This window comes from Sphingobacterium sp. UT-1RO-CII-1 (assembly GCF_026711005.1).
GTDB lineage: Bacteria > Bacteroidota > Bacteroidia > Sphingobacteriales > Sphingobacteriaceae > Sphingobacterium.
Genome location: NZ_JAPPVJ010000009.1, coordinates 1 through 57,671 on the forward strand (window position 1 = coordinate 1; position 57,671 = coordinate 57,671).

The following is a 57,671-nucleotide window of genomic DNA, read 5'->3' on the forward strand; positions in this document are numbered from 1 at the left end:
CTAGGTGCGGTACGCCCTATTATTCATTTGGTTGATGCCAGTCCTGTCCTACTAGGTCCAATGAGTAAAGTAGCTCAAAAAAAAGCTGTTCGTGCGGTATTGGAAAAACTAACGAAAAAAGATAAAAAATCTAAAAAGAAGTAGAATTATAGTTTATACTATATACTAGTTTTAGTAAAAATAAAAAGGCTGATATATAGAGCAGCCTTTTTATTTTAACGTTTTAGCGGAGTCTCTGTACGGACAGCATTATTGTCACTCTTACGTTCGCTGCGTATGATAAGTCGTAAACCCGAATTGGCGGAGTAAAATGACCAAACCCAGTTGCCTAAGAGTTTCCATTTGTTACGGAAACTAACGATAGGAATAAGGTGAATTACTAACCAAGTAATCCAAGCAAATAAACCTTTGTATGAACGTGTAGGGCTTAAATCTGCTACCGCTTTGTAGCGCGCTATAACGGCCATACTTCCTTTATCCCAATAGCGGAAAGGCTTCATTGCTTGTCCACGGTCTTTATTTGGGATGTTTTTTGAAAGCAATTGTCCCTGTTGTATGGCTACCTGAGCGAGTTGTGGGTGACCGTTTGGAAATTTAGGGTCAGTATCTTGGTAACAGATATCGCCAATAGCGAAAATATTATCGTAACCTTGAACAGCGTTAAATTCGTCAACTAAAACACGGCGTCCACGACCAAATTTTTCTGTAGGAATTCCGGGCAACTCACGGGCTATAACGCCAGAAGTCCATATTAATGTTTTTGTTTTAATTTTGGTGTCATCACTTAAAACAACAACATCATCTGTATAATCTTTAACAGCAACATTTAAGGTTACTTTTACATCGAGTTTTTCCAGTACATCTTTAGCTTCTTTTTGAGCTACTTTACTCATTGGACCTAGTAGGACAGGACTGGCATCAACCAAATGAATAATAGGGCGTACCGCACCTAGCTCTGGGTATTCTCTTTTGACAACACGATCGCTAAGTTCGGCAAGCATGCCCGAAACTTCAACACCTGAAGGGCCACCGCCTGCAACGACAATGTTTAAAAATGATTCCTGATCAGGATGTCCTTTGTGTTGTATATACTCTTCAAGGCTTAATAATATCTTATTGCGTATAGCTAGAGCATCCGTTATATTTTTCATTGGAAAAGCATTTTGCTTGACATTTTCCATTCCGAAATAATTGGTTTCGGTGCCCAGACCTAAAACAAGATAATCGTATGAAACGAAACCTGTATCAGTCTCAATGCGATTTGCTTCACTATCAATTCTTAGAAGCTTGCCTAAGTGAAAGGAAAAATTTGTGTTTTTTTTGAACATCTTCCTAAATGGCCTGCTAATATTGGAGTTCTCAATAAAAGCAGTAGCTACTTGATAAATAAGCGGAGGGAAAAAGTTGTAGTTGTTGATGTCAACTAGAGTAACATGATACTGAGGGTTGTTGCCCAAGGATTTGATGAAGTTGACTCCCGCGAAACCTCCACCGACAACAACGATCTGTTTTTTATTGTCTGCCATAAAAAAGCTATTCATTATATAACATTATTTAGTAGCTTGTTAGATTGATAAGAACTTTGATCTACTAAATAAATAAGTTGCAAAGATATTAAAAAAAGGGCTACATACTATGTTAGAGCCCTTTTTCTTTTGTTATTTTCGGATTGTCATGGCATGCTTGTGCGCATGTAATCCTTCTAGCTCGGCAAGTAGCTCTACGGTAGACCCGATCTGAGCAATACCTTCTTCGGTAATATGCTGAAATGTTATTTTTTTTACAAATGAATCGACAGAAACACCCGAATAGGAGCGGGCATAACCCGAGGTCGGTAAGGTGTGGTTTGTGCCTGATGCATAGTCGCCTGCACTTTCCGGCGTTAAATGACCTAAGAATACCGAACCCGCTTGTTGCACAAGTGGTATTAAGTCGTTCCAAGAGTCCGTTTCTAAGATTAAGTGTTCTGGCGCGTATTGATTGGAGAATAGCATAGCTTCTTTTAAATCTTTTGCGAGAACTGCATAGGAGTTTTCAATTGCTTTTGTGGCAATAGCAGCACGGGGAAGATCTTTTAATTGCTTTTCAAGTTCTTTATTAACAAGATTTATTAAATCTTTTGAAGTACTGACTAAAATTGCCTGGCTATCGGTGCCATGTTCAGCTTGTGCTAAAAGATCAGCAGCTATATAGGCGGGGTTTGCAGTATGATCAGCAATGACGAGAACCTCAGAAGGGCCGGCGGGCATATCAATGCTAACATTGCTGATGCTTTGCACCATACTTTTTGCCTTTGTTACGTACTGGTTTCCTGGTCCGAAAATTTTATCAACCTTGGGTATGGATTCTGTACCAAAGGCCATTGCAGCAACAGCTTGAGCTCCCCCAACCAAGTAGATACGATCGATTTTAAGTAGATGTAAACAATAGGCTACATAACCATTTATTTTACCGTTTTGTTGTGGTGGAGAGCATACAATGATTTCTTTACAGCCCGCAATACGAGCCGGCACACCTAGCATTAAAAGTGTACTTGGAAGTACAGCTGTTCCGCCTGGAATGTATAAGCCTACTTTTTCTATTGGGCGTGGCTCACGCCAGCATTTTACACCGGGCATCGTTTCTAGACGCCTTTCGCGACGCTGTTGTATGCTGTGAAATTTATGAATATTTTGAAAGGCTATTTCAAGTGCTCGCTGTTGATCACGACCAATGGTCATTGCTAACTCTAGAATTTCATCGGCATCTAGATAAAGTTTATTTAAGGTTACTTTGTCAAATTGCAAAGCAAGATCTTTTAAAGCTTGATCACCACGGGTTTTAACATCCGTTAATAATTCTTGCACAGTAGCCTGTATGGTATGGCTATCATCGGTATTGCGAGCAATGATCTTATCGATATCCGAAGCGGAAAGTTCGCTATAGATGTATTGTTTTAACATTTACAGTATTATTTTTTCTATCGGCATAACGACAATTCCTTGTGCTCCTGCCGCTTTTAACTTATTGATTTTGTCCCAAAAATCATCTTCTGTGATGACTGTATGAACAGCAACCCAGCCTTCATCGGCCAATGGAACGACAGTAGGGCTTTTTACACCATGTAAAAGCTCGGTAATTTGAGGGAGGTTTGTGCGTTCTACGTTTAGAACAACGTATTTCGTTTCTTTTGCTAAGAGAACAGATTGCAGACGTTGCATCAATTCGCATAAAATAGGATTTTCCGTAAGGCCATCACGACCTATAAGGATAGCCTCAGAACTGCGTACGTCAGCAAATGGTTTTAATCCGTTGTTTTTTAGTGTAGTACCGGTGGAAACAATGTCGCAGATAGCATCACTAAGTCCTAAACCTGGAGCAATTTCTACAGAACCGGATATTTCTTGGATTGAAGCATTGATTTTGTATTCGTCTAAAAACTCTTGCAGAATAACCGGATAGGAGGTGGCAATTGACTTACCCTCAAGGTCTTTAAGTTCGGTTATTTCTGAGCTAGTTGGAACTGCTAGCTTCAACATGCATCGGCCGAAACCTAAGCGCTGCAGATAGCTTACTTTTGCACGACTTTCGTCAATGACATTTTCACCAACAATACCTAAATCTGCAATGCCTTGTGCAACATAGCCAGGAATATCATCGTCACGAAGAAAAAGTATTTCTAGGTTGAAGTTGTTTACTTTGGTGATTAAAGAGCTTTTATAGTTTTCAAAACTAAGACCGCAATTTTTTAATAACTGAACGGATTTTTCGTTTAATCTACCCGATTTTTGGATAGCTATTTTAAGATTTTTCAAAATATCGTTTTTTTGTGTGCTGTATATTAATAAAACTGGAAATAACTCGGGGGTTGTCTTGCTTCACGTAGAAACACATTACATTACATATCGCCATAATGGCGATGATGTGTATGTGCATGATGTGTGAACAAGTAAGTCATTGTTTATTAATAATTCAACAAAATTAACGTATTGCTCGATATTTTGCAAATAATATGGGGTTAAATTTGTGGTTATTTTATGGTCTGTTGTAAGAAGTAGGGCTAATGGCTTTGAAAGAAGCTGTTAGAAGGAGGAAGTTGACCGTCTTTTTTAGAGATAACGTATTCCAACTGTATAGTTGTGGGGTCGGCAGGAGCAGGGTAACTGTTTGTTTTTGTGGCTCCTAGCTTGACTAGCGCCGCCTGCGAGCGAAAATTACCTTGGCGGACATGAAATATAACCTGATCAGCAAAGGTAAAAGCATAGTCCAGCATGAGGTTCTTGAGGATACTATTGAATCCGGTGCCCCAGTATTTTGTAGCAATGAATGTGTAGCCTATGGCTACTTTTTTGTTGCTTTTATCATACTGATAGTAAGAAGTAGCACCAACGATTTTATTTGTCTTTTTGTCTATGACAAGATAAGGTTGATCAGTTTCCAATAGCTTATGAAAATAGGTGCTAAACCCTGCTGGAAGGTAGCGGTCGCTGTCGGGGTGTTGGGCCCAAATGTTTTTATCTGAAGCTACTTGATATAGACGTTCATAATCATCCATGGATAGACCTTGGAGGGAAATTGTTTCGTTTTCAAGTAGCTTCGGAATCATCATTTTATGATACGTTTAATTTTATTTGATTTTTTAATGAGCTTATGTAGACTTGGATAATCTTCTGACTCCAGGGTGTCATGTAGTTTTTGCAGTTGGTTGATATGTTCTTCTAAAACTTCAAGGACATTGGTCCGATTTTGTCGAAAAATTGGCGTCCACATATCAGGTGAGGATTTTGCTAAACGTACTGTGGATTGGAAGCCAGAGCCAGCAAGTTCAAAAATACGGCCCTGTGACTTTTCTTTTTCCAATACAGTAAGGGCAAGGGCAAAAGATGTTAAATGCGAAATGTGGGATACATAGGCAGTGTGCATGTCGTGTTCGTCGGCATTCATAAATGAAGTCTGCATTTCGAGTTGCTCTGTAATAGAGTCTGCTATTTCAAAAGCATCTTCATCGGATTTAAAAGCTTCAACATACACCATCATTTTGTCCTTAAATAGACCCGATATCGCAGCTTCTGGACCAGAATATTCGGTTCCGGCCATGGGGTGGGCAGCAACATAGCGGCCTCTTTTAGGATGATCATTGATGAGGGATAAGATATTACTTTTGGTTGAGCCCATATCGATAACAACCTGATCGGTGACCTGATCTAAAATCTGTGGAAGCATGTTGATAATGGCATCAACTGGTACAGTTAGAATGATTATCTTGCTGTTTTTTATAGCATCTTCTAAAGATTGTATTTCATCAACCAAGCCTAGCTGTAAAGCTTTCTTTTGGTTGCTTTCACTTTTTTCAACGCCTATTATTTTGTCGGAAAAATTGATTTCTTTGAGTCGGATACCTATAGATCCGCCAATTAAACCTGTTCCGACTATCGCTATATTCATTTTGAATAATTATTTTAAGCTTGTTATACTTTTAGTTTTTTACCTACTATATATTATGCTTGAGACAACCGCTGTAAGGTTTCTTTTAATACAGCTGGATTGGCACATAAGCTTATGCGTATATATGCATTGCCAGCTGAACCAAAAATACCTCCGGGCGTAATAAATACATGTTTATTGTATAATACATCGTCGCACAGGGCGTAGCCATCTGAATAGTTGTTTGGTATGCGTGCCCATACAAAAAGACCGACCTGCGCCTTATCGTATGTACAGCCAAGCTGGTCCATGATTGCGAATACAAGCTCACGGCGTTGTGCATATTCTGTGTTTAGTTGGGTATACCAAGAGCTGTCAAGACTCAAGGCTTTGGCTGCGGCAAGCTGTAACGGTAAAAACATGCCTGAATCCATGTTGCTTTTAAAGCGGAGGATTTCATTGATACGGTTTGCATCAGCGGCAAGCATCCCAATGCGCCATCCGGCCATATTGGATGATTTACTGAGAGAATTTAGCTCAATGGCAACCTCTTTTGCTCCGTCGACTGCAAGTATACTTTGTGGCTTATCGTTAAGAATAAAGCTGTAGGGGTTGTCATGGCAGATAAGAATATTATGTTTTTTACCGAAAGAAATGATCCGTTCGAACAAGTCATGTGTAGCTAATGATCCTGTTGGCATATGTGGGTAATTGATCCACATCATTTTAACAGCGGTTAGATCAAGCTTTTCTAAAGACTCTAAATCAGGAAGCCAGTTGTTGGCTGCCTGTAATTCGTAAGGAAGAATAGTGGCTCCCGTGATACGGACGGCACTGCTATAGGCAGGGTATCCCGGGTTGGGAATCAATACCTGGTCTCCCTCCTGCAAGTAAGTCATACAAATATGCACGATACCTTCTTTGGAACCTATTAAGGGCATGATTTCGGTGTTGGGATCTAGCTCTACCTGATAATAGCGTTGATACCAATCGGCCATGGCTTGACGTAGCTCTAGAGCACCTTTGTAGTTTTGATAACCGTGGGTGTTGTTTTTTGAAGCTTCGTCTGTTAATACCTGAATAACATCGGGGTGCGGAGGTAAATCAGGGCTTCCTATGCCCAGATTAATTATAGCAGCCCCCTGCTTACGCATTTCGTCTATTTCTCGTAATTTTTTCGAAAAATAGTACTCTTCCGTATGTTCTAGCCTTTGGGCAACCTTAATATTCATTTTTTTTTGATATTGAAAAACATGGGCAAAATTACAGTATTATACGTAATAAAACGTCTTTATAATTGAAAAAATATCAAATCACAGTAACAATGCGGCAATAGTATGGAGAATTGAAATGCTTGACTTATTTATTTTACTTACTTTTGTGATCTTATAAGTATATATGAAGACATATTTTAGACTGTTGTCATTTGCTAAACCAATCAGCAAGTTTGCAATACCCTATGTTTTTTGTACAATAATCACGGTTGTATTTGGGACTTTAAACTTGGCTTTGTTGATGCCGCTTTTATCCGTGTTGTTTAAAAGCGGTAAGGAGGTCGTAGAAACAGCAGTGCCTTTATTGCAAAGACCAGAGCACTTTTACGAAATAAAAGATTGGTTCAGTTATCTGTCCAATACATTGTATGTAGAGCTGGGACCTTATGAGGCACTTAAATATATTTGTATTGTTATCGTGATTTCTGTGTTTATCTCTAATCTTTTTCGCTATTTATGTCAACGGATTATGGAGAACTTTAGGATACATACGTTGTTGAAGTTACGTAAAGCAGTGTTTGATAGTGTAATGGAACTTCATTTAGGTTTTTTTTCAAACCAGCGGAAAGGGGATGTTATTTCTAAAATTGCTTCAGATGTACAAACTGTTCAGTATTCGGTGACAGGGACACTGCAGGTAGTGTTTAAGGAACCGCTTCAGTTAATCGCTTATTTAGTTGCTTTATTTTTACTGTCTCCGCAATTGACATTGTTTTCAATGGCAGTTATTCCGGTTTCTGCTTTTTTGATAGCGCGTATTGTGAAAGGCTTAAAGAAAGAAGCACGCGCAGGACAAGAGTCTTTTGCTAATATGATTACATATCTGGATGAAGCGTTGTCAGGTATAAAAATTATTAAATCTTTTAATGCAACAAGATTTGTTAAAGATCGTTTTCACAACGAGAATGAGGAATTTGCTTCCATCATGCGTAAAATGGCTGCAAGACAACAAATGAGTTCGCCTGTTTCAGAGTTGTTGGGGGTTATTATGGTGGCCATTATATTATTGTATGGCGGAAGTTTGGTGTTGTCAGGGGAAGGAAGTTTATCAGCTGAAGCATTCATTACCTATATCGGTATTTTTTCGCAGGTAATGCGTCCGGCTAAAGCATTAACAGATTCATTTAGTGGTATTCATAATGGTCTTGCAGCGGGAGAACGTGTGTTGGAACTCATTGATGAAAAATGTCTGGTTGAGGATAAGGAAAATGCAATTGCTGTAAATTCATTTGAAAATGCTATTCAATTTAAAAATGTTGATTTTAGTTACGGTGAGCGTACTGTTCTTAAGAAACTTAATCTTTCGATAGAAAAAGGACAAACCGTAGCATTAGTAGGACCTTCGGGAGGAGGGAAATCAACATTGATTGACTTGATACCCCGTTTTATGGATGTTAAATCAGGCGCTATTTATTTTGATGCTACAGATGTAAGAGATATAAAACAAGATTCTTTGCGAAATTTAATTGGCATGGTAAATCAAGAGTCTATATTATTTAATGATAGTATTTTTAACAATATAGCTTTTGCGCGTCCGGATTCTACACAGGAAGAGGTAGAAAATGCGGCGAGAATTGCAAATGCACATGAGTTTATCGTACATACAGAATTTGGCTATCAAACAAATATAGGAGATCGGGGTGCAAAGTTGTCAGGAGGGCAGAGGCAGCGTATTTGTATAGCAAGAGCTGTATTGCGCAATCCACCTATTATGTTGTTGGATGAAGCTACATCTGCTTTGGACACCGAGTCTGAAAAATTGGTGCAGGAGTCTTTGTATAAGTTGATGGAAAACAGAACGACAGTCGTTATAGCTCATCGTTTGAGTACTATACAAAATGCAGATAAAATTGTGGTTATAGATGGAGGACGTATTGTGGAGGAAGGTACACACCAAGAGTTGGTTAATAAAGAAGGGCTGTATAAAAGGTTGATAGATATGCAGCAGTTTGTTGATTAGTAGAATAGAAAGGCGATTGAAAAATCGCTTTTTTCTTTGCTATTTGGTACATTTGTTTAGATAGGAAAAAGAAATGAACGCAACGCAAAAGCTTGAATTTTTAATAAGAGATAAGAATTTAGACGCCGACTTAAAATATATTGCAGAAAAGGTTATCGATGAAAATCGTATTACTTTTGATGAAGGAGTTATATTGTATGAACGAGGTGAGTTGGGCTACCTAGGTGTTTTAGCCAATTATATACGGGAAAAAAGACATGGAGATTACACCTATTTCAATAGAAATTTTCATATAGAACCTACTAACGTATGTGTCTATGATTGTAAGTTCTGCGCCTATTCGAGGTTGATAAAAGAGCGTGACCAGGGATGGGAGATGGATGTGGATGGCATGATGGAAGTGGTGCGTAAATATGACGGAGAACCCGTGACAGAGGTGCATATAACAGGTGGAGTTGTGCCGAAGCAAAACCTAGACTTTTATGCCGACTTTTTTAAGAGATGTAAAGCACATAGACCAGATTTGCATATTAAAGGTTTAACTCCAGTAGAATATTATTATATATTTAAAAAAGCAAAGCTTAGCCATTATGAAGGGTTGAAGTATTTGCAGGAATGCGGACTGGACTCAATGCCAGGAGGTGGAGCTGAGATTTTTGATCCGGAAATACGTGAAAAAATAGCTGGAGATAAATGTACAGCGGAGCAATGGCTGGATATTCACGAACAAGCCCATTCTTTAGGAATGCGGACCAATGCTACTATGCTTTATGGCCACATAGAAGAGTTTAGGCATCGGGTAGACCATATGGATCGATTAAGACAGTTGCAGGATAAAACAGGAGGATTTCAGACATTTATACCGTTGAAGTTTAGAAATCAAGGTCATCAGATGTCGCATGTACCCGAAGTTTCTGTGATTGAAGATTTGAGAAACTATGCCGTAGCGCGTATTTATATGGATAATTTTGACCATATCAAAGCTTATTGGGCTATGATATCTCGGGATACAGCTCAGCTTTCTTTAGCTTTTGGGGTAGATGATATTGATGGCACATTGGATGATACGACTAAAATATATTCGATGGCAGGCGCAGAGGAGCAAAATCCTGGAATGAGTACACAAGAGGTGGTAGAGCTGATTAGAAATGTGGGAAGACACCCTATTGAAAGGGATACATTGTATGAAGTTGTAACTGATTACAGGAATGTAGTGTTTGAAGGTGCTGTAAAGCCAAAATATTATTCTTTACCTGTGGTAGAACAAAAATAGAGTAGTGAAGAAAACTTTTTATTTTATAAGACACGGACAGACTGACTTAAATAAAAAAGGTATAGTGCAAGGAAGGGGCATTGACTCGCCATTAAATGAGCAGGGAGAAATGCAATCTAAAGCTTTTTTTGAAGCGTATAAAGAAATACCTTTTGATAAAATTTATACCTCGACTTTATTAAGAACAAGGCAAACAATTGCTTCATTTGTAGAACTGGGGATTCCAAGCGAGGAACTATCTGGCTTAGATGAGATAAGCTGGGGAACCTATGAGGGAAAAGTGCAGGATGAATCGATTATGAAAGGTTTTGAAGAGCTGATTTTAGCGTGGAAAAACAATGACTTGGATAAAGCCGTAGAGCAAGGTGAATCGCCTAATGAGTTGGTTGCACGACAAAAAAAAGCAATAGAATATATGTTGGCTCAACCCGATGAGCAGACGGTGCTGGTATGTATGCATGGGCGTGCACTAAGGGTGATGCTTTGTCATTTGTCGGGTGTTCCTGTTCATAAAATGTATGAGTTTTTACATACAAATACAGCTTTGTATATTCTTGAATTTGAAAACGATCTGTTTTCAATAGTTGATCATTATAATATTAAACATTTGGAGCTTCTATTAGATGAGTAAAATTTCTATATCTGCAGTTTCTTATACCAATACACTTCCTTTTTTACAAGGTATACGGAATGCAGAAATTATGGGTGATATTGATTTGCATTTAGATTACCCAAGCGAATGTGCGCGCAAGGTTTTAACAGGTGAAGTGGATATGGGAGTAATACCTGTGGCTGCTTTGGCGGAGATGGACAACTTTTTTATAATCGGTGATTTTTGTATCGGGAGTGATGGAGCAGTTGATTCGGTATTTGTTTTTTCTCAAAAACCGATTGAGGAGGTTGAAACATTATCTCTGGATGAACAGTCTAGGACATCAAACGGCTTAGCCCGAATATTGCTGAAACATTATTGGAAAAAAGAGGTGAAAATTGTCGGTGCTGAAGAAAATGCGGATGCCTATGTTTTGATAGGTGACCGTACATTTGGAAAAAAGGAGAATGTACCTTATGCGTATGATCTTGGTCATTATTGGAAGGAGTTGACAGGCTTACCTTTTGCATATGCAGTTTGGGTAGCGAATAAAGCTTTGCCAGAAGAATTTGTAGTGAAATTTAATAAAGCACTTGCCGAAGGAGTGACGCAAACGGAAGAAGTGTTGATTGGACTTCCGCAATATCCGAATTTTAACTTAAAGAAGTATTTGACGGAAAATTTAAGTTATGACCTGGATGAGGGTAAAAAGAAAGCGATTCAACAGTATTTAAATTATTTTCGATCATTGTAGGTAGATAAAATAGTGTTGAATTGTTATATATAGTCAGAGCTCGTTTTAATACAACGAGCTCTGACTATTATAGGAGCGATTTATGGCATTTAACCATTTATAAAACTGACCAATAGTGATATCCAGCCTATAATAAGTATTAATCCACCTAAGGGGGTGATAGGGCCCAAAAAACGTAATCTGATTTTCCAAAAGTCGCCAAAAGATAATAAGTAGATACTGGTGGAAAATAAAAATGTACCTATGCTGATGCCATAATAACTTAAACGCATACTGTACATAGAAAAATCTCCTACATAACCAATAATAAGTAAAGAAAGGGCAGCATACATTTGATAGCGTACACCTACCTCAAAGGATTGTAGTTTTTCTTCTGATATTAACTTTTTGAAAGCATGTGCGCCAAAAGCTCCTAATAAAATCGCCGTAATGCCGAATAAGGCTGCTGTAATTAAGACGGTTTGATTCATGATTATTTATAGGATTTTAGAATGTCTAAAAGAGCTTGTTCTTCGATTAATGCGGAATGTTGCCAGACTAACTCTCCTTTTTTATAAAGTTCAAGACGCGGTAGAGCCTTTATTTGTAGTTCTTTTAATAAAGAAGCATTTTGATCTGCATCAATAAAAACGACCTCTACACCATAACTTTTGTTTTCGTTAATTTTCTCGAGGTAAGGTTTCATTTTTCGGCAAGGAGCACACCATTTTGCGGTATAGTCGATAAGTACTAAATGGTTGTTTGATTTTAATTTGTCAAATTCATTGCGGCTGATACCTTTAGTGTTATCAGTGTCATCGAGGTTGCTATTTGCACGCATTTTAAGCATGCCTCCGTCTAGTTCATAAACTTTATACCCTTGGTCTGTTAATAACTTTGCCGCGCTTTCACTACGGCCTCCGCTAAAACAAAAGAGATAAATAGGTTGCTTTTTATCAAGCTTGGAAATTTCGGATTTAAATACCTCAGGCTGGTTCCAGTCTATATTTTTAGCGTGAAGAATTGTCCCGTTTTTAAATTCTTCCGCTGTGCGGACATCGAGTAGGGTAATATTGTTGTTATCAACTTTGTTTAAGAAGTCATCTGCTGATAATTTTGTTTGCGCTGTAATAGTGGATACGCAGAATAGGCTTATAAAAAAAATAATATATCGCATCTTAGTTTGTTTTGATAAACAAAGGTAAGAATAACGCATCACTTTAATAAAGTGATGCGCTTTATTTGCTTATATTAGTTTTTTACAACCTCTACGTTTACTATAATGTCAACATTGGCAGCAACAGCGGGTATTCCGCTAGGAAGTATGTCGTTATAGCTAACATTGTAATCTAATCTATTAATAGTAGTTTTAGCAGTGAAACCGGCGCGTGTCATGCCCCAAGGGTCAGTTATGATTCCATTATTTTGAGTAACTTCGAAACTAACTTGTTTTGTGATATCACGTATAGTTAAGTCACCTATTAAAGTAAACTGTCCATTAGTTCCTTTCTTTAATACGCCATTTTTGAATGTAAGTTTAGGGAATTTTTCTACATTGAAGAAATCATCACTTTTTAAGTGTGTATCTCGTGCTTCAACACGTGTGTTTATGCTGTTGGCGTCTATGCTAAAATTAACTTTGGCGCCCTCAAAGTTGTCAGCAGTTTTTGCATCTACGGATCCTTCAAGGCTAGTGAATTCGCCATCAATCATAGCGAGGCCTAAATGTTTAACGGCGAAACGTGCATTTGTGTGCGCAGGATCAACGGACCAACCAACTTGTGCAAAGGCTGTATGAAACAAAATGCCAACAGCAACGAATAGTTTTAAAATAGTTTTCATATGTATATAAATTATTCTGAGAGCCCGTGAGCTCAATTTGTTTTTTAATAACTATATGAAATACTCATCTGTCTTTGTGTTTCTTGATGTTTGTATGTTTATCTGTATCAATGAAACTCGTTCGACTCGGTTTTTAAAACATGAGAATTTCATACCTGTACTATTTATTTAAAACAAAGTTAGCAGACCAAAAAGTGAAAAGCATTGATCTATGATAAGAACAGTAAAATGATAGATAATGTTTGATTTAGAGTAGAATAACTGAAAATAGTTTCACCAATGTCATTTTATCTATTACAGACTATGAAACGAATTGGACTAAAAGTAGTATTTTAGAGTAATCAATTAGGTTCGCAGTTTTAGTCAAGAGTTTTATTGTATATGGTTAGGTGTTTTGTCTTTTTTGTAGTTTTTACTATTAGTAACTATTTGTTTGCACAGCAAACGGCTGTGAAAAATAAGACCGCTTATAATTTTCTGGTAGATGAGGAAAAGTATGATGAAGCAATTAAAAGTCCTTTGTTAATTTTTTTACATGGACGAAGTCTTTCAGGTACGGATCTGAATAGAGTAAAAAGATATGGCGTTCTTTATGCTAAAAGTAGAGGGCTGGAAATACCTTCTTCACTAATTGTAGCTCCGCAAACGAATAATGGTTGGGACCCTGATAAAGTAAAAGAAGTGTTGGATTATATGATGAAACATTATAATGTAGACGAAAATCGCGTTTATGTATGTGGAATGAGTATGGGAGGTTATGGCACTATGGATTTTGTTGGGAAGTATCCTGAATCGATAGCGGCAGCGGTGGCGATATGTGGAGGAGGAACACTTAAATATGCGGAAAATTTAGCCAAAGTACCTGTCTGGCTGCAACATGGTAGTGCAGATAGGGCGGTGCCAAGTTCGGAATCGAAGAAGATCTATAAAGCTATAAAAACTGCAAATCCTGATGCCGATGCAACACTAACTATAATCTCAGGAGGAACACATGGTAGTGTTGAGCGTTTATTTCATAGAGATGAAATTTATGAGTGGATGTTTAAATATACGAAGGAAACGAGTTTGTGATAAAGTGAGGATATTTTGCTAATGTGGATTTCAAAAAAGTTGTTTAATAGCGGAAATAAAAAAGCCTTTACTTCAAAACCTAAATTAGGAAGGGTAGTAAAGGCTTTTATAGATAAAGAGTTTGTTTAGCTTTGTAAAGGAGCAGGAGCTTCTTCGTCAAATAGCGGTAACTCTTTAATAATATTGTACCATGTAATTATCTTTTTGATATCAGAAGAATAGACACGAGACTCGTCGTGACCAGGGGCTACTTCACGGAAAAAATCACGCAAGGTGTCGCCACTTGATTTTGCATCAGGTGTATCTACTCCTTTTTCTTTAATCGTTTCGAAAATATCTATTAAACGGATTTCATCATCATTTCCGTAAATAGTGATATCTTCTAGGGTGGCCATTTTCGTCGTTGAAAGGTTTGCCGTAGATTTTATTTTCTTTTCATCTAATGTTTCTAAGATAAATCCAGCTTTATTCTGACCTATTAATTTGAAAAGTCCAGGTTTTCCTGTTACTGATACCAGTGCTCTTAAATTCATAATTGTATATACTGTTGTTTTAATCTTCGATAACTTCAATTCCTAAAATGCGATCACCCTGTGCAATGCTATCAACTAAATCAACATTTTCTACTACTTTTCCAAAGCATGTGTGGTTTCTGTCAAGGTGTGCTGTGTTGTTGCGGCTATGGCATACGAAAAACTGGGATCCGCCTGTATTACGTCCAGCATGTGCCATTGAAAGAACACCACGGTCGTGATATTGGTTTTCGCCGGTTAGTTCACAATCTATTTTATAGCCTGGCCCACCTGTTCCTGGCATGCCTGTAGCGCCTTCACGTGTATTAGGGCATCCCCCTTGAATAACGAAGTCAGGAATTACACGATGAAAGGTTAAACCATCGTAATAACCTGATTTTGCTAGTTTAATAAAATTAGCCACAGTATTTGGAGCATCCTCTGTATAAAACTGTACAGTCATGTCACCTTTTTCCGTCTTGATTATTGCTTTACTCATAGTTTTAATAATTTAACTTATGGAGATGCAAAGATAGAGTTTCTAGCTGAAAAAGACCATTTTGTTTTTAAGTGTAAGCATTAATCTTCTTTTAGTCAGGTGTTTGGTTTTTAAATCAGTAAGAAATAGTTATATTTAATGACCATTTGTAAGCCAAAAAGCGATGATTAAAAGTAAAATTAATAATTGGGCAGAGGAAGATCGGCCGAGAGAGAAGTTATTGAGATTAGGAAGACGAGCATTGAGTAATGCAGAATTGTTGGCAATTCTTATTCGATCGGGAACACAAGGAGAAAGCGCTGTTGATCTCGCTCGACGGATATTACTTGATGTTGGTAATGACCTTAACAATTTATCCAAGCTCGATGAGCTAGAACTATCAAAATATAATGGAATCGGTGAAGCTAAGGCTTTAAGTATTATAGCAGCATTGGAGCTGGGAAGGAGAAGAAAGGAGATGCCACAACAGACGAGACCTGTCTTACGTACCAGTCGAGATGTTTTTAACCATTTTAGAGAGCAATTGCAGGATATACCTCACGAAGAGTTTTGGGTGATTTACTTAAATAGAGGTTCGTTTATTTTAGATACGCAAATGATAGGGAAGGGAGGCTTGGACTTTACGCCAGTAGATATTAAGGCGATATTAAGGTGTGCATTGATGGTGAAAGCTGTTTCAATTATTTTAATTCATAATCACCCTTCAGGGGCATTGTGGGCCAGTGAATCTGATAAACTAGTTACAGATAAAATAGTAAGAGCTGCAGAAACTTTGGATTTACATGTAGCAGATCATGTCATTTTTACTGAAGATAGTTATTTTAGCTTTAGAGACAGAGGTTTATTAGGCTAAGAAAAATATTGCTATCGGTTGTTTTAGAGAGTGGCGCATAAAAGGCTGTGTGATTAACACAGCCTTTTATTTATAGTTTTTTAAAATTATTTGATTGATTTAGTCAACTCTTCCAGGATAAGCTTCCAAAGCTTTTTCTAAGCAGATGAGCGCTTTTTGAAGCTCACTACCCTTGAGTACATAGGCTATTCGAACTTCGTTCATGCCTGAGCCAGCTGTGCTATAAAAGCCGGTCGCAGGAGCCATCATTACAGTTTCATCGTTATATGAAAATTCTTCTAGTATCCATTGACAGAACTTGTCAGCATTGTCGATAGGGAGCTTAGCCACGACGTAAAAGGCACCGCCTGGATTTGGACAGAATACGCCCGGGATTGTATTTAAACCCTTTACTAAAATATCACGTCTAGCAGTATATTCTTTAGAAACAGCTTCAAAATAGCTGTCCGGCGTGTCAATAGCTGCCTCTCCCGCAATTTGGCCTTCTAAAGATGGGCTTAGTCGAGCTTGTGCAAACTTTAAAGCAGTTTGATAAAGCTCTTTGTTTTTTGTAATCAAGCAACCAATACGTGCTCCACAAGCTGAGTAACGCTTCGAAACGGTGTCTAAGATAACCACGTTCTCTTCGAGTCCTGGAATATGCATAGGCGATATAAATTCGCGTCCGTCATAGCAAAACTCTCTGTATGCTTCGTCGGAAAACAAGAAAAGGTCATGTTTTAGACAAAGCTCTTTAAGTGCTTCTAACTCTTCACGTGAATATAAGTAGCCTGTAGGATTATTGGGGTTACAAATTGCAATTGCTTTTGTTTTGTCTGTAATTAGTTTTTCAAACTCACTTATTGCAGGAAGTGCAAAGCCATTTCCTATATAGGACATGATGGGTTTCACTACAACATCTGCCGAGCAGGCAAACCCATTATAGTTAGCGTAAAAAGGTTCAGGAATAATAATCTCTTCACCAGGATTTAAGCAAGCTTGCATAGCTATTGTTATCGCCTCAGAGCCTCCATTAGTAACCAATATGTCAGTGGGTGTTATACCATAGTTTAATTTATTGTAATAGTCGGCAAGCTTTGCGCGGTATGAGGCAGTGCCTTCTGAAGCTGTATATGCCCATATTTTAAAATCTATGTTTTTTAGGGCATTTAGCATCACTTCCGGAGTGTCTATATCCGGCTGTCCAATATTTAAGTGATAGATTTTTTTTCCTTCTTTTTTGGCTTGATCGGCAAAAGGAGTTAGCTTCCGTATAGGGGAAGCTGGCATGTTAAGGCCTTTTTGTGATATTTTGGGCATTTCTATATTGGTGTTAACTTTATTATTTATGCAAAATAATAAAAAGAATTTATTCTAAAGATGACGATTGTCATTACTGCATAAAAAAAGCCATCTGAAGATGGCTTTGTAAGATTCATTAAATTTAAAATATTATTCTACAGTTCCTTTAACCGTTAATGTTTTTACGGGTGTTTTGGTATTTGATTTTACTGTGAATTGCTTCGTAAAAGGACCTTTTGTAGCTGCATTGTACGTAACAGAAATAGTTCCGCTTTCTTCCGGTTTAATAGGAGTTTTGGTAAACTCTGCAACTGAACAGCCACATGATGGCCTTACTTCAGATAATATGATTGGAGCAGTTCCAGTATTTGTAAACTTGAAGTCATATGATGCCGGTTTATTATAGGGAATTGTCCCAAAGTCATGTGTTTCTTTTTCGAACTTTAGTTCACCTATGGAAAGTGCCATAGAGGTAAAGCCAATAATAGCTACGAAGACTGTTAATATTCCTATTACTTTTTTCATTGTTTTGTGTTTAGATAATGTTTCAAACAAAAGATAGACCAAAATTATGAAATAAGAAGGTCTTTTTATTGTTTTAACATAATTATTACAATAGTACGCTTAGATAATACCTTCTTTTAATAGGTCTTGTATGTGTATAATTCCTGTGTATTTTCCCTGGTCAGTGACGAGTAACTGCGTGATGTTGTTTTGTCGCATAGTGTGTAGGGCGTCAGCAGCAAGGGCCTTACGATCTATTGTTTTGGGCTGTTTGGACATAATATTAGCAGCAGTAATTTGGCTTAAATCATCGTGTTGTTCGAGCATGCGACGAATATCACCATCTGTAATAATACCCATGATGTTGTCCTGCTCGATAACGGCGGTTGCTCCTAAGCGAAATTTTGTAATGTTAATTATCGTGTTTCTAACGCTTGTGGCAGGTGATACCTCAGGTCTACCGTTATTGTCAGACAAATCACTTACCTTGAGATATAGCTGCTTCCCAAGCGCTCCACCGGGATGATATTTAGCAAAGTCTTGGTCTGAAAATTGTCTGCAGGTTTGTAGGCAAACAGCCAGAGCATCGCCCATTGCTAATTGAGCAGTTGTACTGGTGGTAGGCGCTAGGTTGTTGGGGCATGCTTCGCGCTCAACGGTTGTGTCAAGTATATAATTCGCTTGCTTCGCTAAAAAAGAATCAATATTACCTACCAGAGCCACTAAGGTGTTGTTACTTTGTTTAAGAAAAGGGATTAAGACCTTTATTTCTGGTGTATTTCCACTTTTTGAAATAGCAATAATGAGATCATTATCTTGGATAATACCTAAATCGCCGTGAATAGCATCAGCGGCATGCATAAAAATGGAAGGTGTACCTGTTGAATTAAAGGTGGCCACTATTTTTTGTGCAATGATAGCACTCTTGCCAATACCGGTCACGATTACTCTTCCAGAAAGCTTTAGTATTTGATTTACAACGCTTACAAAGTCATCATTTATATGATGGGTAAGGTTTTTAATAGCAGTAGCTTCAAGGTTCAATGTAGCGATTGCTGTGTTTTTTATGTCGATGTTGTGTATCACAGAAAAAATGTCTATTTTTATTTTAAATAAATTACAAAAGTAAGGTATTTAAAATTCAAAAATGTCATACGTACATTTTAATTTTTTGTGTTTAAGTCGATGGAAATAGAAAAGTCATTATTTGACAATCTGCAGGAGTTTTTTGGTTTTGATACGTTTAAAGGTGATCAGGAAGCTATTATAACAACAGTGCTAGATAAGAAAGATGCATTTGTTATAATGCCAACAGGAGGAGGGAAATCCATCTGTTATCAGTTGCCTGCTTTAATGAGTCAAGGTACAGCAATCGTGATATCACCACTAATAGCTTTGATGAAAAATCAAGTGGATCAATTGCGTGCTTTTGGAGGAAATGATAGCATTGCACATTTTTTAAACTCATCCTTAAATAAAGGCGAGATAACGCGTGTAAAACAGGATGTTGTTGATGGAAAAACGAAGCTTTTGTATGTAGCGCCCGAGTCTTTAACTAAGGAAGAAAATGCGCAGTTTCTTAAATCAATAAATGTGTCTTTTGTAGCTATTGATGAAGCGCACTGTATTTCAGAATGGGGGCATGATTTTAGACCTGAATATAGAAGAATACGCCAGGTAATTAATAACATAGGTGACCGTATTCCAATTATTGCTTTAACAGCGACGGCAACACCAAAAGTACAATCAGATATTCGGAAGAACCTGCAAATGAATGACGCTGTTTTGTTTAAGTCTTCATTTAACCGCCCGAATTTATACTATGAGGTTCGCCCTAAAAAAGAGGTTGTGAAAGAAATGGTTCGCTTTATAAAGGCTCATAGTGGGAAGACTGGAATTGTATATTGTTTAAGTCGTAAAAAGGTAGAAGAGATTGCTGAAGTGCTTAATATTAATGGTATCAAGGCATTACCTTATCACGCAGGCTTGGATGGGAAAACAAGAGCCGAAACACAAGATAAGTTTTTAATGGAAGATGTAGAAGTGATTGTAGCAACAATTGCTTTTGGGATGGGGATAGATAAACCGGATGTACGTTATGTTATTCATCACGATATTCCAAAATCTATGGAAGGTTATTATCAAGAAACCGGTCGAGCAGGTAGAGATGGAGGAGAAGGTCATTGTCTTTCTTTTTACTCAGAGAAAGATGTCGAAAAGTTAAGTAAGTTTATGAAAGATAAACCTGTTTCTGAACGAGAAATAGGTACCCAGATATTAAAAGAGGTTATTGATTATTCTGAATCATCTGTTTGTAGACGCAAGCAAATACTACATTATTTTGGAGAACAGTTTGACGAGACCGGTTGCAATAATATGTGTGATAATTGTAGAACGCAGAAGAGCTACTTTGAAGCCGAGGAGTCTTTAATAGAAGTACTTGGTTTTATAGATAAAGAAGGAGATAAGTTCGACGATCATCATATTATTAATGTGTTACTGGGACAGAATAATCAACCAGTTTCCGCATACAAGCATGATCAGCACCCGCTTTTTGGTAAGGGTAAAGAGAAAGGTCATAACTATTGGAACTCTTTAATTCGACAGGCAGAGCTGAATGGCTTTATAAAAAAGGATATCGATCAATATGGCTTGTTATTGTTAACAGAAAGTGGGAAGAAATATTTGTCAAATCCGTATGCTATTAAATTTATTTTGAATAGACCAATGGGAACGAGTGATGATACAGGAGGAGAGGAGACTGTGCAGGGAGCAGGAGTCTTGGACTCAGTTCTTTTAAGTATGTTAAAAGAGCTGCGAAAAAAACTTTCTAAACAAAAGTCATTGCCACCGTTTGTTATTTTCCAAGATCCCTCGTTGGAGGAGATGTGTACACATTACCCGATTAGTTTGGATGAATTAAAACAGATACAGGGTGTAGGTGCGGGCAAAGCAAATAAATTTGGATTACCTTTCGTCAATCTGATTAAACAATATGTTGAGGATAATGATATTGATCGAGCTCAAGATTTGGTGGTGAAAGGGACAGCAAATAGGTCGGCACTTAAAGTATCTATAATACAAAACATTGACCGTAAGATAGGCCTGGAAGATATAGCTTCCTCTAAAGGCATCAGCTACGAGAATTTATTGAAAGAGGTGGAGTCCATAGTGAATTCCGGAACAAAACTAAATATCTCTTACTTTGTGGATGAAATGATAGATAGTGACAGGCAGGATGAAGTTTATGATTACTTTAGTACTGCTGAAGTAGACTCTATTGAAGAAGCTCTGAAAGAACTTGGTGAAGAGGACTATACATACGAAGATATTCAGTTGATGCGTATTAAGTTTATTTCTGAATTGGGTAATTAAATGTATGTCTTGCAAAAATTATAGTTCGCTGTTTTTATCTCTATTAAAAAAGTTTAAACTCAAGTGAGCTTGTGACATTTGTTTATCTTTGTATTTAATTTTTAATTTACATCATGATTCAAAAATATTTACCCGGGATAAAGCACGCCGATTCAGATCAGTTTTTTCTTATGGCAGGACCATGTGCTATTGAGGGAGAAGATATGGCACTGCGTATTGCTGAACGTATTATAAAAATAACAGATAAGCTTAATATTCCTTATATTTTTAAGGGATCTTACAGAAAGGCAAATAGATCTAGGGTTGATTCATTTACGGGTATCGGTGATGAAAAAGCTTTAAAGGTACTTGAAAAAGTGGGGCAGGCTTTCGGAGTTCCGACGGTAACCGATATTCACGAAAGTCATGAAGCTGAAATAGCTGCTGCCTATGTTGATGTTTTACAAATACCAGCTTTTTTATGCAGACAGACAGAATTATTATTGGCTGCTGCTCAAACTGGTAAAGTTGTCAATATCAAGAAAGGTCAATTTTTATCAGCAGGCTCTATGCAGTTTGCAGTGGATAAAGTGAAAGAAGCAGGAAATGAAAAAGTATTTTTGACAGACCGTGGAAATACTTTTGGATATCAAGACTTAGTTGTTGACTTTAGAGGTATACCAGAAATGCGTGGATTTGATGTCCCTACAATTATGGATTGTACACACTCACTACAGCAGCCTAATCAAAACACTGGTGTTACTGGCGGACGTCCAGAGCTTATAGAAACTATCGCAAAAGCTGCCATCGCAGTGGGAGCTGATGGCTTGTTTATAGAAACACATCCAGACCCTGCCAATGCAAAATCAGATGGGGCCAATATGTTACACTTGGATCATCTTGAAGGCTTGTTAACGAAGCTGGTTAGACTGAGACAAGCAGTAATATAATGTATATAAAAAAGCCATCTTAATAATAGATGGCTTTTTTATAATTAAGCGTAAATACCTTCTTTTTTGAATTTCTTAACCAAAAGAGCGTAGACTATAGCTCTGTATTTTGATTTGTTAGATCGGCCTACCTGCTCTATAACTTCATCAATAGCTTTATCTAACTCAGGACTGTCTTTTAATCCAAGTTTCTTTATTAGAAAGTTGTCTTTAAGTCTTTGAATCTCGGCCTTGTCAGTAGCTGCAATTGTTTCAGCATCTGCTTTATAGATTGATGGACCTAGACCTTTTGTAACCTTAGTTAAAAGCTGGTCGTCAATATTTAATTTTAATTTTTTCGCTTCAGCAATGTATGCTGCTGTTTTTTCTTCTAATTTACTCATTACCTTTAATTTATAAATGTTTTGTATATTATAAAGTTAACGATTAGTTTTATGAAAAGAGGAAATATTACTGCGATTATTTATACAAAGTAGTCGTTTTTTTTCTAAAATGTAGAAGAATGTCTATCAAAGTCCATAAATTCAAGCATAATAATCATTTGATTAGGCCGGCACGTTTTAGTAAAGCATCTACAGAGGGGTTTCGCCCTCGAAAGTTTAGGTACAGCTTAGAAGGATGAATAGTTCCTCCTTTTGAAAGAATCTCTCGTTGTAGCTTTTGTGCTGTTTCCTTGTCGAATATCCCTTTCTCTTTAAAAAGCTGAAATGCATCCGCATCTAAAACTTCAGACCATTTGTAACTATAGTAGCCAGAAGAATACCCGCCATTAAATATATGGGAGAATGCGGTGCTCATTGCATTATCCTTTATGTCAGGGAACAATGTGGTCGAAGCAAAACAAGAGTTTTCGAATTCTTTAATGTTGGTAATCGATGTGGGATCTTGCGCGTGCCACCCCATATCTAGAAGTCCAAAGCTTAATTGACGTAAGGTAGACATTCCTTCCATAAAGGATGCAGACTCTCTTATCTTATTAATGTACTCCATAGGAATAGTTACTTGCGTTTCGTAATGTTTTGCAAATAATGTTAATGCTTGTTCTTCGTAGCACCAGTTTTCCATTAGTTGGCTTGGTAGTTCGACGAAGTCCCAATAGACAGAGGTGCCAGAGAGGACAGGGTATGTGCTTTCTGCTAAGATGCCATGTAGGGCATGTCCGAACTCGTGAAATAGAGTTTTTACTTCGCTAAATGTCAGTAAAGAAGGTTTGCTGTTTGTTGGGCGAGTAAAATTGCATACTATGGATACATGAGGGCGCTCTTCTACACCATTATTTATATATTGTGGTTTAAAAGAAGTCATCCATGCACCATTTCTTTTACCCTTACGAGGGAAAAAGTCTGCATAGAATACAGCAATAAGTTTTTTGTTTTGATCTCTTACTTCGTAAGTCTGAACTTCTTCATGGTATTTGTCAATATTATACACTTCTGTGAAGTGGATGTCGAATAGTTTTTCTGCTATAGTAAAAGCGCCTTGTAGTACATTCTGTAATTCAAAGTAAGGTTTTAAAATCTCATCATTTAAATTAAATTTTTCCTTTTTAAGCTTTTCACTATAATAGGCACTATCCCATTTTTCTAGGGTTGAAATACCATCAATTGTATAGGCAAAATCCCTTAATTCTTTGAATTCTTGTTCTGCGGCAGGTTTGGCTTTGATAAGTAGATCGTTTAAAAAGGATTTTACCTTATCAGGGGTCTCTGCCATACGTTGTTCTAAAACAAAGTTTGCATGCGTATTGTAGCCTAGTAATAATGCACGCTGATGGCGGAGATTAGCAATTTTTAATAAAATCTCTTCATTATTATACTTGTTGTTCTGAAAACCCTTCTTTCCAGCAGCTACGGTGAGCTCTTTCCTTAATTCTCTATTATCTGAGTAGGTGATGAAAGGAATATAGCTTGGATAGTCAAGCGTGAATATCCAACCTTTTTTACCATGTGTTTCGGCCAGTTCTTTTGCTGCTTCAATAGCCCCTTGTGGTAAACCTGATAAATCAGCTTCATTTGTGATGAGTAATTGATAGGCATTTGTTTCGGCAAGTATATTCTCGCCAAATTTCAATTTTAAAGTAGAAAGCTCACTGTCTATTTCTCGTAATTTATCTTTTTCTATATCATTGAGTAAAGCTCCATTTCTTGTGAAATTACGGTAAGATTTTTCTAAAAGGGTCTGTTGCTCGTTTGATAGAGAAAGTAAATCTTTACTATTATACACTTCTTTGACTCGTTGAAAAAGTGCGAAATTTAAGGTGATATCATTTTGTAAAGCAGATAGTTTAGGAGCAATTTCCTGGGCTATTTTGTCCAGATCGTCATTCGTCTCTGCGCTATGCAAGTTGAAAAATATATTGGATATACGGTCAAGGTGAAGGTCAGCAAATGCTAGTGCCTCAATAGTGTTTTCAAAAGTTGCTGCCTTTGTGTTATTTGCAATGGATTCTATTTTATTCTTTGTCTCTTGAATTGTCTTTTCAAATGCAGGAACGTAATCTGCAGTATTTATTTGGGAGAACGGTGCAGTATCATGCACAGTTTGAAACGGTTTGTTTAAAATACTCATGAAGTAAAATTACGAGAATTAGAGTGAATTGAGGTACAGAAAAGTTGAATTATATTGTAAAGCCATGTTTTTGAATTATCTTCTATTTTTAGAGCAGTAGTTGTGTTTTTTTTATTAATGAAATTTTGCTTAATGTTTTGCTTATATTAATTAGCACTGAATATTTTTTGTTAAATTATTGGAATGCAGCTATATTTGTCTGACTTTTAAAAATAAAAGATTAGATGAGTTTAAGCAGTTATGTAATTCAGGATCGTGAGAAAATTGATCTCAATGATATTCGATTAAGTGCACAGAATAGAGAGCAACTGGACCAACTTTTAAAAGAGAATCTGTATACAGAAAAGCTTCAAAAGTATAATCTTCCTGTTAATAATAAATTGATGCTTCACGGACCTTCAGGTTGTGGAAAAACATCGACAGCTAAGGCGATTGCTCAAAAGCTGGGTAAAAATTTATATATATTAGATTTAAGTACCATTGTTTCTTCTAGAATAGGAGAAACTGCAATTAATCTTAAAAGTGTTTTTCAAAAGGTAGCACGAGAGCGAGCAGTTCTTTTTATAGATGAATTTGACCATATAGGCAAGGCTAGGGGAGGTGATGAAAGAGAGGTGGGAGAAATGCGACGTATGGTAAATACGTTGATTCAATTAATTGATTATTTTCCTGAAAATAGCCTTCTTATAGCTGCTACAAATCATTTGGATATAGTAGATCAAGCTTTAGTGAGAAGATTTCAGATCGTACTGACTTATGAACAGCCTAGTAAAGCTGAGTTGGATAGTTTTTATGAAGAGCTTCTACTACAATTTCCTGAACAATTTAGAACCATAGATCGTGTGTATGATATTTCTTATGCAGAGACAAAAGATCATGTTTTTACAGCTGTTAAAAGAAGTATAATTGCAGATATTGAGTTACAGGGCATGTAATATAATGAAAGAAAATAAATCTAAAGCTGTACCAGCTGCATTATTGTCTATGCTGTGTGTACAATCTGGTGCATCTATAGCAAAACAACTGTTTCCTATTATAGGAGCTGCTGGTACAAGCATGATGCGTATTGGGCTGTCTGCTATTCTATTGACCATTATTAATAAACCCAAAGTTTCTGCGTTAACTTTAAAACAGTGGAAGTACAGTTTGTTTTATGGTTTGGGAATTGGAGGGATGAATCTTATATTTTACTTTGCTATACAGCGTATTCCTTTAGGTTTAGCTGTCACAGTAGAATTTGTAGGACCATTGTTATTAGCGTTGTCGTTGTCTAGAAAAGTATTAGATGTGGTATGGGCTCTATTTGCTTGTGCTGGAATAATGATGATTGTACCTTGGGATACAAATAGTGTAGATCCTATTGGTTTGTTATTGGCATTTATGGCAGGGGTGTTTTGGGCAGCTTATATTGTAATGGGCAGTAGAATATCTAAGGTAATGGATAGTAAAACAGCTGTTACTACCGGAATGTGGGTAGCTACTCTAGTCATTCTTCCTTTTGGTATTGTAGGAGGGCAGTTGGGGGCTATGGATTGGATAATTTTTGTTAAAGCACTTCTTGTGGCTGTATTGTCAAGTGCTTTACCTTATACTTTAGATATGGTGGCCCTGAAGCAGCTGCCGGCCAAGACATTTAGTGTGCTAACCAGTTTACATCCGGCCTTTGCAGCTTTATCAGGACTTATTTTTTTACAAGAACATTTAAGTTTAATACAATGGGCCTCGATCAGTTGTGTTATAATTGCTAGTCTTGGAAGTACTATCTTTGGTCAAAAATCGTAGGGTTTCCATTTTATTATTACTACATAAAAAAAAGGTTACATAAATTTCTTTAAAAGGTTTATGATTTTGTGTTTTTTGTAATAGGGAGGATATACTACGTTGGCTGGTTGTAGTTTCGACTGATACACAATTGCACGTTCGTGCGAGAAAGACTTAAAGCCGTAAATACCATGACAACTTCCCATACCACTTCCATTAATACCTCCAAATGGTAGGTTAGGGTTAGAAACATGAACGATAACATCGTTAATACAAGCGCCCCCAGAAGGGATATTCTTGAGTAAATGTTCAATAGTTTTTTTGTTTTTACTAAAGATATAGAATGCTAATGGTTTTGGTTTTTCATTTATTATTTTAATAACCTGCGATAGCTCTTTATAGGGAATAATGGGTAGTATCGGTCCGAAAATTTCTTCTTGCATAATCCTGCTATTAAGTGCTGGATTACATAAAATGGTGGGAGTAAATGTGAGTTCGCTGTCTAAGGTGCCACCCCAATATAAATCGGCCCCATTTTTAACGGCATCATCTAGTATGTCTTTTAACCGGTTGGCATGACGTTGATTAATTATACGGGCATAGTCTTGTGTGTTAATAGTCCCGTCATCATGAAAGAACATTTTCTTAGTAGCACTTTTATAGTACTTGATAAATTCCTGTAATTTATTTTGATGAACAAAGACATAATCTGGAGCTATACAGGTTTGCCCAGCATTTATAAGCTTGCCCCAAGCGATTTTGTCTGCTGCACCTTTAATATCAGTGTTTTGATCGATAATTACTGGCGATTTTCCGCCTAATTCTAAAGTAATGGACGATAAGTTTTCAGCAGCGGCTTTCATCACGATTTTGCCTATCTGGGGACTGCCGGTAAAGAATATATGATCAAAGGGAAGTTGTAACAATTGTTCTGATATGCTTTGATCACCTTCAAAGCACGCAATCTGATTTTCCTCAAAGGCAATGTCAATTATTTTTTTGATTATTTTTGATACATTGGGGCTATATTCTGAGGGCTTTATAATAACAGAATTGCCTGCAGAAATTGCAGATATAAGTGGGCTCATAGTTAACTGGAAAGGGTAATTCCAGGGAGCTATGATTAAACTACTGCCTTTTGGTTGATACTGTATAGTGCTTTTTGCAAGTAAACTTGTAATTGTTCGTTTTGCACGTTTAGGTTTCATCCAGCGCTTTGTATTTTTTAAAGCAAAATCTAATTCACTATAGATAAATAATACTTCGGTAATGGCTGACTCCATTTTGTTTTTTCGAAGATCAAGAAAAAGAGCTTCGTAAATTTCCTCTTCATAAGCTTCGATAGTGAGCTTTAGTTTCTTTAGGCTACTTATCCTTTGTTGGGCAGTACTATCACGTAGAACCAGTTTGTAGGCTTGTTGTTTTTGAAAAACCGAAGTTATTGCTGTGTTCATAGTTTATTTCATATGTGTTTAATTATTCGTGTTACTACTTTTCAATTCTTTGATCCATTGTCTAATTGTTTCTACTCCCTCCGTATGAATCAGCGTTCGGGCCAGTTCGGGCATAGCTGTACCAGCTTCTGTACTGTTCATTCGGTAAAATAGTATTGAATTATCTGGATCACCAGGTATTATATCAAAATCTAAACCTCCAGCACCGTTACCTGCAGATACGGGCATCTTACCAACTCCTAATCTTGTGAGGTCGTTCTCTTCATAATCTAAAAATAAACCTGTATTATAAGCATCTCCACCTCTCACGTGACAATGTGCACAATTGATATCTAAATATGCCCGTGCTCGCTCCTCCAGAGTATACTTTTGTACATCTGTCCAGATAGGAAGAGCTGCGATTGTGTTTAATGCAGGTAAACCTGTAATAGCACCCTTTTCGGACCACTCTACTAATTGGCTTTGGCTATGCCCTTGTCGGATGAAGTTTAGGTTTCTAGCCTTTGGACCAATCGGAATAATTGCCGATTCGTTTATGTGGCAGCGTTTGCAATCATTGGTGTTGGGGACAAGGTAGGTTGTCTTTTTTTCTTCGCCTTTGTCATCCAATAAAGTGATTGGTACTTTCGAACCACGGATATGCCTGTATGCTTCTGTCTGTTCATCGTTCCATAGATAATTCATAACTTTCCATTGATGATCTTTCGGATCCTTAGCCAATAAACGGGTTTCTATCATTATTTTTTCTCCCTTGGTGTTGATGTAGGCAAAGTTTTTAATAATTATGCTAGAGTCTGGGAAATGTAGAGGTCCCTTATCTGTAAATTCTATCGGGTTACCTTGTGGAAGATAAATAAAACGATCTTTAACAGCATAATCTGTAAATAGACTTGAAGCTAAATCATAATAAATAAGATCTTCACGTGCATTCAATTCTTTAAGTCTCCCCTTAAAGAATCCATAGTCGGATAGCTTATCTTTAAATTCAAAGTTTTGAATTTGTTCTGTTTTTTTTTCTGTTTTCTGTACGCAAGCCTGTTGTATCAGCACCATCGATATGATGCTGATCACAGAAAATAGGCTTATTATAATTTTCCTTTTCATGTTTATTTACATTGAAATGGGGCAATATTTGTGTTCGGTTTCCAATTTTCTCCTCCTTCTATATTTCGAAAGTCTGCAAAAACAAAAATGTTTTCACCGGGCTGGTCAATGCATATATTGTCCGGGTTGATTTCTGTGCCATTTGTTAAAACATTACTTGTAACTCCGTCATATAAGATAGCAGGTATTCTTTTATTAGCTCTGTTTTCATCGAGCTTATTCAGTTGCGCTTCTGTCGCTATTAGTAGTTGGCCAATGCGGTGGGTGTATGCCGGTTCAGGAAATTTTTCGCCCATAGTAATGGTATTTCCATAAATTTTTATGTTGCTAGGAATAGGGGAATATTTATCATTTATTTTTTCAGCTGCCTTATCATCGGTAGTAAAACCTGATGCAATAGTAATAGCAGAAGTGTTGTTTTCACTGATGTCATTCTGATAGATTTCTATATCAGAAGTAGAAAGTATGATGACCCCACTTCCTGGAGAGGCATTACCAACACCCCAGTATGTTCCAAAATGTCCAGAACGTGCAAAGTTTCTATGATTGTTATCATATATTTTATTGTTATATACTTTTACATTACCACCTCTCTGTGATAGATCAGGAAGATCAAATATCAAAAAACCAGCTGTGTTGTTGTAAAACTCATTATCATAAACCTCTGCATCAGTTGTGTTTTCGATCTCGCAACCAGCTACATTTTTAGAAGCTTTACTATTCCTAACGATAGCTTTCTTTGTTTGTCCTACATAAATTCCGGCATCTGAAGCTCCTTCAGCATAGCAGTTTTCTACTAAAACATTCGAGCACATGACGGGGTAAATACCATATCCACCGCTTGTTGAGTCAGCTTGGCTCCATATTGTATGAATGTTGGTGATATTTACATCATGTCCATTATTTATTTTTAACAGGTCGCCTTTTGAATCGCGTATCGTCATTGCATCAATTGTAAAGTTGTTTACATCAGTAACACGTAGACCTTCGCCTCCGGTTTCTTGTTTGGAAAAATCTAATATTGTTTTATCATATCCAGCACCTTGAAAAAGTATGTGTTTAACCTGTGCAATACTTAGATTGTCAAATTCATAATGTCCGGCCTCTAAATAGATATGTGTGCTGTCCTTTATATCTAGAAGGGCCTCTTCAATTTCGTCCTCCTGCCCGGGTTTGAAATTTAAAACAGTCGTATATACGCCTAGTTTTTCAGATTTATTTCCTGTACAGGCGAAAAAAGAAATACTCAGTAAAATGATAGCTAAAATGCCATTAATTAGTCTTCTCATGATTTTTTAGTTTTATATTCAATTTATTATAATATGTTATAGGCATAGGAAACATAATATACAGCCCCAATGAATGGGTTGGCCATACCTGTAGAATAGTATTTATTGGTAATATTTGTCCCGCCGATCCTTATGCCCGAACGTGCTTTTATAATTTTGTAACTTATTTGTGCATCGATGACAGTAGAGCTAGGAACTGTGCCTTGTGCTAAACCGCCCCAGACTTCATAATGATAGCTAGGTTTGTGGCGTAGTGCTGTACTGAAAGACCATACTTGTTTTTTACCAAAGCCACTATTGCCAAATTCCATGTTAATATGATATTTTGGTGTATTAAAGTTGCTGATTTCACCCAGTTCTTTATTCTTGTTTTTATTTTTCATGAAATCTGAGTAATAGTTGACTTTGGACATAAAGTTATGTCCTAGGTCTACATCGATACTTGCAGCGTAACCATAAGTATTAACAGATTGTCCTCCATTTACAGCTATCGTGTATTGTGTCCAATCGCCATTGGTGCGGCTCCCCAGAAAAGCAGTGGGATCATTGTTACCTGGCGAGTTTCCAACTCCAGCGTAGTCAATGAAATTTTCCCATGTTGAGTAATATCCAAGTACATCAATCATTACACGCCCCCCTAATAGAGCGGCATAACCAAGCTCAAAAGAATTAACTGACTGTGGCTTTATATCCTTATAGTCGTAAACTTTCAATATAGAAGCGTCTTTTGTTGACCTATATTCGTTTATACTGGCAATAGTATAGGGTTGATATTTATCGAACTGATAGAAGTCATTAAGAAGCATTTTAGACCCTCCGGCATCAAAGTAACCAACTTCCATCATCGTGTTTTGTAAGGATTGAATATTGTTAGGGAAGCTATATGCATTTTGGTAAGAGAAACGTAAATAATTTTGTGGAGCAACGTCTAATACTAAAGATGCTCGTGATGTAACTTTTGGCGATTTAAAGAGTGAATTTTTATCGATTCGAAAAGAGGTGTTGATGGCTAAAGCATCGTCAAATACTTTTTTACCTAGGGACACATAACCACTATATTCTTTTATGTTTATCGGTTTTATCTCATCAGGGAATAAACTACCGTTGGAGTTGAGGTGGTACAGTCTATAGTTGACACCAGCGATGACGTCCATAAATTTTACTAGATTTGAAAAGTTATATTGGGCTTCAGCATTGTACATTTTACTTCTATCTGTAAATAAGGTGCCACCTTCGGCGATACGTTTGGATGTAATTTGATTTCTATACTTAAGAAATTCTGAAGAACCTAATTCCGGGCGATCCCTATCTGCGTAAGCGCGGGCCGCTATATTAGCATCCTGCTCACTCATGCCGCCCGCAAAACTACCAATTAAAGTAGTCAGGTAATCACCATACCATCCGTTTAAAGGATTATCCGCTGGACCTTCACTTGGTCGCCAAGCTTCGTTAATAAGTTGGGCTGTCGGTCCTGCCATAATCGCCTTGCCAGAGTTTTCCTGGGTGGTATATCCTCGAACAAACCAATTGTCGCTTTTTAATTCTAAGCGGTATTGACCGATTTTAAAACCTTTCAAGTCATATCGGGTATTGTTTGTATAAACTATATCGCCCGTCCCGAATGTCCCTGAGGCAATGAACTCTATATTTGGTTTAAACTTATAACGTAGTTCCGCATTGGCTTTAAAAATTTTTGCTTTGTTATTTAAAAAACCATACTCTGGATATCCTGTTCTTGATATGTAGTAGTTGTCTTTTCCTTCAGTTAGTTGATTAGTAAAATAATCAAAGCCCGGTATTTCTTGGCTTTGTATCATACCGATCAAGTTAATCATATCCAGCATATCCTCTCGGGTTTGATCACCATACATATTGACACCTGCATAACCAGGATCTTCCATATAGTTTTTTCCGGGACCATGCTTGTTAGTCATATCGCTAGCAACCCAGTCTTTAGCCTGTGTATATTGAAGGTTCATTTTGAAAGCTAATTTTTCGTTTATTTTGCTTGCGTAACGGATAGCATAGTCGTAGTATGGTGAGGTGGAAATGGGATCGCCTTTTTTCTTACCATCGACATGATTAATACCCTGTGTTACTAATACACTTAAACCTTGATACTGGAAAGGGTTTTTACTATGCGTTACCATTGTTCCATTTAGACCACGCGAGCCATACAACGCTGAAGAGGCACCTGAAAGAAGCTCAATATTGTCTACATCAAGTTGGATAGGACCTAAAGCAGCACCTAGAGGAAAATTTAACCCTGGTGCTTGATTATCCATACCATCTACTATTTGTGTAAAGTTGGTATTACCGCTCATATTAAAACCACGTGTGGTAACACTTGTAAATCCTAAGCTGGAGACTGTAACATCTACACCTCTTAAGCCTTGCATCATATCCATGTAATTAAGCTGCGCCGAACTGGTGATATCTTTGCTGCTTAGTTGTTCTATTGTTACTGGGGACGATAATTTGTTTTGTTGCATGCGACTGGCTGAAACAACGACGGCCTGTCCTAACATAGAAGCGGGAGGAAGTTTAATCTCCAGTGGAGTTGAAGCACTGGAAACCTTTACTTCTGTTGTTTCGAACCCTATTCCTGAAAAAACAAGGGTAATCGGTAGTTGTTGGACGCTTAATTGGAAGCGTCCTCTATCATCTGAATACGTTCCGTCGGAAGTATTTTGAATCCGGATAGAAATAGCAGGAATGGCTTCACCTGTGGAATTGTTTGTAACTGTTCCCTTAATCGTTTGCTGTGCTATAAGGAGCATAGGCGATAAAAGCGATAACATAGGAATTAATAATCTGAGCTTTTTCATATTTATAGTTAGTTGAGTTATAAATCAAACTAAAATTATTTGATAAGCAATCAATAAAACCTATGGTGTGCGGCGGCATAATTTTGGGCTGCGATTCTTTTTTTCTTAAAAAGAATAAGCAACACGGGGCATTTTTTTGTAATTAGGTTTTTTTGACTCCCTTGAAAATTATACTTAACAAATATTTTGTATCTGCTAAGCTTTCTGTATAATTGATATTTGTTTCTTTTTTCAAAATGGCTTGTTGCTCTGTGTTATGTTTAAGTGCATTTGCAAAATTAATTAGAACAGAAGCCATATTTTTAGGATCGGATAATTTAATTTCGTTTTTATCTATAGCGTTTTTTAGTATATCGGTTAAAAATTCTTTTTCTCGTATCATTAATTTATCATACAGCTCAAAGAAGCGTGGAAGAAGTTTTTCTACAGACTCTATCGATACACGATTCATGTTGAGTATATTGGTGTAATAATTAAATCTAGACTCTAAGTAAAAACTTATCTGCTCTTCTATACCAAATTTTGATAAAGTTGCTTCTTGTAACATGGTAATGTAATATTCTCCTTCTCGAAGTGCTGCTTCAATAAAGATGTCTTCTTTGTTTTTATAATAATAATAAAGCGACGATTTATTTAAGCCAACTGCTTTGGATATATCTTCTAGCGTTGTTTTTTCTAAACCATATTTTTCAAAACACTCCATGGCCGCGCGCCCGATTTTTGCTTTAAATTCTTCTTTTTTACTCATAGTTTCTAGATAAAGATAATTATTGATATTTGAAATTCAAACTTTTTGATAAAAAGTTTGAATAATTTATTTTTCACTTCCTTTGTTTTAAGGAAAAAACTAAATGTTATGTTAACAAGTTGTTTGTCTGTGGTAACATTTGCTTAAAAGATCATACTACGTTAACCATTGTTTTTTTTAGCTGCAATTTCTTCTTGATTGTTTTAACTTGGTTTAAAATATCTCTAAACGTGCTTCGAATAGAAAAAATATTTTTTTATCAGGATACACTAGTAATAATAAGCTTTTCAATAATCTTCTTAAGATTTGTAATTTGTTCTTTTGTAACATTTATGTTTAATATGTCCCGTGGTATCATTTGAAAGAGTAATTTTATTTTATCATGAAGCAAGATAGAAGATTTTTTATAAAAAGTATTGGCCTTTTGGGAGCCACTTCCGTTATCGGAAAGAATGTAGTTGGAGAAGTACATGTTGAAAAGAGTGAATTTAACTTTTTAGCAACTCCTTATGTGCAGAATATGACGAGTAAGTCTGTTACTATTTGTTGTATTTTAAGTAAAAACTGTTTAGCATGGTTGGAGGTGTTAGATTCGGACGGGAAAGTATCAGAATTGGTATATGAGGTGGAAGACGGGATGCGGAATGCGAATGCAAGGCTTTATAAATTTAGAGTCGAACACAGAGGTCAGGATTTTAAGTATAGGATCGCAGCAAAAGAAGTGACACAGTTTGATCCGTACAAGATTGTTTATGCCGAAGAGATTCGATCGAACGAATATCAAACGGATTTACCATTTAACAATCATAAGGATTGTCAGGTTTTGATTTTAAATGATATTCACGAGGATGTGGATAGCTACTCTTATTTATATAATAAAAGTAGTTTGGCGAAGAAAGATTTAGTTATTTTAAATGGTGATAGCTTTCACCATGTGGTGACAGAAAGTGATTTAACTGATAAACTTTTGACGCCTATCTCGAAATTGTTTGCCGCTGAAGCACCTTTTGTTATGGTGAGAGGTAACCATGAGACAAGGGGGAAGTTATCTCGGGATTTTAAACGTTATTTTGATTATCCTACAGGTAAGTTTTACTATTCTTTTTCACTAGGATCAATTTTCTGGATAATATTAGATGGGGGGGAGGATAAGCCAGATTCGCATGAAGTATATGGAGGAACAGTAGATTACGATATGTATAGGAAAGAGCAACGTGAATGGTTGAAGCTGGTGATGAAATCTGAAGAGAAGAAAAAAGCAAAACATACTGTGGTGATTAATCATATCCCTTTTTTCCATTCAGATGATTGGCATGGTACATTACATAATAGGGAGTGTTTTCATGATGTGTTGCAGAGCAATAAGGTGGATGTTTTAATTTCTGGACATACGCATCAATATGGTTTTTATGAACCGGATAACTATCATAATTATTATGTGATTATTGGAGGAGGCCCTAAGGAGGGGAAAAGAACATTAGTTGATGTTAAATCAGCGGGCGCCAAATTAGACATTACGCTTATGCGTGATGATGGTGAAGTTATTGGTCGGGTGAAGAAAGGTTAAGTATTAAAAATAGATTTATGTTTCATAGAAACTAATTAAAACAAGCCCTGCTCTAAAAGCAGGGCTTGTTTTAATTAGTTGGTTAAGATAATCTTTTCTCCTTTTTTTAAGATTACAGAATATATATGGTTGTTTTTTGTCAGTGAATGAGTGTTGTTTTTAATTTTTAATGTGCCCTCATAACGAATGTTAAAGGTTGCATTTGTTTCTGAAATAACTTCTATATCGTTTAATAAACCGTTACGCAATGAAGCACTCAATAAAAAGCCACCTTCTGCTCTTAAGTCTTTAAATGATACATTTTTCCATGAAGACGGAAGTGCAGGAAAGATCTCTATATAACCTTTTTTACTTTGTAGTAATAATTCGTGTACTCCTTGAGCGAAAGCGAAATTTCCTTCTAATGTAAAAGGTCTATAGGTAAAGCTCGAGTACTGACCGCCTTTTTGATCACCGTTTATGTGGAAAGAGTTGATTGAACAAAAGTTAGTGGCAAATTTCTGTAAATTAGAAACAGCTTCTTCCCCTTCTTTTGCTCGTGCATGCATGGAGGCTATCCATGAAAAAGAATATCCTACCCAAGCTTTGGTGCCTAATTTCTCTAGGTGGCGCAATGAGTTTTTGATAACTGGTTTATCTTCTTTATTGTTAATATCTAATTGGCCTAATGGGTAGATAGCCATATAAGGGGACATGTGACGATGGGAGTGCTCCATACTTTGATCTAGGGAGACAAGCATACCTGTTTCATTTATTGCATAACCGGGTAGTTCGTTTTTAAGTTTAAGCCAATGTGCAGCTTTCTCTTTTTTAGAGAGTGCATCATTGACTTCGGCTGCAGCATCGAAAATAAAGTGAGCAAGTGCTAAGTCAAAGTTGGTCCAGTTTTTAAACCATGCGGTGATGTTGTTATCATTATATTCGGGACTAGCGCTTAGAGGTAAATAACGTTTTCCATCGGGCTTAGTAAATGTAATGTTTTCTAAGAAAGTAGCGGCTTCAGTTATGTAAGGATATGCTTGTTCTTTTAAGAACTTATAATCCATACTGTATTTCCATTGCCAATAAAAATGATGTGCAGTCCAAGCACTAACAGTTGGAGACAAGGCATATTGAATCCAGCCGCCCATTGGAAACCCATTTAATGTAAGTACTCCTGGGATATTCAAACCATCGACACCAAAGTATTTTTTTGTGTATTTTTTATTTTCGGGTCTGATTTTCCACAACCAATCTGTAAATGTTTTTGCTTCTTCCAAGCGGTTGCCTGAGTATGTTGGCCAATAGCTCAATTGTGTGTTTAGGTCATTGTGAAAATCACCTTTCCACGGAGGTAACCCGCCATTGTCAGCAGTCCATACTGCCTGTAGGGTTATTGCCGGCGCACCGTTTCGTGCTACTGATCCTAGTTTATACATTTCTAGGTAATATTGCCTTTCCAAAATGTTATCAGGGATATTAATAGTTGATTTTGACCAATAGTTTTCCCACCATTTTTTATGACTTTCATGTAATGCGCTTACACCCTGGCCTTGATCTGTCAATTTAGTTTTTATACGAGCTTTCTTATTGTTAGAAATGGTCCAGGTACCAATCAATTTTGTTTCAGAGATTTGATTCCATTCAAGAAGAACTTCATAAAACCTACCATCATAAGTCGGTTGATGTAATATTTGTCTATAATTGTTTGTGTTTAATGTTCCTTGGGCGTAACCTAGACGGGTCAAGCTTGCACCATTAACTACACTAACTGATTTTAGATCGGCTTCGTTCGATTGATAGATATGTGGTAATAATGTCGGGGTGATAGTCTTTAAATCTTTTCCTGTGATTTCAAAATAACCAACAGGTTCAGTTGCATGTATATAACTTACAAAAGTATTTCCATTCGTGAATTTTATGGTGTTTATGGCTGTTTTTATATCAAGCGTATTTGAACTTACTACACCAAGCTCGCTAAGTTTAAAGGATAAGGCAGCAGCAGGAAGTTTAGTGGGGTAAGGAAAGTCCCCATATGGATTATCTCCCCATTGTTGTACTTTATTGTAGGTGTTGTTATGTACTTGTTCTTGCACCCATTTAAAATTGTGTTGTTCAATCTGAAAGGCTTTTCTTTCATCCCAGAGGTCAGCTCGGTCTAACGATAGGCGAAGATTGTCATCTTTATTCCAAATAAGTGCCCCCATAATTCCATTGCCTATAGGCATTGCTTCGTCCCATTGTGTGGCTAGTTGTTTAAAATGAAGATTATGCTGCTCTTTTGGCTGTGCGTATATCAAATTGATACCCATAAAGTAGCAAATTATAAAATGAAATTTTCTCATATATGTAAAATCTTGTTTTCTTATTTGTAGCATTGTATGCTCATAGGTATTATAGTTCGTTACCATGAACAATTATGTATGTGCTTGTTTTTTTTAAAAATACTATACTAAGACCTTATAGCAGCTAATGGTATCGTACAGGTACAAACATATTGAAAAAGGGTAAATGGTAATGAGTCTTTTTTAACTCTTTATGATAGAATATTGTCGCAGTATTACCACAAGTTTCGTTATTATTTTGTAAATATATTTTGTTTTATTCTGAGGATAAAGATGATGTTTTCCGAAACTCTATGGGGGTTTTTCCTGTTATCTCTTTGAATTTTTTATGAAAGCTTACAAAATTTTGAAAACCGCAATCAAAAGCGATGTTTTTGATTAGTTTTTCTGTGTTTTTGAGGAGTTTGCAGGCTTCATTGATACGTATTTCATTGACAAATTGAACTAGTGTTTTTCCTGTTTTTTGCTTGAAATAACGACAGAAAGAGTTGGAGGTCATGTCCGCTAAGTGTGAAATATCCTGTAATAATATTTGTGATTTATAATGAAGTCTTATATATTCTATAATTTTGTTCATTCGCAAATGATCATGTTCTTGCTGTGGGTTGCTATATTCTTTACTTACCAAAGTGTTATAGGGAATCGTGTAATGAATGGCATTCAATATATTTAACAGCTCTATGAGCTGTTTTAATGGGGCTTGGTGAATAATAGTGTTGAAAAAAGCAGTCAAATCGTTGTTTTTTGGTGAAAAACTCAACGCCTTTTGTGCTATTTGGAAAATTTTTCTAATGGGTGTCGCTTCCTGACTTTGTAAAAAGTCTGTACCTATAAAGTCTGCGCGAAAATGTAAAACTATTATTTCTGCAATTTCAGTAGGGCTGGCTCCAGTAAACTCGTCGTCAAAAAACCAATAGTGTGGCGTGTTTGCACCTATCAAAACAATATAACCATCTGTGAAATGTTGAATATGGTCTCCAACGAAAAAAGTTCCTCTTCCTTTTTTGATATAAATGAATTCTAATTCTTCATGATAATGCCATAAATTATTGTTTTGTGGTCGATTATCGTGCCTTATCGAAAGTGAATATTTAGTTTTCTGAGTATGGTTTAGACGTTGTATGTACACTGCTGTAGATTCTATATCATTTATTAAATGAGTAAAAATAGCTTATTTTTGGTAAAATAGTGTATGTCTTGGGTAAAATAGCTTAATGTTGGTGCTTCTAATTCTATTAGTTTTACAAAAAAATCAATAAATTGAAGTTATGACACAAGTGAAGAAATATAGCTTAGCTATTATACTGGTTACCTCACTCTTTTTCTTTTGGGGATTTATTAATAATTTAAATCCTATACTGATACCACATTTACGGAATGCATTTAGTTTGTCGCATTTTGAAGCCTCATTGGTTGATTCTGCTGTCTACATCGCTTATTTTGTGTTGGCTATACCGGCAGGGGTAATGATGAAAAAGTTTGGTTATAAGGTTAGTATAATTGTAGGCTTGCTTTTTTTTGCATTAGGCTGTTTCTTGTTTATTCCTGCGGCTAATCATGTAAGTTATGCATTTTTTCTTGTAGCCTTATTTGTTATTGCTTGTGGTTTATCTATTTTAGAAACTGCTGCTAATCCATATATTACTGTTATTGGTGATGCTGAGGGAGCTACACAGCGATTAAATTTTGCTCAATCGTTTAATGGCTTAGCAGCTTTTGTTGCTCCGATTATTGGTGGTAAATATATTTTGACTGAGACTCCAAAATCGGCTGATGAAATTGCTCTTTTAAGCGAGGAAGCTCGTAATGTATATATTCAAACTGAAACTGCTTCTGTGAAGGGGCCTTATTTGATTTTAGGCATTTTGATTCTTTTGGTTACTGCTATTTTTTTGATTACTAAGTTACCTGATGTCAAGCAAAGTGAAAAAGAAGAAAAAAGTGGGGTGTTTTCTGCATTAAAATTTAAAAATGTCAGGTGGGCAGTTTTAGCCCAGTTTTTTTATGTCGGGGCACAGGTATGTATTCTTAGTTTTTTAGTAATGTTTGCTGCAGATGTAGCGGGAGTAGCGCCGTCGCAGGCTAAATACTATGCAGGTATTGCTGGTTTGGCTTTTATGTTGGGGCGTTTTATAGGTACATTCTTTATGCGATACATAGCACCTTTAAGACTTCTTTTTATCTATTCACTCATTACTATTTTATTAACGTTTATTGTTATCTATGGTAACGGGGTTATTACTTTGTATGCGATGATAGGTATTGCTTTTTTCATGTCAATTATGTTTCCTACTATTTTTGCTGTTGGTGTTGAAGGGGTAGGGGAAAATACACAGTCGGCATCTAGTTTAATTGTTATGTCTATTGTTGGGGGAGCTGTTATTCCTCCGTTTGTAGGTATAATATCTGATTCTATTGGTAGTTTACAATTAGCGTATTATGTTATTTTAATCTGTTTCGCAGTTGTGATGTTATTTGCACTGATTAATATGAATAAGGGTTCGAATAAAGAGTTAAATTAATAATAATGAAGAGATATATTTTAGCATTGGACTTGGTAAACGATCCCAAGCTTATAGCAGAGTATGATAGTATACATCAGCGTGTTTCTAAAGAAATAAAAGAGTCTATAACTTCTGCTGGTATAGAAGTAATGGATATATATCGGTTTGGTAATAGACTTTTTATGCTTATGGAGGTTAATGAAACATTTAGCTTTGAACGCAAAGATAAGATGGATGCGGAAAATCAAAAAGTACAGGAGTGGGAACGCCTAATGTGGGGCTTTCAACAAGCAATTCCCGGTGCTAAAGAAGGAGAAAAGTGGGTAGTTATGGATAAAATATTTGAATTGTAATAATGGATAAAGAACGTTTGTCATACTTACAGATCCATCCGAAGGATAATTTGTTGGTTGCTTTAAAAGATCTGTCAGCAGGTTTTGTTGTCGACTTTAATAATGAGAAGATTCGATTAGAAACTGCTGTGGCAGCTAAACATAAATTTACGATTAACAGCATGCAAAAAGATACTGAAGTATTTATGTATGGTGTATTGGTCGGTAGAATGAATCAGGATGTCAAAGCGGGTGAGTTAATTACGACTGATAACTTGAGGCATGCTTCGGAGGATTTTAAAATGGGTGAACGCAAATTAACGTGGACTAAACCTAATGTGTCTGCTTTTTTAGGCAGAACTTTCGATGGTTATCACCGTAGTAATGGAGCGGTAGGGACAGCTAATCATTGGCTGGTAATACCGCTTGTTTTTTGTGAAAACAGAAATGTGTTGACTCTTAAAGAAGCGCTAGAGGATAAGTTAGGTTATGTAGTAGAATCGAAAAACTATACGGCAGAGGTGGATGAGATGATAAAACGCTATAAAAATGGTGCATCTGTCGAAGAGTTATTGTCTATTGACCTATCGTCTTCTAAAAGAACTAAAAAAGAGGCGAAGTTATTTAGTAATGTTGACGGAGTTAAATTTTTGAACCATGACATGGGGTGTGGTGGCACTCGGTTGGACTCTGATTCTCTTTGTGGGCTATTAGCTGGTTATATAACCCATCCTAACGTAGCTGGAGCGACTGTTTTGAGCTTAGGTTGTCAACATGCACAGGCATCTATTTTGCGAGAAGAAATTGCCAAAAGGGACCCAAAGTTTGATAAGCCTTTATATATTTTTGAGCAGCAATTAGAAGGAACGGAAGAGGAGTTAATGCATAAAGCACTTAAAGCTACATTTACGGGTTTGGTTGAAGCTAATAAGCATGAGCGCAAACCAGCGGGTTTGGATAAATTATGTGTAGGCTTGGAGTGTGGGGGTTCGGATGGATTTTCGGGAATTTCAGCAAACCCTGCTCTCGGTTTTTTCTCTGACATGCTCGTTACTCTGGGTGGTTCAGTGATTCTTTCTGAGTTTCCAGAGTTGTGTGGTGTCGAACAAGAACTTAGCGACCGTTGTATTGACGAAGAAACTGCAGCAAAATTTATGGAGCTGATGAAAACCTATAATGCCAAGGCAGAGGCTGATGGTTCAGGTTTTTACATGAACCCTTCGCCCGGTAATATTCGTGATGGTTTAATAACGGATGCAATTAAGTCAGCAGGAGCAGCAAAAAAAGGAGGAACTTCGCCGGTACAAGCAGTTATTGATTACCCAGGACTTGCAAATGGTCCGGGCTTGAATTTGTTGTGTACCCCAGGTAATGATGTGGAAAGTACCACTGCCGAAGTAGGTGCAGGAGCGAATATAGTTTTGTTTACAACTGGTTTGGGAACACCAACAGGTAACCCGATAGCGCCTGTTCTCAAGCTTTCTTCTAATACTAAAGTGTATAATAAAATGTCAGATGTTATTGATATTAATTGTGGACCTATCATTGATGGTGAAGAAACAATTGAGGAAACTGCACATCGCATTTTCAATTACGTAATCCAAGTGGCTAGTGGTAAAGTTATAGCTAAGGCGGTACAGTTAGGGCAAGATGATTTTATCCCTTGGCGAAGAGGTGTTTCTTTGTAGAATGCTTCTTAAATAAAATCAAGACGTAAAATATTTAGAATAAATAGTATATTGAAAATATATTTGATTTAGAGAGATGTTAAAATTAGAAAATAAAATTGCTATTGTGACAGGAGGAAGTAGTGGGATAGGTTTAGCTATTTCAATGCTTTTCGCTGAAAATGGTGCATATGTTCATATTTTTGATTTAAATGCAACAGCGGGTGTAGAGGCTGTCAATTCTATTGAGTCTGCTGGTGGTAAAGCGAAGTTTCATTCGTGTAATGTTGCAGATCAATTAGCTGTATCAGCTATAGTAAATGAAATAGGTAAAGTTGATGTTTTAGTTAATAATGCTGGTATTGCCCACGTAGGTAATTTGGAGAATTGTAGCGAGGCTGATTTTGATAAAGTTTACCAGGTTAATGTCAAAGGAGCATACAATATTTTGCATGCTGTTGTGCCTAAAATGAAAGAGAACGGTGGTGGAGCGATTCTTAATTTGGCTTCAATAGCTTCTATTGTTGGAATTGCTGATCGGTTTGCTTATTCTATGAGCAAGGGAGCGATATATGCAATGAATTTGTCGATAGCAAGAGATTATATGAAAGATAATATACGGAGTAACTCTATTTCGCCTGCGCGTGTGCACACACCGTTTGTTGATGGGTTTATAGCTAAGAATTATCCTGGTAAAGAAACAGAGATGTTTGAAAAACTATCTGCTTCACAACCGATTGGAAGGATGGCGAAACCAACTGAAATAGCTAAGTTGGCTTTGTTCTTATGTTCCGATGATGCAGCCTTTATCACAGGGAATGATTATCCGATTGATGGAGGATTTATTAAACTGAATAATTAACTTTTTTAGTTTTGAAATGTTTAAGTCTACTGCTAATTATCAGTTAGGTCTTTTTTGATGTTTCATTTTTTTATTAAAAACAACTCGAGCTTGCGAGCTCATAAAATATTTATATAGATATGAAATTAATATGTTTCGGTGATTTAGGAAAAGAGAAGATAGGTATACACATTAATGGTGTAAATTATGATGTTACTGCTTTTGGTGGTGATTATGATGAGAGTTTCTTTGGAACTAATGGGGTAGCTAGATTAGCTGATTTTGTGAAAGAGAATGAAGGGAAACTACCTAAAGTTGATGAAAATGAGCGTATAGGAGCCCCTTTTGCAAGACCTTCTAAGATTGTATGTATTGGTTTAAATTATAAAGATCATGCGGAAGAAACAGGTGCTAAGATACCTGATGAACCTATTATTTTTATGAAATCTACTACAGCGTTAGTTGGCCCATTTGATAATATCATGATACCAAAGAATTCTGCAAAGACAGATTGGGAAGTTGAGTTTGGTATAGTGGTTGGGAAAACAGCTAGTTATGTTGATGAAAGTGAGGCGTTAGATTATGTGGCAGGTTATGTTTTGCATAACGATGTTTCGGAACGTGAATTTCAAATTGAAAGAGGTGGGACGTGGGATAAAGGGAAGGGATGTGATACGTTTGCACCTATGGGGCCATACATGACAACCACTGATGAAATTCCTGATATTAATAACGTTCGTCTTTGGCTTAAAGTTAATGGAAAAGTGTATCAAGATGGCAATACAAGTAATTTAATATTCTCCGTACCTCATATTGTATCGTATGTGTCTCAATTTATGACATTGTTACCAGGAGACATTATTTCTACGGGAACACCCGCAGGCGTTGGTTTAGGATTTAATCCGCCAATTTATTTACAGCCAGGAGACATTATTGAGCTAGGTGCTGATTATTTGGGAGAATCCCGTCAGGAGGTAGTAGCTTATTCTAAAAAATAGTGTGATATGATGCGTATTGATTCTCATCAACATTTTTGGATTTTTGATAAAGAGAGAGACTCCTGGATCAATGATGAAATGCAAGTGATTCAACGAAATTTTATGCCTACTGATTTAGCTCCACTCTTAAGAGAAAGTGATATCGATGGAGTTGTAGCAGTACAGGCTAGTCAATCTGACGAAGAGACTCAATTTTTAATTGATCTTTCGACCGTTTACGCTATGATCAAAGGGATTGTGGGGTGGATTGACTTGCAAGCTGATGATATAGAAGAAAAGCTTAAACGGTATAAGGATGTTAAGGTTGTTAAAGGATTTAGACATATTGTGGAAGGGGAGAAAGATCCTGATTTTTTGATTCAATCTGCGTTTTTGAACGGGCTCGAAAAATTGACGGAAAATGGATATACCTACGATTTGCTGATCCGCCCTAGACATTACGCCAGTACTTTAGCTTGTGTGAAAGCTAATCCTGATCAGGTTTTCATACTTGATCATATGGCGAAGCCTTCTATTAAAACAAAGGAATTTGATGAGTGGGCAGTCTTTATTAGTCAGTTATCATCTTTTACAAATGTAAACTGTAAAATTTCTGGTTTGGTTACAGAAGCAGATTGGGACTCCTGGAAAAAAGAAGATTATGTGATGTATGTAGATCATGTTCTAGCAAGTTTCGGTATAGATCGGGTAATGTACGGTTCAGACTGGCCTGTCTGCTTATTGGCTAGCTCGTACGATGAATGGGTTAATCTGATTGAAAGCTTGACAGAACAATTATCTGTTGATGAAAAAAAAGCATTCTTTGGAGGGAATGCGGCACGTATTTATAAATTATAATAAAGAATAATGAACTTAAACCTTAAAGATAAAGTTTTTATAGTTACAGGAGGTGCTAAAGGGATTGGTAAGGCCATAGTTCTAGCCCTAGCTAATGAAGGAGCAATTCCAGTCATTATTGGACGCAATAGCAAAGATAATAGGGAAGTCGAGATAGAGATAGAAAATATGAGGGGTACTTGTTTCTCTGTAGAAGCTGAATTGTCTAAACCCGAAGATTGTGAGAATGCAGTAAAGCTTGCTTTAAATAAATTCGGACGTATTGATGGTTTGGTGAATAATGCAGGACATAATGATGGGGTAGGCTTGATGAGTGGTAATTATGAGAAGTTTGTTGAATCACTGCATAAAAACTTAATTCATTATTATTTAATGGCTCATTACGCGATTGATGCTCTAAAAGATAGTAGAGGGGCGATTTTGAATATTAGTTCGAAAACAGCTGAAACAGGGCAGGGAAATACTTCTGCTTATGCTGCATCTAACGGTGGTAGAAATGCTTTAACTCGTGAATGGGCCGTTGAATTACTTCCTTTTGAAATTCGTGTGAACGCTATTGTTGTTGCTGAGTGCTCAACGCCACAATATGATAAATGGATCGAGACACTAGAAAATCCTAAAGAGACATTGGAAAAAATAACTAATAGAATACCGCTGGGAAATCGTATGACAACAGCCGAAGAAATTGCCAATACAGCAGTTTTTCTTCTTTCAGATGCATCCAGTCATACAACAGGTCAATTAGTTTATGTTGATGGTGGTTATGTTCACCTAGATAGAGCCTTGATAAAGGAATAAGTTGGTGTTCTTTGAATCTATAAGATAAAAAGGCTACTGTAATTGTATAACAGTAGCCTTTTTGATATATCGTTGGTAGTATTGAATTAGGTTCGGAATATTTTTTTTTCTTCGAAAGGTTCAATATGTACAAAAACATTTCCAATGTCATCTAGCTGAGCTATTAAGAAGTCTTTAAGGTCATGAGCTATTTGATGTCCCTCTCTTACTGTTAAATTAGCGTCAACTACTGCATGTAAATCAATTTGGTATTGCATTCCTATTTTTCTAATATAACATTTTTCTATTAATTGTACGCCAGTTACTTGTAAAGATTTTAATCGGACTTCTTCCTCTAGATCTTCATAAAGGTGCTCATCCATAATTTCGGCGAGTGCTGGTCTAAAAATTCCGTAGCAATTGTAGATAATAAGACAGGACGCTAGTAAGGCAGCCCAGTCATCAGCACTTTCATAGCCTTCACCGGCAAATAAAGCTATAGAAATGCCAATGAAAGCAGCTATTGAAGTTATGGCGTCGCTGCGATGGTGCCAGGCATCGGCTTTTAAAGAGGTGCTGTTTAGTTGTTTACTTTTTTTTATTATGATCCGAAATGAAATTTCTTTCCATACAATAATAGCTGCCAATACGATTAGCGTCCAGGGTTTCGGTAGCTCATGAGGCGTTTGTATATTATGTATACTCTCTTTTGCAATAACAAAAGCAGATATAATTAAGAATATAACGACGATAAAAGTAATTAATGGCTCAATCCGGCCATGCCCATAAGGGTGTGTATCATCTGCAGGCCGACTCGAATACTTTAATCCTAGTAGAACTAAAAAAGAAGAAAAAATATCGGCAGTCGATTCAATAGCATCAGCTATTAAAGCATAAGAGTTACCGAGTATTCCTGCAAGCCATTTAACGAGAGCTAGAAGAAAATTAGTTAGTATACTAAAGTACGTTGTTCGTATTGCAGACTTACCTTTCGACATGCTTTTTTAACAAATATATTAATTTTATCTTAGCTAAGCATTAATTCAGATTGAAATAGTATTGAAGTTTGTTTGCTATTTCTCGTTTGCATTATTAATACTATTGTCTTTTAATAAAAGGTAATGGGAATGTATGATGTTTAGATAAAAAACCTTTTCTTTACAGCATAATAGATTTTAAATCTAATTTAATACAAATATAAACCTCATATGGAGAATATTATTAAAACTATTTCAAATATCGTTTGGAGTGATTTTTTCGTTTATTTATGTTTAATAACTGGCTTATACTTTTCAATCCGTACCGGTTTTTTGCAAGTAAGATATATTAAGCATATGTGTCGCTTGCTTTTTACGAAAAGCAATTCGAATGTTGGCATCTCTTCGTTCCAGGCTTTTGCTCTAGCTATATCAGGACGAGTTGGAACAGGAAATATTGTTGGGGTTGCAACAGCAATATATATGGGTGGCCCTGGAGCGGTATTTTGGATGTGGGCAATTGCGTTTCTAGGTTCTGCTTCTGCTTTTATTGAAGCTACTTTAGGACAGGTGTATAAACAAGAGGTGAATGGACAATATCGGGGAGGGCCAGCGTATTATATAGAGAAAGGCCTGGGAATTAAATGGTATGCTCTGTTATTTGCTATTGTAACTATTATCAGTACGGGTTTGTTTTTACCAGGTGTGCAGAGTAATGCTATTAACGGGACAATGATGAATGCCTTTGGGTTGAAAAATGAAGTGGTAGAATTATTCGGCTTATCCCTTTCTATAAGTTGGGTGGGGCTGCTTGTTATTGCTTTGTTAGTGGTTATTATTATTGGTGGAGTTAAGCGATTGGGACAAACCTCGGAGCTTATAGTGCCTTTTATGGCTGGTGCTTACATTTTAATGGCTCTTGTTATTATAGGAGTAAATTATACAGAAATTCCTGCTGTTTTTCGGCTTATCTTTTCATCTGCATTTAGCATGGATGCTACTTTTGGAGGTATAGTCGGAACAGCTATTGCTTGGGGTGTAAAAAGGGGGATTTACTCTAATGAGGCTGGGCAAGGTACAGCTCCTCATGCGGCGGCGGCGGCAGATGTAAAACACCCTGCACAACAGGGTTTAGTGCAGGCTTTTTCAGTGTATGTAGATACTTTATTTGTTTGTACCGCGACTGCATTCATGATACTTTTTTCAGGAGCTTATAATACCGGTGCTACTTTTGATGGTACGGGTAAGGCTTTGAGTTTTGTTGTTGAATATATACCAGGGATTGAGGCCGATGGCTTTACACAGACTGCAATTGCGCATCATTTTCCGAAAATTGGTAAGCAATTTGTTGCTATTGCTCTGTTTTTCTTTGCTTTTACAACTGTTATGGCATATTATTATTATGCTGAAACTAATATTGCTTATATCTTTAAAAAGGGGAATACAAAGTTTGTTATTTGGATACTTCGCATAGGCTTTTTATCTGCGACTTATTTCGGAACGGTAAAGACGGCAGATCTGGCTTGGAATATGGGGGATATAGGTGTTGGTTTAATGGCATGGGTAAATATTATAGCGATATTGTTGATGAGTAGAACGGGGCTTAAGGTATGGAACGACTATAAGAAACAACGGAAAATGGGGATAAAAGAGCCGGTATTTAACCCTAAGGAATTGGGAATAAAAAATGCAGACTTTTGGGAGGCAAAAATTAATGAGAACAAAAATAGTTAATGAATATATGCTTTATTTTATTGCTGAGAGCAAAAGAAAGTATATTCAGCCCGTTCAAACAACGGGCTGAAGTATTTGCTATAAAGTAATTTTCAACTTTTATATTACCGTAATTGTTCCATAAGATTGTTAAACTCTTCACGTAGTTTGTTTAATTCTATTTCCAAGACTTCTACACGAGCTTCTAAAGTTTCTATGTAGTCATCTTTGTTTGTGCTAGCGTAGGGTAAAGTCTCATAGTCATCTTCATTGATATCGCCCAATAAATGAATGAAACGAACTTCTTTTTGACCAGGTTTTTTAGACAATTGTTTGACAAATGGGGGAGTACTTTCCATTAATCTATTGATTACCTGCTGAACTTCTTCAATGCTTTCAAAGTCGAAAAGACGACCTGCATTATTATTGATTTCTCCTGGAGTAAGCGGACCTCTTAAAATCAATAAACAAAGAACGGCGAGGTCCTGTGGTATAAGTGGATACTGTATAGCTAGATTATGTTTATATTTCGTAACTCTGCTACCTCCACCAATAGCTGTAGATGTTAGCCCTCTTTTTCTAAGTTTATCCAATGCATCCAATATTATATTTTCGTCATACGAAACTACTGGTTTACGAGATGTTTTTTGATTGCATGCCGTCATTAAAGCATTTAGGGTTAAGGGGTAGTATTCTGGGGTGGTTTTAGATTTTTCCAATAAAGATCCTAAGACACGAAGTTCTTGTGCACTTAAAATTGGTAAGTTACTTATTTCTTCCATTTTTATATTTTTTGATCTATTAGTTTCGAAGATATGAATTGTTGGGTTTGTAAGCAATATTAAATATATCGAAATATATGCAGAATAATAATGTACTTCTAATAAATAAAGTTAATGCTTTTAGAGTTGATTTTTTTCCTTAGATGTATCAGGAAGTTGTTTTAACCTTTCTCGCAAGATCATTTCTGTCGATAAGAATGCGTAGTTTTGTATAAAAACTATTTTTCGTGTTAAAAATTGCATTTCATCCCGCATATATTCACCCTGTCAGAGATGGACATCGATTTCCGATGGAGAAGTATGAGTTAATCCCCGCTCAGCTTTTATATGAAGGTGTTGTAGAAAAAAGAAATTTTTATACTCCTGATTTGGGTAAAAAAGAAGATATTTTGTTGGCACACGATGAGCAATATGTAAATGCTATATTTGATCTTACATTAGATCCTAAAATGATAAGACGTATTGGATTTCCCTTATCAAGAGCATTAGTTGACAGAGAAAGATATTTAGTTGATGGTACCATAAAAGGATGTTTGTTTGCACGAAAACATGGAGTTGCTTTCAATGTGGCTGGGGGGACGCATCATGCAGGATCTAATTATGGAGAAGGCTTTTGTTTGTTCAATGATCAGGCGATTGCGAGTTGTTATTTGTTGAAAAATAATTTAGCTAGTCGAATTCTTATTATTGATTTAGATGTACATCAAGGCAACGGCACAGCAGAGATCTTTAAGAATACTTCTTCAGTATTTACATTATCGATGCATGGCGCTAAAAACTATCCATTCATAAAAGAAATTTCTGATCTTGATGTGGCCTTACCTGACGACACTGAGAATGAGGAATATCTTTTTCTTTTGAAAAAAACATTGGAGGATGTTTTTCAAAAGTTTAGGCCTGATTTTGTGTTTTACCAAGCAGGTGTTGATGTTCTAGAGTCTGATAAATTAGGAAGACTTAAGTTAACAGCTGCGGGCTGCTCTGAGCGTGATAAGTTAGTTTTTAACTTTTGTTTTAATGAGGATATACCTGTGCAAGTGAGTATGGGCGGAGGCTATTCTGTTCATATCAAAGATATTGTAAATGCACATGTAGCCACTTTTAAAACAGCTATCGAAATATTTTCAATCTCTTGATTAGGACATGAGTTGATTGAACCCATCTCTTGTTATTCGCATGTTGAGCGTAGTCCAAATCTCATTACCTATCTGTGTTTTTTTTGTCTTTTGAGGTATAATTTTAAAACCTACTTTTTTGTAGCATTCAATCGCTACAGTATTCCATTCATATACATTTAAATCTACAATTTCTTTATCCCAATTTGCAAAAGCTTTATGTAATAGCATGCTTATAAATTTTTTACCTATACCTTTATTTCTAAGTTTATTATTTCCAATAATTACCTGACCTATTCGAATTGTTTCTGGAGTAATAAGTAATTCTGCATGGCCAATAGTGGCTTTTGTATGTATTTCAATTAGTTTGTAGGGGAAACGGTTTGTATCACTATAAAAATGATCTAGTTGAAGGCGATTAACTGGATATGTTAGTCTATTCCCTGCGAATTGTGCCAAAAATCTAGAATCGGTAATCCAGCTGATAAATAAACTATAGTCCGATCGTGTAAATGGCAGAAGTTTTAAGCTTATTATGTTTGACAAAATTTTAAATAGTATGTTAATTGCTAAAATTAATTATCTTTTTTGTTTTTTACTCTTTTTTGTGATTCTACTTTATGTCGTCTTTTTTTGATTAATTTGCAAGTTCATTTTACAGACTAATTTCTATTATTTAAATATGTTTTTTCATCAGGACGCTACATTTGAGCAACTTTCTATACACCGTGTAGGAAATAAATCTCAGGATGAGTTTTATGTTTTATCGGATAATTCTATAGACTTATCACAAGATGAAGTTTTGCCGGATTTACTCATGCAATATTTTATGAAGCCGTTTGCGAAAGCAAATGAGGTCTATCGCTTTTATCATCCCAATGAAGATTTACAACTTAATGAGATTTATTATTTTGTCAAGCAATGCTTTGATCATAAGATTTCATTTCATGATATGTCTCAACAAGTAGCTAAGCATTTGTATGAAGTGTGTGAACACCCACGAATAAAGGGAGGAGAGCTGTATGTCGTGTCGTTGAATAATGTGAAGATGGAAGGAGAGGAGCGACAAGCGATTGGTCTATTTAAGTCCGAAAATAAAGAGGCGTACCTAAAAGTATATTTAGAGGGGGGAGGTTTTGGCTTAGATTATGAACAAGAAGCTATAAATATCAATAAACTAGATAAAGGGGTTGTAATTGTTAATTGTGAAGAGGAAGAAGGGTACAAAGTATTGGTAGTTGATCAAACAAATCAGTCGGATGCTGTATATTGGAAAGACGATTTTTTAAAGGTAAAGACTCGGAATGATAATTTTCAACAAACGGGGAATCTGATGAAAGTTTATAAAAACTTTGTTGCTGAAAAATTAGATGATGTATTTGAGTTGGAGACTGCGGATAAAATTGATTTATTAAACAGGTCAATGGACTATTTTAAAACTAAGGAGACTTTTGATCAAGAAGAGTTTAATGAAGAGGTTTTGGGGAACCCACAAGCTGTTTCTTTGTTTAAAGAATATCAACAAAATTTTGAAGAAGAGTTTGATAGTCCGTTCCAAGCTAATTTTGAGATCGCTGGATCGGCAGTTAAGAAAATGGCTTCTTCTTATAAATCGGTAGTAAAATTGGATAAAAATTTTCATATCTATATACATGGTAAAAGGGATTTTGTAGAGACAGGTTATGATGAAGAAAGAGGAATGAATTTTTATAAACTTTATTTTGAGAATGAAAGTTAGAAAAAGATAAAATGAGAAAGCAGGTTGTCATTTTATTTATACTGTTGCTTCTTGTTTGGGGGCTTTCTATCATAAAAAGTTATTCTTTTATAATAGAAAACTATTATAGTAGAGCTTTTTATCCATTCTTATCTCATTTTTTTAAATTTTTGTTTCAATGGGTGCCTTTTAGTGTGGGGGATGTGTTTTATCTCGTAACAATTGTTTTTTACCTAATATTAGGAGCACTTCTTTTTATCAACTTATTGAAAAAGAATGGACGCAAGGCCGCAAGTATCTTATTGAAATTAGTAAACTTGGGGCTAGGTCTTTATGTTTTGTTCTATATCAGCTGGGGCTTAAATTATTATAGACAACCTTTGTCAGTACAGATGGAGTTACAGGTAGATAACATAAGCAAGTCAGATTATATTTTGGTTTTGGATAAATATATAGAGCAGACAAATAGTTTGCGTGAGAAGCTTGATTTAGATACCTTACTCCGCGAACGAGCTGACTTAGATTTAAGTATTGATATGTTAAATGATAAGGTCTTAAAGGGAATCTTATCTAAAACCCAGGTAAAAGTGAAATCACCTCTGTCTAGCGAAATAGTTTCTTTTTTTACCGTAACGGGATACTTCAATCCTTTTACACAGGAAGTGCAGGTGAACAAGAAAATCCCGCTCGTAGCCTATCCTTTTACAGTTGTTCATGAGTTAGGGCACCAAATGGGGATAGGTTTTGAAGACGAGTGTAATTTTATTGCTTTTTTAAAGCTGCGGGATCATTCCAATACTTGGTATCGCTATGCTGTTAATTATGAAATTATGCAGTACTTGTTAAGGCCATTGTACAGTGAAGATAGAGAAAAGTATAACTCTTTTCTAGCAAAGCTATCACCAAAAGTTATAGAAGACATGCAGTATGAGCGTGATTTTTGGAAAAGTTATACAAGTTGGTTTAATACTTTAACCAACCTGTTTTATACGAGATATCTTACACATAATAACCAGCCTGAAGGTATGACACGATACTCTATGGTGAGTAAGTTGGTGGTAGCCTGGGAGTTGAAGAATAGGGGGTTATAAGTTCATCTGCGGCCTCACGACTTTTATTAGAAATAGGTAAGCTAAAACTGCTCCAATACTAGCCATAAAGACACCAATTAAAGAGGGATAATTATAGGCATAGCCCAAAGTAATAGGAATTGCACCTAAATAAGCCCCTAATGTATTGCCTATATTAAAACTTGCTTGTCCGGCAGAAGCCGCAAAAGTCGCAGCGCCTTTTGCGTTATTAATAAGCATCATTTGTAAAGATGGGCCTATTGTAAAAGAAATCATTCCGGTAATAAAGGCCATAGGGTACGCAAAAGATTCTATATGTGCAGTAAAAAAAACTATTACTAAACATATGGACATTGAAGCAAAGCTTGTTATAGCAGCTTTAGATGGAGAAAATTTATCGGCCATTTTTCCTCCAATAATGTTGCCAAAAAACATTCCGAATCCAATAAGAATCATAATAACGGGTACTCGGTCTGGATTTAGGCCAGAAACGTTTGTGACTAGAGGAGCAATGTATGAAATCCATGCAAATAGCCCTCCTGTTCCGATGGATATGACAGCAACCATTAACCAAGCATCCCAACGTTTAAAATATTTGATTTGTTGTTTAATATTACTGTCATTATTGGTGGTCATATTGGGCATCCATACATATAGGGTGATAAAAGTGAGAAGTCCCAATATGCTGATTACTGCATAGGTAATTCGCCATGAGTAATGGTGTCCGATATAAGTTCCTAAAGGTACGCCCGCTAGATTAGCTATAGTCATACCTGTAAACATTATGGATATAGCTTGAGCTTCCTTTCCTGGTTTTGCGAGACGTGCTGCCACTACGGAGCCTACGCCAAAGAAAGCACCATGAGGTAGACCAGAGATAAAACGGGAGACAAATAAAGATAGTTTATTAGGAGCTATAGCAAAGAGACCATTAAATATAAAAAATAATAACATGAGTAAAAGTAGCACCTTTCTGGGGGAGGCTTTTGCTGTGAAAGCAACCAAGGTTGGTGCACCAACAACGACACCTAAAGCATATAAAGCAATTAGGTTACTGGCCATAGGGATATCTATTTTTAAGTCTGCTGCTATGTCGGGTAAGATCCCCATCATAGTAAATTCTGTCATCCCTATTGCTAAGCCACCAAAAGCTAATGCTATCAATCCTTTATTCATAGTGTATTAAAAAAAGTGGTAATTATAGTGAACAGAGTGGTTCGAAACTGAGGAACAATAATTTTAATGAAAAATTTCCTACTTATGCATTAAAAAAGCTGTATCAAACATAATTGATACAGCTTTTTTAATTCGATTGTTGAATAATAAATTATTCAGCTATTACTTCAAAAGGAACTTGAACTTTTACCTCTTTGTGTAAGTTCAGGTTAGCAATATATTCGCCTAGAACTTTTGGTTCTGTTTCGAAAGTAATACGACGGCGATCTACGTCAAAACCTTGAGCTTTTAAAGCTTCAGCTATTTGGATGCTGTTTACTTTACCAAAGATTTTTCCTGTCTCTCCTGCTTTAGCACCGATAGAAAGTTTAACATTTTCTAATTTAGTCGCTAATTCAGTCGCGTCTTTTTTGATTTTCTCTTGTTTGAACTGAGCTTGTTTAATATTCTCAGCTAAAACCTTCTTCGCGGATGATGTCGCTAAAATTGCAACCCCTTGAGGGATTAAGTAGTTACGACCGTAACCTGGCTTTACAACCACGATATCATCTTTTTCGCCAAGGTGCTTAATGTCTTGTTTTAATATAACTTCCATGTCGTATTCTCCTTATTTTAATGAATCAGTTAGGTAAGGTAAAAGTCCAATAATACGAGCACGCTTAACAGCTTGTGCCACTTTACGTTGGAATTTTAAAGATGTACCTGTTAGTCGACGTGGTAAAATTTTCCCTTGGTCATTTACAAATTTCAATAAGAAGTTTGCGTCTTTGTAATCGATATACTTAATTCCGTTCTTTTTGAAACGGCAGTATTTTTTACGGTTGTCCTCTACTTTAGGGGCGGTTACGTACTGGATATTATCTTTTGCCATTAGTTTGCTACCTCCTCAGTTTTAGTTGCCGCTTTTTTGTTGAATGCACCGCTACGTTTTTTCTCGTTATATGCAATTGCATGTTTATCTAATGCAATTGTTAAGAAACGCATAACACGCTCGTCACGTTTGTATTCAAGTTCTAATTTTTGAATTAATTCACCTGGAGCCTTGAATTCAGTTAAGTGATAAAATCCAGTTGATTTTTTCTGGATTGGATACGCTAATTTTCTCAAACCCCAATTGTCTTCAGCGACAATTTCGGCTCCGCCTTCTGCAAGGATGCTTTTGAACTTTTCGATAGTTTCTTTAGCAGCTTCATCAGAAAGCAACGGGGTAAGAATGATCACAGATTCGTACTGTTGCATTTTTAATAAATTTGTTAATTAAAATTGTATTTCCCACACTTGGGGAAGTGCAAAGGTAAGAATAATATTCGAAAATTTTATAAAAAAATATATTCGGCATTATTTTACTATACCTTTAAGGTAATACCATGATTCTCTCGACTGCTTGAAGAACGATTTTTCATGGTGAATATTTAAAGAGTGATTAGTATCTAAATAGTAAGCTTTAAATTCAACATCTGACTTGGAATTATCGATAATTTCAAGTTTAACCCATTTATTTTCTAAAGCCCAATCCCTGATGGCATTTTTTGACTGGTAGGAGCGTATACTTGGGTGATAAGTATTATATAAAAAATCAATATTATGTAGACAAAAGGCAGTGTAACGGGCACGCATAAGTTGCTCAGGAGAGATAGCATTTTTAATATCGTTGTGAACTATTCCACAGCAGTTTGTGTATTTTTTTCCAGAGCCACATGGACATTCTTTTGGTAGGTTGTTTGTCATGTAAATAAAAAAAGCGTTTTTACAATAATATATTTGATGCACTTCATGAATTCCCCGTAAATATCCTGTGGAGAAAACAAATGTATTAAAGTTTTTTTGTCAAATTCACATCATTTATATTTTGACTGAAACTATATGTTCAACTCTTACGTTAATTTAAATAAAAGGAATAGAATAGAAATTGTACATATGACATCATTAAAAGATGAATTGGTTGGAAGTTGGAAGTTGCTATCATATATAGAAGTGCCAATTATTGGAGAGGATTCAATGTTTCCTATGGGAAAAAGTCCGTGTGGTCTTTTAACACATTCTCCAGACGGGTATATGTCTTTACAGATTGCAAAGGAAAAGAACCAGCTTTTTAAAGATAGCAAGGAGACGAGAAGAGAAATAATGAAAGACAAGACTAATTATAGTGCTTTCTGCGCTAAATATACAGTTGATTTGAAGAATGCAATAGTTACTTATAATATTGAAGATCCACGGTCTTTGAATGAGGGAGATAAAACACAACACAAAAGAGTGAATTTTGAAGGAGATATAATGTATTTGAAATCTACAGAGCCAATATTATCGAATGGAGTTGAAGTGAATTCTTACATGACATGGGAAAGAATTTCTACTTCCGAGAAGCCTACAGTAAGTTTGGAAAATGGATATGCCGAGGTATAGCCTGCTATTTAATAGTTAAGTGTTTTCTAGATGTTTGATATAAAAAAGCCGTAGTAATATATTACTACGGCTTTTTTATTAAGAAGATAATTCTCTTTAATCTTTTACAAAGCATCTATACGACTTTGTAATTCTGTTGATTTCGCTTCGTCTTGTTGGAAGTCATAATAACCTTTGAGACTTCTTAAAGCTTCTTGATCTGTTGGGTTTAATTCTACAACTTTTTCTAGGTATGGTAGAGCATCTTTTATATCCTCTTTAAGCAAGTTCACCTTTGCTTGATAATCGTCATTTGATAACGATTTATCATCATTAAGAACAGCTAGGTTGTCACGCACTTGATTAATGATTGTAGCAGCAGCATTTCTATTAGCATCGGAATAGTTAGGGTCTATTGAAACAGCCTTTTTATAAGCTTCAATAGCTTTATCCGTGTTATTTGAAGCAGATTGTGCAATTCCTAAGTAATAATACAGCGTTTTATTATTACCATCAGCAGCAATCTGTTTTTCAATTTGAGAAATAACTTGACTTTCGTTCCCAGCTATTAAATTCAATTCTATGTTCTGTATAACAGCGTCATTATCTTGTGGATATGCTTCAGCTGCAGTTCCTGCATAAGTTAATGCACTTGTGGTATCTTTCGATGATAAATATAACTTAGGTAAATCTACCAGAACTGATTTATGTCCAGAGAATTCTTTTACGGGGATTAGTTCTTTATACTTATCAATTGCATTTTTGTAATCTTGATTCTGTATGGCAGCTAAACCAGCATAGTACGTTAAAGTTGTATCGCCAGGCAAATATGTTAGAGCTTTGTCAAATGAGGTATAGGCGCTTACAAAGTCTTGCTTTTCCCATGCAGCAACACCTTCATTAAAGCTAAACTGCCCTAAAACTTGCTCGGCTACCTGTAAATTCTCCGCATGTTTATTGTCTTTATCTAATTTTTTTGCTTTTTCTATACCTTCACTTGCGTTTGCTGCAGCCTCGGCAGTATTGTCTAAAGTAGCTA

At 36.3% G+C, this 57,671-nt stretch carries 55 protein-coding genes (1 of these 55 running past the window's edge); 23 read left to right on the plus strand and 32 right to left on the minus strand.

Annotated features, from left to right (window positions below; genetic code table 11):
- Positions 1-215: 215 nt before the first annotated feature.
- The 6 genes from ORI89_RS16775 to ORI89_RS16800 all read right to left on the minus strand — a co-directional run bounded on the left by ORI89_RS16775 (position 216) and on the right by ORI89_RS16800 (position 6,635).
- Entirely contained in the window at positions 216-1,526 is a 1,311-nt protein-coding gene (locus ORI89_RS16775) for an NAD(P)/FAD-dependent oxidoreductase (protein ID WP_268231669.1), read from the minus strand.
- 132 nt (positions 1,527-1,658) lie between these two features.
- Positions 1,659-2,942: a histidinol dehydrogenase gene (hisD, locus tag ORI89_RS16780; RefSeq protein WP_268231670.1), complete on the minus strand. Its 1,284-nt coding sequence runs from the start codon at positions 2,940-2,942 to the stop codon at positions 1,659-1,661.
- Positions 2,943-3,794, minus strand: coding sequence for an ATP phosphoribosyltransferase (hisG, locus tag ORI89_RS16785; RefSeq protein WP_268231671.1), 852 nt, complete (start codon positions 3,792-3,794; stop codon positions 2,943-2,945).
- Positions 3,795-4,039: 245 nt separating this feature from the next.
- On the minus strand, positions 4,040-4,588 hold the full coding sequence (locus tag ORI89_RS16790; RefSeq protein ID WP_268231672.1) for a GNAT family N-acetyltransferase: 549 nt from the start codon (positions 4,586-4,588) through the stop codon (positions 4,040-4,042).
- Positions 4,585-5,424 (minus strand): prephenate dehydrogenase, encoded by an 840-nt coding sequence (locus ORI89_RS16795; RefSeq protein WP_268231673.1) that lies wholly within the window; start codon positions 5,422-5,424, stop codon positions 4,585-4,587. The genes ORI89_RS16790 and ORI89_RS16795 overlap by 4 nt, the downstream gene beginning before the upstream one ends.
- Before the next feature lie 53 nt (positions 5,425-5,477).
- Complete coding sequence (locus tag ORI89_RS16800) at positions 5,478-6,635, minus strand: pyridoxal phosphate-dependent aminotransferase (RefSeq protein WP_268231675.1); 1,158 nt, start codon at positions 6,633-6,635, stop codon at positions 5,478-5,480.
- 166 nt (positions 6,636-6,801) lie between these two features.
- Between ORI89_RS16800 and ORI89_RS16805 the strand changes: the two genes are divergently transcribed.
- The 4 genes from ORI89_RS16805 (at position 6,802) to ORI89_RS16820 (ending at position 11,256) form a co-directional block, all read left to right on the plus strand.
- Positions 6,802-8,637, plus strand: a complete 1,836-nt coding sequence (locus ORI89_RS16805; protein ID WP_268231676.1) for an ABC transporter ATP-binding protein — start codon at positions 6,802-6,804, stop codon at positions 8,635-8,637.
- A gap of 73 nt (positions 8,638-8,710) precedes the next feature.
- On the plus strand, positions 8,711-9,910 hold the full coding sequence (gene mqnE, locus ORI89_RS16810; RefSeq protein ID WP_268231677.1) for an aminofutalosine synthase MqnE: 1,200 nt from the start codon (positions 8,711-8,713) through the stop codon (positions 9,908-9,910).
- A gap of 4 nt (positions 9,911-9,914) precedes the next feature.
- On the plus strand, positions 9,915-10,541 hold the full coding sequence (locus tag ORI89_RS16815; protein ID WP_268231678.1) for a histidine phosphatase family protein: 627 nt from the start codon (positions 9,915-9,917) through the stop codon (positions 10,539-10,541).
- Entirely contained in the window at positions 10,534-11,256 is a 723-nt protein-coding gene (locus tag ORI89_RS16820) for a menaquinone biosynthetic enzyme MqnA/MqnD family protein (RefSeq protein WP_268231679.1), read from the plus strand. The genes ORI89_RS16815 and ORI89_RS16820 overlap by 8 nt, the downstream gene beginning before the upstream one ends.
- Before the next feature lie 89 nt (positions 11,257-11,345).
- Here ORI89_RS16820 and ORI89_RS16825 read toward each other — a convergent pair whose 3' ends face one another.
- The 3 genes from ORI89_RS16825 to ORI89_RS16835 all read right to left on the minus strand — a co-directional run bounded on the left by ORI89_RS16825 (position 11,346) and on the right by ORI89_RS16835 (position 13,077).
- Positions 11,346-11,726 carry a DUF423 domain-containing protein gene (locus ORI89_RS16825; protein ID WP_268231680.1) on the minus strand — a complete coding sequence of 127 codons (381 nt, stop codon included), beginning with the start codon at positions 11,724-11,726 and terminating at the stop codon, positions 11,346-11,348.
- Positions 11,727-11,728: 2 nt separating this feature from the next.
- A complete protein-coding gene (locus tag ORI89_RS16830; protein WP_268231681.1) occupies positions 11,729-12,412 on the minus strand; it encodes a thioredoxin domain-containing protein in 684 nt (227 codons plus the stop codon).
- Between the two features lie 74 nt (positions 12,413-12,486).
- Positions 12,487-13,077, minus strand: coding sequence for a YceI family protein (locus ORI89_RS16835; RefSeq protein ID WP_268231682.1), 591 nt, complete (start codon positions 13,075-13,077; stop codon positions 12,487-12,489).
- A gap of 450 nt (positions 13,078-13,527) precedes the next feature.
- Between ORI89_RS16835 and ORI89_RS16840 the strand changes: the two genes are divergently transcribed.
- Positions 13,528-14,148, plus strand: a complete 621-nt coding sequence (locus ORI89_RS16840; protein ID WP_268231683.1) for a prolyl oligopeptidase family serine peptidase — start codon at positions 13,528-13,530, stop codon at positions 14,146-14,148.
- A gap of 125 nt (positions 14,149-14,273) precedes the next feature.
- On the opposite strand, the gene ORI89_RS16845 is transcribed toward ORI89_RS16840, so the two are convergent.
- Together ORI89_RS16845 and ORI89_RS16850 are read right to left on the minus strand one after the other, a co-directional pair.
- Positions 14,274-14,681, minus strand: coding sequence for a DUF5606 family protein (locus ORI89_RS16845; RefSeq protein WP_268231684.1), 408 nt, complete (start codon positions 14,679-14,681; stop codon positions 14,274-14,276).
- Positions 14,682-14,700: 19 nt separating this feature from the next.
- A complete protein-coding gene (locus ORI89_RS16850; RefSeq protein ID WP_268231685.1) occupies positions 14,701-15,159 on the minus strand; it encodes a peptidylprolyl isomerase in 459 nt (152 codons plus the stop codon).
- Between the two features lie 163 nt (positions 15,160-15,322).
- Between ORI89_RS16850 and radC the strand changes: the two genes are divergently transcribed.
- Positions 15,323-16,012: a RadC family protein gene (gene radC / locus ORI89_RS16855; protein WP_268231686.1), complete on the plus strand. Its 690-nt coding sequence runs from the start codon at positions 15,323-15,325 to the stop codon at positions 16,010-16,012.
- A gap of 99 nt (positions 16,013-16,111) precedes the next feature.
- On the opposite strand, the gene ORI89_RS16860 is transcribed toward radC, so the two are convergent.
- The 3 genes from ORI89_RS16860 to ORI89_RS16870 all read right to left on the minus strand — a co-directional run bounded on the left by ORI89_RS16860 (position 16,112) and on the right by ORI89_RS16870 (position 18,880).
- Positions 16,112-17,311, minus strand: coding sequence for a pyridoxal phosphate-dependent aminotransferase (locus ORI89_RS16860; protein WP_268231687.1), 1,200 nt, complete (start codon positions 17,309-17,311; stop codon positions 16,112-16,114).
- 132 nt (positions 17,312-17,443) lie between these two features.
- Complete coding sequence (locus tag ORI89_RS16865; RefSeq protein ID WP_268231688.1) at positions 17,444-17,818, minus strand: DUF1573 domain-containing protein; 375 nt, start codon at positions 17,816-17,818, stop codon at positions 17,444-17,446.
- 99 nt (positions 17,819-17,917) lie between these two features.
- Positions 17,918-18,880 (minus strand): KpsF/GutQ family sugar-phosphate isomerase, encoded by a 963-nt coding sequence (locus ORI89_RS16870; RefSeq protein ID WP_442800895.1) that lies wholly within the window; start codon positions 18,878-18,880, stop codon positions 17,918-17,920.
- A 102-nt stretch (positions 18,881-18,982) separates the two neighbouring features.
- On the opposite strand from ORI89_RS16870, the gene recQ reads away from it, so the two are divergent.
- On the plus strand, positions 18,983-21,172 hold the full coding sequence (gene recQ / locus ORI89_RS16875) for a DNA helicase RecQ (protein ID WP_268231691.1): 2,190 nt from the start codon (positions 18,983-18,985) through the stop codon (positions 21,170-21,172).
- 113 nt (positions 21,173-21,285) lie between these two features.
- Positions 21,286-22,101 (plus strand): 3-deoxy-8-phosphooctulonate synthase, encoded by an 816-nt coding sequence (gene kdsA, locus ORI89_RS16880; protein ID WP_268231692.1) that lies wholly within the window; start codon positions 21,286-21,288, stop codon positions 22,099-22,101.
- Between the two features lie 44 nt (positions 22,102-22,145).
- On the opposite strand, the gene ORI89_RS16885 is transcribed toward kdsA, so the two are convergent.
- Positions 22,146-22,484 (minus strand): DUF2853 family protein, encoded by a 339-nt coding sequence (locus tag ORI89_RS16885; RefSeq protein ID WP_268231693.1) that lies wholly within the window; start codon positions 22,482-22,484, stop codon positions 22,146-22,148.
- Between the two features lie 154 nt (positions 22,485-22,638).
- Positions 22,639-24,669, minus strand: a complete 2,031-nt coding sequence (locus tag ORI89_RS16890; protein WP_268231694.1) for a M3 family metallopeptidase — start codon at positions 24,667-24,669, stop codon at positions 22,639-22,641.
- 224 nt (positions 24,670-24,893) lie between these two features.
- On the opposite strand from ORI89_RS16890, the gene ORI89_RS16895 reads away from it, so the two are divergent.
- Positions 24,894-25,604 (plus strand): AAA family ATPase, encoded by a 711-nt coding sequence (locus ORI89_RS16895; RefSeq protein WP_268231695.1) that lies wholly within the window; start codon positions 24,894-24,896, stop codon positions 25,602-25,604.
- 4 nt (positions 25,605-25,608) lie between these two features.
- Complete coding sequence (locus tag ORI89_RS16900) at positions 25,609-26,451, plus strand: EamA family transporter (protein ID WP_268231696.1); 843 nt, start codon at positions 25,609-25,611, stop codon at positions 26,449-26,451.
- A gap of 35 nt (positions 26,452-26,486) precedes the next feature.
- Here ORI89_RS16900 and ORI89_RS16905 read toward each other — a convergent pair whose 3' ends face one another.
- The 5 genes from ORI89_RS16905 to ORI89_RS16925 all read right to left on the minus strand — a co-directional run bounded on the left by ORI89_RS16905 (position 26,487) and on the right by ORI89_RS16925 (position 33,853).
- Positions 26,487-27,884 (minus strand): aldehyde dehydrogenase family protein, encoded by a 1,398-nt coding sequence (locus ORI89_RS16905; protein WP_268231697.1) that lies wholly within the window; start codon positions 27,882-27,884, stop codon positions 26,487-26,489.
- 18 nt (positions 27,885-27,902) lie between these two features.
- Positions 27,903-28,988, minus strand: a complete 1,086-nt coding sequence (locus tag ORI89_RS16910; RefSeq protein ID WP_268231698.1) for an SO2930 family diheme c-type cytochrome — start codon at positions 28,986-28,988, stop codon at positions 27,903-27,905.
- 2 nt (positions 28,989-28,990) lie between these two features.
- Positions 28,991-30,277 (minus strand): parallel beta-helix domain-containing protein, encoded by a 1,287-nt coding sequence (locus ORI89_RS16915; protein WP_268231699.1) that lies wholly within the window; start codon positions 30,275-30,277, stop codon positions 28,991-28,993.
- Between the two features lie 26 nt (positions 30,278-30,303).
- A complete protein-coding gene (locus ORI89_RS16920; protein ID WP_268231700.1) occupies positions 30,304-33,105 on the minus strand; it encodes a TonB-dependent receptor in 2,802 nt (933 codons plus the stop codon).
- A gap of 142 nt (positions 33,106-33,247) precedes the next feature.
- The gene (locus tag ORI89_RS16925) at positions 33,248-33,853 is read right to left on the minus strand and encodes a TetR/AcrR family transcriptional regulator (RefSeq protein ID WP_268231701.1); all 606 of its coding nucleotides are present in this window, start codon (positions 33,851-33,853) and stop codon (positions 33,248-33,250) included.
- Positions 33,854-34,235: 382 nt separating this feature from the next.
- On the opposite strand from ORI89_RS16925, the gene ORI89_RS16930 reads away from it, so the two are divergent.
- Positions 34,236-35,420: a metallophosphoesterase family protein gene (locus ORI89_RS16930; protein ID WP_268231702.1), complete on the plus strand. Its 1,185-nt coding sequence runs from the start codon at positions 34,236-34,238 to the stop codon at positions 35,418-35,420.
- Positions 35,421-35,494: 74 nt separating this feature from the next.
- On the opposite strand, the gene ORI89_RS16935 is transcribed toward ORI89_RS16930, so the two are convergent.
- Both ORI89_RS16935 and ORI89_RS16940 read right to left on the minus strand, forming a co-directional pair.
- Positions 35,495-37,711, minus strand: coding sequence for a glycosyl hydrolase family 95 catalytic domain-containing protein (locus tag ORI89_RS16935; RefSeq protein WP_268231703.1), 2,217 nt, complete (start codon positions 37,709-37,711; stop codon positions 35,495-35,497).
- A gap of 289 nt (positions 37,712-38,000) precedes the next feature.
- The gene (locus ORI89_RS16940; protein ID WP_268231704.1) at positions 38,001-38,873 is read right to left on the minus strand and encodes an AraC family transcriptional regulator; all 873 of its coding nucleotides are present in this window, start codon (positions 38,871-38,873) and stop codon (positions 38,001-38,003) included.
- A 139-nt stretch (positions 38,874-39,012) separates the two neighbouring features.
- On the opposite strand from ORI89_RS16940, the gene fucP reads away from it, so the two are divergent.
- The 7 genes from fucP (at position 39,013) to ORI89_RS16975 (ending at position 45,721) form a co-directional block, all read left to right on the plus strand.
- On the plus strand, positions 39,013-40,266 hold the full coding sequence (gene fucP, locus ORI89_RS16945) for an L-fucose:H+ symporter permease (protein WP_268231705.1): 1,254 nt from the start codon (positions 39,013-39,015) through the stop codon (positions 40,264-40,266).
- Positions 40,267-40,271: 5 nt separating this feature from the next.
- Positions 40,272-40,601 carry an L-rhamnose mutarotase gene (locus tag ORI89_RS16950; RefSeq protein ID WP_268231706.1) on the plus strand — a complete coding sequence of 110 codons (330 nt, stop codon included), beginning with the start codon at positions 40,272-40,274 and terminating at the stop codon, positions 40,599-40,601.
- Between the two features lie 2 nt (positions 40,602-40,603).
- Positions 40,604-42,268, plus strand: a complete 1,665-nt coding sequence (locus ORI89_RS16955; protein WP_268231707.1) for a UxaA family hydrolase — start codon at positions 40,604-40,606, stop codon at positions 42,266-42,268.
- A gap of 76 nt (positions 42,269-42,344) precedes the next feature.
- A complete protein-coding gene (locus tag ORI89_RS16960; protein WP_268231708.1) occupies positions 42,345-43,109 on the plus strand; it encodes an SDR family NAD(P)-dependent oxidoreductase in 765 nt (254 codons plus the stop codon).
- Between the two features lie 119 nt (positions 43,110-43,228).
- Positions 43,229-44,086: a fumarylacetoacetate hydrolase family protein gene (locus ORI89_RS16965; protein WP_268231709.1), complete on the plus strand. Its 858-nt coding sequence runs from the start codon at positions 43,229-43,231 to the stop codon at positions 44,084-44,086.
- Between the two features lie 6 nt (positions 44,087-44,092).
- Complete coding sequence (locus ORI89_RS16970) at positions 44,093-44,923, plus strand: amidohydrolase family protein (protein WP_268231710.1); 831 nt, start codon at positions 44,093-44,095, stop codon at positions 44,921-44,923.
- A gap of 9 nt (positions 44,924-44,932) precedes the next feature.
- The gene (locus ORI89_RS16975) at positions 44,933-45,721 is read left to right on the plus strand and encodes an SDR family oxidoreductase (RefSeq protein ID WP_268231711.1); all 789 of its coding nucleotides are present in this window, start codon (positions 44,933-44,935) and stop codon (positions 45,719-45,721) included.
- Between the two features lie 86 nt (positions 45,722-45,807).
- Here the strand turns inward: ORI89_RS16975 and ORI89_RS16980 are convergent, their stop codons facing one another.
- Entirely contained in the window at positions 45,808-46,698 is an 891-nt protein-coding gene (locus ORI89_RS16980; protein ID WP_268231712.1) for a cation diffusion facilitator family transporter, read from the minus strand.
- A gap of 210 nt (positions 46,699-46,908) precedes the next feature.
- Between ORI89_RS16980 and ORI89_RS16985 the strand changes: the two genes are divergently transcribed.
- On the plus strand, positions 46,909-48,411 hold the full coding sequence (locus tag ORI89_RS16985; RefSeq protein ID WP_268231713.1) for an alanine/glycine:cation symporter family protein: 1,503 nt from the start codon (positions 46,909-46,911) through the stop codon (positions 48,409-48,411).
- A 104-nt stretch (positions 48,412-48,515) separates the two neighbouring features.
- Here ORI89_RS16985 and ORI89_RS16990 read toward each other — a convergent pair whose 3' ends face one another.
- Positions 48,516-49,172, minus strand: a complete 657-nt coding sequence (locus tag ORI89_RS16990; RefSeq protein WP_268231714.1) for a YceH family protein — start codon at positions 49,170-49,172, stop codon at positions 48,516-48,518.
- A gap of 227 nt (positions 49,173-49,399) precedes the next feature.
- On the opposite strand from ORI89_RS16990, the gene ORI89_RS16995 reads away from it, so the two are divergent.
- A complete protein-coding gene (locus tag ORI89_RS16995) occupies positions 49,400-50,308 on the plus strand; it encodes a histone deacetylase family protein (protein ID WP_268231715.1) in 909 nt (302 codons plus the stop codon).
- On the opposite strand, the gene ORI89_RS17000 is transcribed toward ORI89_RS16995, so the two are convergent.
- Positions 50,309-50,833 carry a GNAT family N-acetyltransferase gene (locus ORI89_RS17000; protein ID WP_268231716.1) on the minus strand — a complete coding sequence of 175 codons (525 nt, stop codon included), beginning with the start codon at positions 50,831-50,833 and terminating at the stop codon, positions 50,309-50,311.
- A 136-nt stretch (positions 50,834-50,969) separates the two neighbouring features.
- Here ORI89_RS17000 and ORI89_RS17005 point away from each other — a divergent pair, with 136 nt between their 5' ends.
- A complete protein-coding gene (locus ORI89_RS17005; RefSeq protein WP_268231717.1) occupies positions 50,970-52,025 on the plus strand; it encodes a nucleoid-associated protein in 1,056 nt (351 codons plus the stop codon).
- Positions 52,026-52,036: 11 nt separating this feature from the next.
- Positions 52,037-53,095, plus strand: a complete 1,059-nt coding sequence (locus ORI89_RS17010; protein ID WP_268231718.1) for a DUF3810 domain-containing protein — start codon at positions 52,037-52,039, stop codon at positions 53,093-53,095.
- On the opposite strand, the gene ORI89_RS17015 is transcribed toward ORI89_RS17010, so the two are convergent.
- The 5 genes from ORI89_RS17015 to ORI89_RS17035 form a co-directional block, all read right to left on the minus strand.
- A complete protein-coding gene (locus ORI89_RS17015) occupies positions 53,090-54,250 on the minus strand; it encodes an MFS transporter (RefSeq protein ID WP_268231719.1) in 1,161 nt (386 codons plus the stop codon). The two genes, ORI89_RS17010 and ORI89_RS17015, sit on opposite strands and share 6 nt — an antisense overlap.
- Positions 54,251-54,401: 151 nt before the next feature.
- Positions 54,402-54,845 carry a 50S ribosomal protein L9 gene (gene rplI, locus ORI89_RS17020; protein ID WP_268231720.1) on the minus strand — a complete coding sequence of 148 codons (444 nt, stop codon included), beginning with the start codon at positions 54,843-54,845 and terminating at the stop codon, positions 54,402-54,404.
- A gap of 12 nt (positions 54,846-54,857) precedes the next feature.
- Positions 54,858-55,121: a 30S ribosomal protein S18 gene (gene rpsR, locus ORI89_RS17025; RefSeq protein WP_268231721.1), complete on the minus strand. Its 264-nt coding sequence runs from the start codon at positions 55,119-55,121 to the stop codon at positions 54,858-54,860.
- Positions 55,121-55,489 carry a 30S ribosomal protein S6 gene (gene rpsF, locus ORI89_RS17030; protein WP_268231722.1) on the minus strand — a complete coding sequence of 123 codons (369 nt, stop codon included), beginning with the start codon at positions 55,487-55,489 and terminating at the stop codon, positions 55,121-55,123. Before rpsF ends, rpsR begins: the two co-directional genes overlap by 1 nt.
- A 99-nt stretch (positions 55,490-55,588) precedes the next feature.
- The gene (locus ORI89_RS17035; RefSeq protein WP_268231723.1) at positions 55,589-55,978 is read right to left on the minus strand and encodes a YchJ family protein; all 390 of its coding nucleotides are present in this window, start codon (positions 55,976-55,978) and stop codon (positions 55,589-55,591) included.
- A 189-nt stretch (positions 55,979-56,167) separates the two neighbouring features.
- Between ORI89_RS17035 and ORI89_RS17040 the strand changes: the two genes are divergently transcribed.
- Entirely contained in the window at positions 56,168-56,653 is a 486-nt protein-coding gene (locus ORI89_RS17040) for a lipocalin-like domain-containing protein (protein WP_268231724.1), read from the plus strand.
- A 104-nt stretch (positions 56,654-56,757) separates the two neighbouring features.
- Here the strand turns inward: ORI89_RS17040 and ORI89_RS17045 are convergent, their stop codons facing one another.
- Positions 56,758-57,671 carry the 3' portion of a tetratricopeptide repeat protein gene (locus ORI89_RS17045; protein ID WP_268231725.1) on the minus strand. 253 nt of this gene lie beyond the right edge of the window, so only the last 914 of its 1,167 coding nucleotides appear in the window; the start codon falls outside the window, past its right edge; the stop codon is at positions 56,758-56,760.

Excerpts from the sequence above, each read along its gene's own strand:
- ORI89_RS16990 (WP_268231714.1), bottom strand. The coding sequence starts at position 49,172 with ATGGAAGAAATAAGTAACTTACCAATTTTAAGTGCACAAGAACTTCGT.
- ORI89_RS16820 (WP_268231679.1), top strand. The coding sequence starts at position 10,534 with ATGAGTAAAATTTCTATATCTGCAGTTTCTTATACCAATACACTTCCT.
- ORI89_RS16860 (WP_268231687.1), bottom strand. The coding sequence starts at position 17,311 with ATGCCCAAAATATCACAAAAAGGCCTTAACATGCCAGCTTCCCCTATA.
- ORI89_RS16845 (WP_268231684.1), bottom strand. The coding sequence starts at position 14,681 with ATGAATTTAAGAGCACTGGTATCAGTAACAGGAAAACCTGGACTTTTC.
- ORI89_RS16950 (WP_268231706.1), top strand. The coding sequence starts at position 40,272 with ATGAAGAGATATATTTTAGCATTGGACTTGGTAAACGATCCCAAGCTT.
- ORI89_RS16850 (WP_268231685.1), bottom strand. The coding sequence starts at position 15,159 with ATGAGTAAAGCAATAATCAAGACGGAAAAAGGTGACATGACTGTACAG.
- ORI89_RS17005 (WP_268231717.1), top strand. The coding sequence starts at position 50,970 with ATGTTTTTTCATCAGGACGCTACATTTGAGCAACTTTCTATACACCGT.
- fucP (WP_268231705.1), top strand. The coding sequence starts at position 39,013 with ATGACACAAGTGAAGAAATATAGCTTAGCTATTATACTGGTTACCTCA.
- hisD (WP_268231670.1), bottom strand. The coding sequence starts at position 2,942 with ATGTTAAAACAATACATCTATAGCGAACTTTCCGCTTCGGATATCGAT.
- ORI89_RS16830 (WP_268231681.1), bottom strand. The coding sequence starts at position 12,412 with ATGCGATATATTATTTTTTTTATAAGCCTATTCTGCGTATCCACTATT.
- ORI89_RS16980 (WP_268231712.1), bottom strand. The coding sequence starts at position 46,698 with ATGTCGAAAGGTAAGTCTGCAATACGAACAACGTACTTTAGTATACTA.
- ORI89_RS16905 (WP_268231697.1), bottom strand. The coding sequence starts at position 27,884 with ATGAACACAGCAATAACTTCGGTTTTTCAAAAACAACAAGCCTACAAA.
- radC (WP_268231686.1), top strand. The coding sequence starts at position 15,323 with ATGATTAAAAGTAAAATTAATAATTGGGCAGAGGAAGATCGGCCGAGA.
- ORI89_RS16865 (WP_268231688.1), bottom strand. The coding sequence starts at position 17,818 with ATGAAAAAAGTAATAGGAATATTAACAGTCTTCGTAGCTATTATTGGC.
- ORI89_RS16910 (WP_268231698.1), bottom strand. The coding sequence starts at position 28,988 with ATGAAAAGGAAAATTATAATAAGCCTATTTTCTGTGATCAGCATCATA.
- ORI89_RS16925 (WP_268231701.1), bottom strand. The coding sequence starts at position 33,853 with ATGAGTAAAAAAGAAGAATTTAAAGCAAAAATCGGGCGCGCGGCCATG.
- ORI89_RS16920 (WP_268231700.1), bottom strand. The coding sequence starts at position 33,105 with ATGAAAAAGCTCAGATTATTAATTCCTATGTTATCGCTTTTATCGCCT.
- ORI89_RS16970 (WP_268231710.1), top strand. The coding sequence starts at position 44,093 with ATGATGCGTATTGATTCTCATCAACATTTTTGGATTTTTGATAAAGAG.
- ORI89_RS16985 (WP_268231713.1), top strand. The coding sequence starts at position 46,909 with ATGGAGAATATTATTAAAACTATTTCAAATATCGTTTGGAGTGATTTT.
- ORI89_RS17015 (WP_268231719.1), bottom strand. The coding sequence starts at position 54,250 with ATGAATAAAGGATTGATAGCATTAGCTTTTGGTGGCTTAGCAATAGGG.
- rpsR (WP_268231721.1), bottom strand. The coding sequence starts at position 55,121 with ATGGCAAAAGATAATATCCAGTACGTAACCGCCCCTAAAGTAGAGGAC.
- ORI89_RS17040 (WP_268231724.1), top strand. The coding sequence starts at position 56,168 with ATGACATCATTAAAAGATGAATTGGTTGGAAGTTGGAAGTTGCTATCA.
- rplI (WP_268231720.1), bottom strand. The coding sequence starts at position 54,845 with ATGGAAGTTATATTAAAACAAGACATTAAGCACCTTGGCGAAAAAGAT.
- ORI89_RS16960 (WP_268231708.1), top strand. The coding sequence starts at position 42,345 with ATGTTAAAATTAGAAAATAAAATTGCTATTGTGACAGGAGGAAGTAGT.
- ORI89_RS16890 (WP_268231694.1), bottom strand. The coding sequence starts at position 24,669 with ATGAGTATTTTAAACAAACCGTTTCAAACTGTGCATGATACTGCACCG.
- ORI89_RS16825 (WP_268231680.1), bottom strand. The coding sequence starts at position 11,726 with ATGAATCAAACCGTCTTAATTACAGCAGCCTTATTCGGCATTACGGCG.
- ORI89_RS16790 (WP_268231672.1), bottom strand. The coding sequence starts at position 4,588 with ATGATGATTCCGAAGCTACTTGAAAACGAAACAATTTCCCTCCAAGGT.
- ORI89_RS16935 (WP_268231703.1), bottom strand. The coding sequence starts at position 37,711 with ATGGGTATCAATTTGATATACGCACAGCCAAAAGAGCAGCATAATCTT.
- ORI89_RS16930 (WP_268231702.1), top strand. The coding sequence starts at position 34,236 with ATGAAGCAAGATAGAAGATTTTTTATAAAAAGTATTGGCCTTTTGGGA.
- kdsA (WP_268231692.1), top strand. The coding sequence starts at position 21,286 with ATGATTCAAAAATATTTACCCGGGATAAAGCACGCCGATTCAGATCAG.
- ORI89_RS16835 (WP_268231682.1), bottom strand. The coding sequence starts at position 13,077 with ATGAAAACTATTTTAAAACTATTCGTTGCTGTTGGCATTTTGTTTCAT.
- ORI89_RS16965 (WP_268231709.1), top strand. The coding sequence starts at position 43,229 with ATGAAATTAATATGTTTCGGTGATTTAGGAAAAGAGAAGATAGGTATA.
- recQ (WP_268231691.1), top strand. The coding sequence starts at position 18,983 with ATGGAAATAGAAAAGTCATTATTTGACAATCTGCAGGAGTTTTTTGGT.
- ORI89_RS16805 (WP_268231676.1), top strand. The coding sequence starts at position 6,802 with ATGAAGACATATTTTAGACTGTTGTCATTTGCTAAACCAATCAGCAAG.
- ORI89_RS16795 (WP_268231673.1), bottom strand. The coding sequence starts at position 5,424 with ATGAATATAGCGATAGTCGGAACAGGTTTAATTGGCGGATCTATAGGT.
- ORI89_RS16885 (WP_268231693.1), bottom strand. The coding sequence starts at position 22,484 with ATGAGTAAATTAGAAGAAAAAACAGCAGCATACATTGCTGAAGCGAAA.
- ORI89_RS16775 (WP_268231669.1), bottom strand. The coding sequence starts at position 1,526 with ATGGCAGACAATAAAAAACAGATCGTTGTTGTCGGTGGAGGTTTCGCG.
- ORI89_RS16895 (WP_268231695.1), top strand. The coding sequence starts at position 24,894 with ATGAGTTTAAGCAGTTATGTAATTCAGGATCGTGAGAAAATTGATCTC.
- ORI89_RS16900 (WP_268231696.1), top strand. The coding sequence starts at position 25,609 with ATGAAAGAAAATAAATCTAAAGCTGTACCAGCTGCATTATTGTCTATG.
- ORI89_RS16800 (WP_268231675.1), bottom strand. The coding sequence starts at position 6,635 with ATGAATATTAAGGTTGCCCAAAGGCTAGAACATACGGAAGAGTACTAT.
- ORI89_RS17010 (WP_268231718.1), top strand. The coding sequence starts at position 52,037 with ATGAGAAAGCAGGTTGTCATTTTATTTATACTGTTGCTTCTTGTTTGG.
- ORI89_RS16955 (WP_268231707.1), top strand. The coding sequence starts at position 40,604 with ATGGATAAAGAACGTTTGTCATACTTACAGATCCATCCGAAGGATAAT.
- ORI89_RS16975 (WP_268231711.1), top strand. The coding sequence starts at position 44,933 with ATGAACTTAAACCTTAAAGATAAAGTTTTTATAGTTACAGGAGGTGCT.
- ORI89_RS16915 (WP_268231699.1), bottom strand. The coding sequence starts at position 30,277 with ATGAGAAGACTAATTAATGGCATTTTAGCTATCATTTTACTGAGTATT.
- ORI89_RS17035 (WP_268231723.1), bottom strand. The coding sequence starts at position 55,978 with ATGACAAACAACCTACCAAAAGAATGTCCATGTGGCTCTGGAAAAAAA.
- mqnE (WP_268231677.1), top strand. The coding sequence starts at position 8,711 with ATGAACGCAACGCAAAAGCTTGAATTTTTAATAAGAGATAAGAATTTA.
- rpsF (WP_268231722.1), bottom strand. The coding sequence starts at position 55,489 with ATGCAACAGTACGAATCTGTGATCATTCTTACCCCGTTGCTTTCTGAT.